Source organism: Streptomyces sp. NPDC028305, assembly GCF_055569495.1.
In genome coordinates this window covers 285,464-342,094 of sequence record NZ_JBVHTN010000008.1, presented here as the reverse complement: position 1 = coordinate 342,094, position 56,631 = coordinate 285,464, and the positions used below count along the sequence as shown (strand labels likewise).

The following is a 56,631-nucleotide window of genomic DNA, read 5'->3' as shown; positions in this document are numbered from 1 at the left end:
TCCCGACGTACCGGTCACGACCCCCTCGCAGGCGGAGGGGGAGCGCGAAGAGGAGGAGGAGACGGAGGAGGAGACGAAGGAGTAGCGACTTCACCAGGGCTCGGAGGCCCGCGGCCCCAACCGGGGTCCGAGCCGGGCCGGTGACGGCGATCACTGGCCCTCCTCGATCCTCGATCACGGGAGGACCCGCCGTGAAATTCGGTATCTCGACCTTCGTCACCGACCAGGGAGTCAGCCCGGCCGCGCTGGGGCGGGCCCTCGACGAGCGGGCGTTCGACTCGCTCTTCATCGCCGAGCACACCCATATCCCCGTGGAGCGGCGCTCCCCCTACCCGGGCGGCGGCGAGCTGCCGGAGATCTACTACCGCACGCTCGACCCGTTCATCGTGCTGAGCACCGCGGCCGCGGTCACCGAGCGGCTGCTGCTGGGGACCGGCGTCGCCTTGGTGGCACAGCGGGACCCGATCGTCACGGCGAAGGAGGTGGCCTCGCTGGACCTGGTCTCCGGCGGGCGGGCCGTCTTCGGGGTCGGCGTCGGCTGGAACCGCGAGGAGATGGAGAACCACGGTACGGACCCGACCACGCGCGGCCGTCTGGTGAATGAGCGGCTGCGCGCGATGCGGGAGCTCTGGACCACGGAAAAGGCCGAATTCCACGGCGAATTCGTGAACTTCGACCCGGTGTACCTGTGGCCCAAGCCGGTGCGGCGCCCGTACCCGCCGATCTATGTGGGCGGCGGTGAGAGCGCCTTCCCCCGGATCGCCGCGCTCGGGGACGCCTGGCTGGCCAACAGCGTTCCGCCGGAGCAACTGGGCCCGCAGATCGAGCGGCTGCGCGAGGTGGCCGGCCGGGATGTGCCGGTGACGGTGTACGGGGTGCCGGACACCCCCGAGGTGATCGACGGGTACGCGCGGGTCGGGGTGGAGCGGGTCCTGTTCTTTCTGACGACCGCGCCGGAGCCGGAAACGCTCCGCGATCTCGACACGATGGCCCAGGTCGCCGCCCGGTTCCGGTGAGCGGCCGGCGGCCGCGCGATGCCCACGATGACGAGCGCCCGGGCGCGGGGGCGCTTCGCGCTGGCCAGGGTCGCCCGGCTGGCGACCGTCGGCGACGGGGGGCGGCCCCATCTGGTGCCGGTGGTGTTCGCGCTGACCGGGGACACGGTGGCCACGGCGGTCGACCACAAACCGAAGCGGTCGGCGCGGCTCAGGCGTCTGGACAATATCCGGGTCAACCCCGCCGTATGCCTCCTGGTGGACGCCTACGACGAGGACTGGGACCTCTTGTGGTGGGCGCGGGCCGACGGCACGGCCCGTGTTCTGCCACCCGCCGACGGGTCGGCCGCCTCCGCCGGGTACGTCGGGCTGCTCGCCGCCAAATACGCGGCGCAGTACGCGGACCGGCCCCCGCGGGGGCCGGTCGTGGAGATCGCGGTGGACCGGTGGAGCGGCTGGCAGGCCACCGAGGGCGATAACACGTGAGCCCGACCGGGGCCACCGCGCCATCAGGCGAAGAGACGCATACGGGGAGAGGATGGTGGTGTCGGATACGGCCTTCTGTTCCATCAAGGAGGTGGACGGCCATGAGTTTCTCCTCCGACGACGCACACGGCGCCGAGCAGCGGCGCGAGCAACCCTATGGCGCCGAACAGCGAGGTGCCGAACAACGGGGTACGGAGCCTTACGGCGCCGAACGGCGAGGCGAACGGCCCCCCGAGGCCGAGGCCCCGCTCCCCGGTCTCCTGACCACGTTGTCCAACGCCGCCTGGCAGGTCCTGGTGACCACGGGCCTCGTGGCGGTCGCACTGGGCGTCATGGTGCTGGTCTGGCCAGGGGAGACCCTGGCGGTACTCGGTGCCCTGTTCGGCGCCTATCTGGTGGTCACCGGGGTCTTCCAGCTGGCGGGGGCCTTCGGCGCACATGTGCCGGGGCATCTGCGGGTGCTGAGCGTCATCAGCGGCGCGCTCGCCGTGCTGCTCGGTCTGCTCTGCTTCCGCGGACCGGCGCAGTCGATCCTGCTGCTGGCCCTGTGGATCGGGTTCTCGTGGCTGCTGCGGGGCGTCATGATGACCGCCGCGGCCATCTCCCACGAGGGGATGCCGGCCCGCGGCTGGCAGATCTTCCTCGGCGTCGTCAGCATGCTGGGCGGCATCATCCTGATCGTCGCGCCCTTCGGCTCCATCACGGCGCTCGCCGTGGTGGCCGGCATCTGGCTGCTGGCGCTGGGCGTGCTCGAGGTCTTCCACGGCGTCCAGCTGCGTGTCGAGCTGGGCCACCACGCCCCGGGCAGGGCGGAACACCGCCCGCACTTCCCGGGCTTCCGGCCGCACCCCCAGCCGTAGCCCCGTAGCCGTGGCCCGTAGGCGTGGCCCATGGCGGTGACCCCGTTCATGGCTCTCCCCGCGCGCCTCCCCCGCTGTTAGCCTCTGGTCCGGCAACCGGTTGTCACGCGGTTGCCCGACTCGGGGGCAGGCGAGCGAGGGGTGGGCCATGGTGCGGAAGGGCGGCGGGGACCTCGGGGGGCGCCGCAGCACGATCCGGGACGTCGCGGCCCGCGCGGGGGTGTCCGCGTCCACGGTGTCGCGGGTGCTCGGCGGCGTGTATCCGGTGAGCACGCGGACGCGTGCCCGGGTGCAGCGGGCCGTGCGCGAGCTGGACTATGTCGCCGATGCCCACGCCAAAGCGGTGGCGGGCGCCGGCACCCCGGCGCTCGCGTTCGTCCTGGACGACATCACCGGGCCGTCGTTCGCGCTCATGGCGCACGGGGTGGAGCGCGAGGCGGCCCGGCTCGGCCATCTGTGCCTGGTGTGCAGCACCGACGGGGACACCGGCCACGAGCTGGGGTTCATCGAGAGGATGCGGGCCCAGCGCGCCGCCGCCGTGATCCTGGTGGGCGGCGCCGTGGACAGCCCCGAGTACCGCCGGCGCATGGCCCGCGTCGCCGATTCACTGGCCTCGGCCGGGTCGCGGCTGGTCCTGTGCGGGCGGCCGCCGCTGGCCCCCGGCACCCCGGTGACGGTCATCGAGTACGACAACGAGAACGGGGCCTTCGCGCTGTGCGCCCATGTCCTCGCCCAGGGCCACCGGCGGGTCCTCTTCCTCGGGGGCAGCCCGGAGAACACGGCGGCCCAGGGCCGCGAGCGCGGCTATCTGGCCGCGCACCGCGCCCGCGGCATCGAGCCGGACCCGGCGCTGCGCCTGTCCGGCGACTTCACCCGTGACTCGGGCCACCGCCTGCTGCGCCGGGCCCTGGACCAGGGGCTCGCGTTCACCGCCGTGATGGCCGCCACGGACATGGTCGCGGCGGGGGCGCTCACCGCTCTGCACGAGGCGGGGCTGAGCGTACCCGGCGATGTGTCGCTCGCCGGGTACGACGACATCCCGTTCGCGCGCGATCTGCACCCGCCGCTGACCACGGTCCATGTGCCCTACGAGCAACTGGGCCGCCTCGCCGTCCGTACGAGCCTGGGCAGAACACCGGACGCCCCGGACGAACACCTGCTCCTGGGCACCCATGTGGTGATCCGCGACTCGGTGGCCCCACCCGCCGGGGCACCGCTCTGACCGGCGCGGCAACCGGTTTCCCCCACGGGGGAGCCGCTCAGCGCGCCACGGTCCCGATGGCGGAGCTGGGCCCGGAGCGGGACTTCACGATCGACGGCACCTGGGAGGCGGGGTCCAGGGTGTAGTTGTAGTACGTCTTCGGGTCGAAGGCCGTGCCGCCGCTCTCGTTGCGGCCGGTGGTGCCCGCGAAGACGCTGCCCCGCTGCACCAGGGAGGCCGTGGCGTCCTTGATGACCGGGTTCTTCATGCCCTCGAAGTAGCTGTTCTCCAGCACCATCTTGGTGTTGCCGCGGGCGTAGTTGCCGTAGGAGGAGTTGATGCTCGTCCCCGGGTCGTCCTGGAGATAGTTGTTGTACAGGTGCGCGTGCGCGACGTTGTCGGTGGACGGATTGCGCTGCTCGGTCTCGTGGAACCAGTTGTGGTGGATCGTGATGTCGGCGGTCGTGTTCTCCGTCCAGCCGATGCCGAAGGCCTTGTTGTGCTGCTGTAGCCGGTTCCAGGACACCGTGAGGTAGGTGGTGTCCTTGCGGCTGTCGATCAGGCCGTCGGCCATGTGCCGCAGATCGTTGTGGTCGATCCACACATGGTGGGCGCCGTCCATCTGGATGCCGTCCCAGTCGTGGTCCTTGTCGTTCCAGGTGCCTTCGTAGGAGTCGCGGATCGTCAGATTGCGGATGATCACGTTGTGCACGCCCTGGCCGAGGAAGAAGCCGCCGCCGACGATCTGGCCCGCGGTCCCCGAGCCCACGATCGTCTTGTCCGAGGCGACCTTGATCTCCTTGCCCTTGGGGTCCATGGTGATCGCCCCGGCCACCACGATGATGTACGGGTCGGCGGACGTCGCGTACTTCTCCAGATCGGCGAGCGTCCGCACGGTCACGGTCGCCCCGCCCCGGCCGCCGTACGTCCCGTTCTGCCCCAACGCGTTGACGGAGGCGAAGCCGTCGGCGGCGTCATCGGCCCACGCCGCCGCGTCCATCGTCACCGCCGTCCCCGGTCCGGCCCGGTCCGGCGCGAAGGCGCCGCCGTCGGTGAGACCCACCGTGGCGCCCAGGGCCAGGGCCACTCCGGCCGTCAGGCCGAGCCTGCCCCAGCCCCTGCCCTGCCGCGTCTTGTGCCGCTCGGCTTCCATGGCCACCTCTTCCACAGCTCGGGGGATGTCGTCCATGCCCCTGTCGCCGCCGCAGGCCGAGAGGTTGCCCCATCGCGTCATCGGGTCGGGTCGGCTCCTCGGCAAACGATCGCGGGTACAAGGCACTGGGCGACGCGTTGCGGGTTGTTGTTTTGGGGTGCATTTCTGGCCCCCCGCAGTTTGCAGAGAGCCTTTCCGCGCGAGCGGCCCGTCCCAGAAGGAACTTGCCGAGCGCTGTGGCATCAGCGAGTCTCTGCTGTATGACATCGAGGCCGGCCGCCGAGGCCCCTTCCGAACTGACGATTTACCGGGCCGACACTGGACACGGGCGCATGAACCTCGGTCTGTACACGAACCGGGAGGCCGCCCGCGCCCACTGCGAGGACTACGCACGCGGTGGGCAGGACGACGTGCCATTCGCCTGGTACCCGAACGACGACAACGAGGCGGTAGAGGGCCTGTTCGTAGAGGGCGAGGGGTCGGACACCGGTTTCACGGTCACGGCGGTGCCCGTCGCCTCTGGGTACGACGGCAAGGCCGACGAGTGAGCCACGGGACCGCCCTGGCATTGCGGGCTGCCGGCCTGCGCCCTGACCGGCTTCGCCACCGCGCGGCAGCAGCTGCGGCGGAGCGCAGCGGAGCCTGCGGCTACGCCGCGACGGGCGGCTGCCATTCGATCATCAGAATCGTGGCGTCGTCGCTGAGTTCGTTCTTCCCCTGGTCGAGGATGGCATGGATGAGCAGGCGCAGCACCTCCGAGGCGTTCTGCCCCGCGGCCGTCGACCGGATGATGTAGTCGGCGAAGCGCTCCAGGCCGAACTGCTCGCCTGCTTCGTCGCGCGCTTCGACGATCCCGTCGGTGTAGAGCAGGATCTGGTCTCCGGGTTCCAGAGCCGTCTCGTACACCTGACGGCTGTCGCCGGACAGGCTGGCCGGCAGGCCCAGCGGCGGTTCGGGGGGCCGCACCAGCGCCTTCTGGTGCAGCCGGTGGCGGCGGATGAGCAGAGGCGGTGGATGGCCGCAGTTGCACCAGTGCAGCACGCCGGTGGGCATGTGCAGCTGGGCGAAGATGCCGGTGCAGAACTGGTCCGGCAGCGCCCGTGACAGCGCCTGATCCACGGCCGCGACCAGCTGTGCCAGGTCCGCACCGGTGCGCCGGGCATTGCGGCAGCCCGCCATGGCCACGGAGGTGGTGAGGCCGGACGCCAGATCGTGGCCCATGGCGTCGAGGATCGTGGCGTGCAGGATGTCCTCGGTGAAGGAGTGGTCGAAGGCGTCGCCGCCCAGCTCGTACGCGGGCTCCACGACCGCGGTCGACACCACCCTGCCGGTGCCGATCGAGCGCGGCGGCAGAAACGCCCGCAGCATCTCCGTGTTCAGCTGCATGGGCCGGGTGCGGGTGCGCTGCGCGAAGGAGTCGATGTAGGTGCGCTTGGACGTGATGATCAGGGCGAGGAACGAGGCCAGCACCCGGCAGCGCCAGAGCGTGTGCCCGTCCAGGGCCTTGCTGCGGAAGCACAGGACGCCCAGCCGCTCCGCCGCGTTGACCAGCGGCAGCCATACGAGCAGCCCGCCCGCGCCGTCCTCCGCCACCCGCAGGGAGTCCGTGCGGTACGCCCATCCGGCCAGGGAGCCGTCGACCTCCAGCTCCTCTTCGCCTTCATCCAGCGGCAGCAGCCGCCTCTGCTGGAGATCGATCAGATAGACGACGACCCGGCCCAGGCCCATGGCCTGGACATAGCGGTTCACGGCCTCGGGCAGCTCCGCGGGAGAAGCCTGTTCGGAGGCCCTGATCAGCTCCTCCAGCAGCGCTTCGGCGGTCTCGGCCGACGTCGTCCCGTCCGCGTCCACCATAGGGTCAACTGTACGGAATCCCGCTCAGGCGGGCAGGCGGGGCACGCTGTCGACGAGGCGGCGGGTGTACGGATGCGCGGGGGCGCCCAGCACCTGGGCGGTGTCGCCCTGCTCCACGACGCGGCCGCGCTCCAGGACCGCGGTCTGCTCGCACAGGGAGGCGACCACCGACAGGTCGTGGGAGACCATGACGATGGTCAGCCCGCGCTCCTGCTGCAACTCGGCGAGCAGGTCGACGACCTTGACCCGGGTGGTGACGTCGAGCGCGCTGACGGGTTCGTCGGCGAGCAGCACCCGCGGGTCGCACACCGTCGCGCGGGCGATCGCGATGCGCTGCCGCTGCCCGCCCGAGAACTCGTGCGGATAGCGCTCCGCGGCGTCGGCGGGCAGCCCGACCCGCTCCAGGGCCTCGGCCACCTTGGGCGCCGCCGTACGCCTGGTGTCGATGCCCAGGGAGCGCAGCGGCTCGGCCACGGTGGCGCCCACCCGGCGGCGCGGGTCGAGGGAGGAGTACGGGTCCTGGAAGACGCACTGCACGCTGCGCCGGAACCGGCGCATCTGCCCGGCGTCGCGCAGTCTCAGCGCCTCGCCGTCGAAGGCCACGGTGCCGGCGGTGGGCCGGGCGAGCCCGAGCAGCAGGCGCAGCAGGGTCGTCTTGCCCGCGCCCGACTCGCCGACCAGGGCGAGGCTGTGTCCGGCCCGGACGGCGAGGGACACGTCCTGGACGACGGGGGCGGCGCCGCCCCGGTAGCGCAGCGCGACGTCGCTCAGCTCCAGTACGGGGGTCATGACGCGCTCCTCGGGTCCAGGGCGGACTCCAGCCGGCGTGCGCTGGTCACCAGGGACTTGGTGTACTCCTCGCGCGGCGCCCGGACGATCTCGTCGACGGTGCCCTCTTCCACGGCGCGGCCGTCCTTCATGACCAGGGCCCGGTCGGTGACCTTGGCGACGACCGCCAGGTCATGGCTGACGAACAGGACCGCCATCTCGCGCATCCGCACCAGGGTGTCGATCAGGGCGAGCATCTCGGCCTGCACGGACACGTCCAGCGCGGTGGTCGGCTCGTCCGCGATGAGCAGCTTCGGCTCGCAGGCCAGCGCCATGGCGAGCGCCACGCGCTGGCGCTGGCCGCCGGAGATCTCGTGCGGGAAGGCGCGGGCGATGCGGCCGGGCTCGGGGAGCCGTACCCGCTCCAGCGCCTCGGTGACGGCCCGGTCCAGCGCGCGGCCGGTCAGCCCACGCGTCCTGCGGAGGGGCCCGGCGATCTGCCGGCCCACCCGCATCAGCGGGTCGAGCGCGGTGAGCGGCTCCTGGAAGACGATGGCGGCGTCGCGGCCGCGCACGCCGGTGAGCCGCTTCTCGCTCGCGCCCACGATCTGGGTGCCGCCCAGTTCCACGCTGCCGGTGGCGGTCATGCCCTCGGGCAGCAGTCCGAGCACGGCGAGGGTGGTCAGCGACTTGCCGGAGCCCGACTCGCCGATGACGCCGAGCCGTTCGCCGGGGGCGATGGACAGCGAGAGGTCGTCCACCAGCGTGCGCCCGTCCGCCGTACGGACGGTGAGGCCGCGCACGTCGAGGAGGGGGGTCATGCGCGCCTCCGCCGGGTCGCCGGGTCGAGGGTGTCGCGCAGACCGTCGGCGATGAGGTTGACGCCGATGACGAGCAGCACGAGCAGGATGCCGGGGGCGAGCGCGCCCGCCGGGGCGGTGGTGAAGGTGGCCTGCGCCTCCTGGAGCATGCGGCCCCACGAGGCGTTGGGCGGCGGCGCGCCCAGGCCGAGGTAGGACAGGCCGGCCTCGGCCAGGACGGCGAGGCCGAACTGGAGCGCCAGGTTGACCACGAGGGTGGGCCAGATGTTGGGCAGGACGTGTCCGGCCACGACGCGGGGCCAGGAGGTGCCCGAGGTGCGGGCGGCCGTGATGTAGTCCTGCGCCAGCACCCGCTTGACCAGGATGCGCACCAGGCGGGCCACCACCGCGCTCTGCGCGAGGCCGATCGCCAGCACGGCCGATCCGAGGGTGGCCGAGCGGGCGGCGACGATCAGCATGGCGAGCAGCAGCGTCGGGAAGGCGATCAGGATGTCGAGGAACGCGGAGAGCGTGTCGTCGAGCCAGCCCTGCGCGAACGCGGTCAGCACGCCCAGGGTGACCCCGATCGCGGCCGCGATCAGGACGGAGCCGAGGCCCGCCTCGACGGCGATCCGGGAGCCGGTCATCACCTGGGTGAACAGGTCGCGGCCGAGCTTGTCGGTGCCCAGGAGATGGTCCGCGGAGGGGCCGGTGAGCCGTCCGCCCGAGGTGTCGTCGGTGGCGTACGGGAGCCAGACCAGGGAGACGAGGGCGAGCAGGACGATCAGACCGGCCAGGGCGCAGCCGGCGAGCAGCGTGTACGACCGCTTGGCCCGGGGCTTGACCCGGGGCTCGGCGGAGAGCTTCGTGGGGGACGTGGGGGATGTCGCCTGTGTCATCGGGCGCCTCCCGAGAGCCTGTCCCGCAGCCGCGGGTCGATGATCCGCTGCACGAGGTCGGCCGCGAAGCCGATCAGCAGCACCGCGAGCGTGGAGACGAACAGCACGCCCTGGATGACCGGGTAGTCGTGCTGGGCGATGCCGGTGGCGAGCATCGAGCCCAGGCCGGGCAGCGCGAACACCGACTCCACGACGACCGCGCCGAGCAGGGTGGAGGCCAGCTCGATGCCGAGGATCGAGATCACCGGCACGGAGGCGTTGCGCAGCCCGTGCCGCCACATGGCCCATCCGAACGACGCGCCCAGGGCCCGTGCGGTCCGCAGATAGTCGCTGTCCAGGACGTCGAGGGTGGCCGACCGTACGTACCGGGTCAGCGAGGCGCCCATCACCAGCGCGATGGTGACGACCGGCAGCGCGAGCGAGCGGATCGCCTCGGCGGGCTCCGCCCAGCCGTCCTGGGGGAAGCCGCCCGCGGGGAGCCAGCCGGCGTTCAGCGCGAAGACGGCGATGAGGATCATGCCGAGCCAGAACACCGGGATCGCGATGCCGAGCTGGGACACCCCGCTGAGCAGCGCGCCGTACCAGGTCCGCCGCTTGTACGCGGCGACGAACCCGGCCGGGACGGCGATGAGCACCGCCAGGACGAAGGCCGCGAGCGTCAGCGGGATCGTGACGTTCAGCCGCGAGCCCACCTCGGGCGCGACCGGCAGCGAGCTGACGAACGACGTGCCGAGGTCGCCCCGGGCCAGTTGCCCGAGCCAGTGGGTGAACTGCTCGGGCAGCGGCCGGTCGGAGCCGATGGCGTGGCGTGCCGCCGCGATCTGCTCGGGGCTCGCGCCCACCGAGGTGAGCGCGTTGGCGGGGTCCCCGGGCAGCAGGCGCAGCAGCACGAACAGCACCACGCTGGCGAGGGCCAGCGACACCAGCAGGAAGGCGAGGCGGCGCAGGAGATACCGCGCCATCAGCCCTTCTTCTTGATGTCGTAGGCGAAGAACTGCGAGTTGAGGCCGTTGACGGGGTAGCCGGACAGCTTGCTGTTCGCGACCACGATCTGCGGGTAGAGGTACAGCCAGTCGCTGGCCGCGTCCTCGGCGGTCTTGCGGTTGACCTTCTTCAGCAGCTCGGTCTGGGCCGCCGTGGTGGACGCCGCCTCCGCCTGCTCCACCCACCGGGTGACCTGCTTGTTGTCATAGCCCCAGTAGAAGTCGGGGTTGCCGTACCAGACCAGGTCGCGGTCGTTGACGTGTTCCTGGAGCGTGGCCGTGAAGTCGTGGTTCTTGTAGACCTTCGTGTACCACTCGTCCGGCGTGATGGTGTTGATCTTGACCGTGATGCCGACCTTGGCGAGCTGCGACTTGATGAAGGTGGCCGCGGTCGGGTGCGGGTCGTAGTTCGGGGTGTCCAGGGTGAAGGTGAAGCCGTCCTGGTAGCCGGCCTCCTTCAGGAGCTTCTTGGCCCGGGCGGTGTCATACGCGTTGACCTTGGTGAGGTCCTCGTACCAGGGGTCGGTGGGCGGCACCATGGAGCCGATGAGCTTGCCGTAGCCGCCCCAGACGGACTCCAGCAGCTTCTTGTCGTCGATGGCGGAGGACACCGCCTGGCGGACCCGGACGTCGGTGAACGGCTTGGCCTTGTCGTTGAAGGCGAGCAGCAGCTTGGTCGTCGAGTTGCCGTCGTTGACCTTGTAGTTCTGGTTGTTCTTGAACTGGTCGAGGGCGTCGGGCGACTGCTCGCTGGTGACCACGTCCACCGCGTTGGTCAGCAGCGCGTTGTTCAGCGCCGTGGCGTTCTTGTAGTAGTGGAAGAGGACGCCCTTGTTGGCGGCCGCGCGGCCCCAGTAGCCGGCGAACCGGTCGAGGCTGAGGGCCGAGCCGCGGGTCCACTTGTCCAGCGTGTACGGGCCGGTGCCGTCCTCGCTCGTCTTGAGGTTCTTCGCCTCGGAGTTGATGATCCAGACGTAGGAGAGGTTGTAGACGAAGGAGATCGACTTCTTCGACAGGGTGACCTTCACGGTCCTCGCGTCGGGCGTGGCGATGTCCTTGATGACCTCGAGGCTGCTCTTGCGCGCGGACTGCGAGTCCTTCGAGATCACCTTCTCCAGGCTGTACTTGACGTCCTGGCTGGTGAGCTTCTTGCCGCTGTGGAACTTCACCCCGTCGCGCAGGGTGAAGGTGTACGTGAGCCCGTCGCCGCTGACCTTGTAGTCCTCGGCGAGCTGCTTCTCGACCTTGCCGTTGTCGCCGAGCTTGAACAGCCCCTCGTAGACATTGCCGGCCAGCGCCTCGGTGACGCCCTGGCCGCCGCCCGCGGTGTTGTCGAGGTTCTGCGGCTCGTAGAGCGAGCCGACGTTGACGGTGGCGTTCTTGTCGTACGCCCCGCCCGAGGCGCTGCCTCCGCCCGCACCCCCGCCGCAGGCGGTGAGGGTCAGGGCGAGGGTCGCGGCCGTGGCGCCGCCGTACAGGGAGGACTTCTTGATGTTCATGGAAGGAGTGCGCTCTTTTTTCTGCGGAGGGGTGGCCGCGGATCTGCGGAGGGGATCAGTGCTGCGCGAGGAAGCCGTCGCGGAAGACGGGGCGCTGCTCACCGGCTTCGACGGCCAGGTGGAAGCGGTTCTGCCGCGGCGGCATCGGACAGTTGTACTGGTCGGAGAATCCGCAGGGCGGCACGAAGGCGCGGTTGAAGTCCAGCCGGACCCGGCCCGGGTCGGCGGTGCGCTCCACGAAGAGGAAGCGCCCGGCGCCGTAGGTGGTGTCGCCGTTGGTGGGGTCGCCGAAGACGAGCAGCAGGGTGCCGTCGTCGTCGAAGGCGCTGAGCGTGTACTCACGGCCGTCCACGGTGAGCGTGATGTCGCCGGGCACCACCAGGTCGCGGGTGCCGCCGTTGTCCCGGATGTGCTCGAACGCGACGCGCCGGGCGCCCGGCACCGGCCGGTACGAGGCCTCCAGGACCCAGGCCGGGTCGTAGGCGAAGGCGTCGGTGCGTTCGAAGTGGCGGATGGCCGGCGACTCCGCGTCCCAGAAGCGCAGGCCGTGCTCGGGCTCGCCGGTGACCAGGTCGGTGCGGGAGAGCGCGGTGACGGTGATCCGCTCCGGCTGTCCCGCGCGGGCCGCGTCGAGGTCGGGGCGCTCGTCGGCCGGGAGCCAGCGGGTCTCGACGAGGGCGAGGTTCCCGGTCGGAGAGGTGACCGAGCGCCGCCGCTGGGCGCGCCAGTCCTCCCAGGCCGCGGCGGGGCCGGCGGCCGGCTGATCGGGGGTGGTGGCGTGGGACACGGTATGGCTCATTCGCGTAGTCGATCCAAGGCTGTCACGCCTCGATGGTCACGCTGCGTGAAGTAAACCCAAAGGACTCTCTTTATCTGTCATAAGACTGCCTAATGTCAAATTTGCGCCACATGGCGAGACGGCGCCCCTCTTTGTCCTCGAGCAGGTTAAAGCCAGCGTGGATTGCGGCGTAAATTCTTCCCACGCCGGACAGCCGCTGCTACGTTCCCCGTGAAAGCCGGGCCAGCGGCATGCCGATGACGGCGGGAGGGGCAGTGTGAGGCGCATGACGGCACGACCCGCGAACGCCCATCAGGCGCGGCTGCTGCGCCTGCTGCGCGACGGTGGGCCCACCTCCCGGGCGCAGCTGGGCGACCGGATGGACCTCTCGCGCTCCCGGCTGGCCGTGGAGGTCGACCGGCTGCTCGACACCGGGCTCGTGATCGCCGACGGGCTCGCCGCCTCCCGCGGCGGGCGCCGCTCGCACAACATCCGCCTCTCGCCCACGCTGCGGCTCCTCGGCGTCGACATCGGCGCCACCTCGGTGGACGTGTCCGTCACCAACGCCGAGCTGGAGGTGCTCGGCCACCTCACCCAGCCCATGGACGTACGCGAGGGGCCGGTCGCGGTCTTCGAGCAGGTCCTGGCCATGGCCGGAAAGCTCCGGGCCACCGGCGTGGCCGAGGGGTTCGACGGGGCCGGGATCGGGGTCCCGGGCCCGGTGCGCTTCCCCGAGGGGGTGCCCGTCGCCCCGCCGATCATGCCCGGGTGGGACGGCTTCCCCGTCCGCGAGGCGCTCAGCCAGGAGCTGGGCTGCCCCGTGATGGTGGACAACGACGTGAACCTGATGGCGATGGGAGAACAGCAGGCGGGCGTCGCGCGCTCCGCGAAGGACTTCCTCTGCGTCAAGATCGGCACGGGTATCGGCTGCGGCATCGTGGTCGGGGGCGAGGTCTACCGCGGTACGACCGGCAGCGCGGGCGACATCGGCCATATCGTGGCCGAGCCCGACGGCCGGCCGTGCGCCTGCGGCAACCGCGGCTGCCTGGAGGCGTACTTCGGCGGCGCGGCGCTCGCCCGCGACGCCGAGGCGGCCGCCCGCGAGGGCCGGTCCCCCGAGCTCGCGGCCCGGCTGGAGGCGACGGGGACCCTCGCCGCCAGCGATGTCGCCGCCGCCGCGGCCACGGGCGACGCCGCCGCGCTCGATCTGATCCGCGAGGGCGGCACCCGCACCGGCCAGGTCATCGCCGGGCTGGTCAGCTTCTTCAACCCCGGCCTTGTGGTGATCGGCGGCGGGGTGACGGGCCTCGGCCACACCCTGCTCGCCGCGATCCGCACCCAGGTCTACCGCCAGTCGCTGCCGCTGGCCACCGGCAACCTCCCCATCGTGCTGGGCGAGCTCGGCCCCCTGGCCGGGGTCATCGGGGCGGCCCGCCTGATCAGCGACCACCTCCTCTCGCCGGCCTGACCCGACACCCACACCCACACCCACACCCGCACCCACACCGCATCCCAACCCCCCTCGCCGCCTCAGCCGCTCCGCGATCAGCCCTGCCCGCAACGGCGCGATCACCGTCGCCGCCGTCCTGGTCCAGAAGGGTCGTACCAGCCATGAGGGACAACCCACACACACCGGCCGACTCACCGATCCGCACCAGCCGCAGAAACCTCCTCTTCGGAACCGCCGCCGCGGGGGCGCTCTTCGCCGCCGGGTGTACCAGCAACGAGAACAACAACAAGCCGGACGACAGCCGGCAGGCCGCGAACACGGCCGACACCGAGCCCGGCAAGAAGGTCACCATCGGCTTCGCGGGCCCCCAGGCCGACCACGGCTGGCTCAACGCCATCAACGAGCAGGCCAAGCGGCGCGCCAAGGAGTACGAGGACGTCACCCTGGAGACCACCGAGGGCTCCAACGACACCGCCCAGCAGATCGGCCAGATCGAGACCCTCATCAACAAGAAGGTCGACGTCCTGGTCATCCTGCCCGCCGACGGCAAGGCCCTCACCCAGGTCGGCCTCAAGGCCATGAGGGCGGGCATCCCCGTCGTCAACCTCGACCGGATCTTCGCCACCCCGCAGGCCTACCGCTGCTGGATCGGCGGCGACAACTACGGCATGGGCCTCAACGCGGGCACGTACATCGGCGAGAAGCTCAAGGACAAGAAGAGCGCCAAGGTCATCGAGTTGGCCGGGCTCGACAACCTGGAGCTGACCCGGCAGCGCACCAAGGGCTTCGACGACGCCCTGAAGAACTACCCCAACATCGAGAAGGTCGGCCGCCAGGCCGCCGACTTCACCGTCGAGTCGGGCCAGGCGAAGATGGCCCAACTGCTCCAGGCGCACAAGAAGTTCGACGCGCTCTGGAACCACGACGACGACCAGGGCGTGGGGGCCGAGCGGGCCATCCAGCAGGCCGGCCGGGACGACTTCCTGATGGTCGGGGGCGCGGGCGCCAAGCGCGCCATGGACGCCATCAAGGCCGACAACACCGTGCTGAAGGCCACCGTCCTCTACCCGCCGACCATGGCCGCCTCCGCGATCGACCTCGCCCGCGCGCTCGGCCAGGGCAAGGGCGTCGGCGGCCTCGCCGAGCTGGAGATCCCGGCCTCCATGACCCTCTACTCCGCCGTGGTCACCAAGGACAACGTCGACGACTACCTGCCCACGGGATTCAGCTGACCCCGCCCCGCCTGCCCTGGTCCCCCGACTACCCCCCGGTACCCGCCTGAGGAGGCCACGAATGCCCCGATCCTTCACTCTCTTCACCGGTCAATGGGCCGATCTGCCCCTGGAGGAGGTCTGCCGACGGGCCCGCGACTTCGGCTACGACGGACTGGAACTCGCCTGCTGGGGCGACCACTTCGAGGTGGACCGGGCGCTCGCCGAGCCCGGCTATCTGGACGGCCGGCGGCAGCTGCTGGAGAAGTACGGGCTCCAGTGCTGGGCCATCTCCAACCACCTGGTGGGCCAGGCCGTGTGCGACTCCCCCATCGACGAGCGCCACCAGGGCATCCTGCCGGGACGGATCTGGGGCGACGGCGACCCGGAGGGGGTACGGCAGCGGGCCGCGGCCGAGATGGCGGACACCGCGCGGGCCGCGGCCGCCTTCGGGGTCCGTACCGTCATCGGCTTCACCGGGTCGTCCATCTGGCACCTGGTGGCGATGTTCCCGCCAGTGCCGCCCCACATGATCGAGCGCGGCTACGAGGACTTCGCCGAGCGCTGGAACCCGATCCTGGACGTGTTCGACGCGGAGGGCGTGCGCTTCGCCCACGAGGTGCACCCGAGCGAGATCGCGTACGACTACTGGACCACGCACCGCGCGCTCGAAGCGGTCGGCCACCGCCCGGCCTTCGGGCTCAACTTCGACCCCAGCCATTTCGTCTGGCAGGACCTCGACCCGGTCGGCTTCCTGTGGGACTTCCGGGACCGGATCTACCACGTGGACTGCAAGGAGGCGCGGAAGCGGCTGGACGGCCGCAACGGCCGACTCGGCTCACATCTGCCCTGGGGCGACCCGCGGCGCGGCTGGGACTTCGTCTCCGCCGGTCACGGCGACGTGCCGTGGGAGGACGTCTTCCGGATGCTGCGCTCCATCGGATACGACGGGCCGGTGTCAGTGGAGTGGGAGGACGCCGGGATGGACCGCCTCCAGGGCGCGCCCGAGGCGCTGAAGCGGCTGAAGGCGTACGACTTCGACCCGCCCTCGGCCTCCTTCGACGCGGCCTTCGGCGGCGGGTCCGACTAGCAGGTGCCGGGGTGTCCCGGGGCCGGGGCGGGGCCGCCCGCACGGGGGTGGCGGGCGGCCCCGCCCCGGCCGCCGGGCCGTGCGCCGGCGCCATGGCTCACCATGGTGATGACGGCAGGCCGGCCAATGTGCCGCCGCGCCCCCCGCGCCCCCGAACCGGAAGAAGAACCCGCCCATGACGATCCGCGTCCTGCTCGCCGACGACCAGACCCTGCTGCGGGCCACCTTCCGGATCCTGATCGACTCCTGCGAGGACATGGACGTGGTGGCGGAGGCCGCCGACGGCGGGGAGGCGGTCGCGCTCACCCGCGCGCACGCCCCCGACGTGGTGGTGATGGACATCCGCATGCCCGGCACCGACGGCCTGGCCGCGACCGCGGCCATCTGCGCCGACGCGGATCTGTCGGCGACCCGGGTGCTGATCCTCACCACCTTCGAGACCGACGAGTACGTGGCGCGGGCGCTCCGCTCGGGGGCGAGCGGCTTCCTCGGCAAGGACGTGGGCGCCGAGGAGCTGCTGACCGGCATCCGCACCGTGGCCTCCGGCGACTCCCTCCTCTCCCCCGTGGCCACGCGCACCCTGATCACCCGCTTTCTCGCCGCCCCCGACCCCGAGGCCCCGCTGGCGCCGCCCGAGCTGCTCGCCTCGCTCACCGCCCGCGAGCGGGAGGTGATGGCCCTGGCCGCGGAGGGGAGGTCCAACGCCGAGATCGCCGGGGCGCTGTTCCTCAGCCCGCTGACCGTACGCACCCATGTCCAGCGCGCCATGAACAAGCTGGGGGCGCGGGACCGGGCCCAGCTGGTCGTCATCGCCTACCAGTCCGGCCTCGTACGCCCCGCGCCCCCGCGCGACTAGGGAGTGTCCAGGCCGAAGAAGGTGATGGCCCGGGCGGCCATGCCGGCGAGCGGAAGCGAGTGGCCCGTGCCCTGGACGCTGATGGCCTCGACGGGGGCCCGGTCGCCGGTGGCCCCGTAGCGGGTGCGGGTCCAGTTGGTCTGCGGACGGTCCGTGCTCGCGGGTGTCTGGCTCACCCCGAGGACGTTGGTCCACTGCTTGATCGCCTCACCGAAGTTCGGATAGCGCAGCGTGGCGTCCTCGGTGCCGTGCCACAGCTGCATCCTGGGCCGGGCGCCCGTGTACCCGGGGTAGGCGCCGCGGGCCAGATCGCCCCACTGCTGCGGTGTCTTGATGATCGTGCCGTTGGCGCAGGCGCTGTTCCAGCCGGATCCGTCCGTGGTGGCGAAGCAGCCGAAGGGCACGCCCGCGAACGCGGCGCCCGCCTTGAACACGTCCGGGTAGTCGCCGAGCAGGACGTTGGTCATCATGGCGCCGGAGGAGGCTCCGGTGACATAGACCCGGCTGGGGTCGGCGTTGTTGCGCTGCTGAACGTAGCGGACCATCGACACGATGCCCACCGGGTCGCTGCCGCCGTCGTGCCGCAGCGCCTGCGGCGAGGAGACGTCGAAGCAGTTGCCGCTGCGGGTGGCGGACGGGTAGATGACGATGAAGCCGTAGCGGTCGGCCAGCGAGGCGAACTCGGTCCCGGAGTAGAACGCGGGGCCCGAGCCCGTGCAGTAGTGCACCGCGACCAGGACCGCGGGTCGCGCCGCGACGTTGTTCGGCACGTACAGGTGCATCCTGAGGTTGCTCGGGTTGTTGCCGAATCCGGTCACCTCGGTGAGCGTGGCGGCCGCCGCGGGCGGCGGTGTCAGCAGGAACAGCGACGCGAGCAGCGGCAGGATGCCGCCGAGTAACGCCGCGAGCACGGACCTGGGTGTTCTGCGCCGCCTTCCGGCCACGTCGGTGTTTCCGGCTGACGCGGGGCTGTTGGTCATGTCCCTGTCCTTTCTAAGAGCTATCCCGTGTTGGTGTTGCTGGGTGCGGGGTGCGGTCGTGCCGTTCCGGCGTGGGCCTGGGGCCGCGTGGGTGCGGGTCGGGTCTCGCCCCCATAGCCTTCGGCATGGGACGTACCCCCATGGTTGCCATGGTGCGGGTTCCCGCGTTTCGCTGAGAGGCCCGTTGCCCGGGGAGGTGTGTCCCGGGGCGGTGTGCAGCCGCATGGGTCCGGCCCGTGGAGGGTGCGGCTGAGGCATGGATCTGTGGTGAGTTTGAGACGGCGACACGCCGTCGCTTCGGCGTGTCGCCGTCTCAAACTCACCACAAAATCGCGGGCATTGAGCGTACACCCGACCGTGCACCGCAAGGCAGTGCACGGACGGGGCGATCAGTCAGCCTCGGCTGGCCTCACGGACGCAGTCGGAGCACACCCACTCGGCGCGCGCCACCAGCCGGGTCCGCTCCTTCGGGTGCTTCTCGCACCACCGCGACGGGCCGGACCGGTCGGGCAGGTCTCTCTTGATCAGCATCCCGATCATGGCCCGCGGCTTCAGCGGCTCGTCATCAGGAACTCGCTGGTCCGTCATTTCTCTTCCTCACCGATGGGTGGGCCGCTGGCACAGGGGCGTCCGGGACGGGGGAACCGGACCACCAGCGGCCCACCGGTCTACGTGGCCTCTGTCTGCGGAGCCTTGTGGCAGTCGCAGTCACAGTCACAGCGGATGGTCATGATGAGCACGCCGCGAGTCGCGGGCGGTACCGGCTTCAGCCGGACCTCGTGCGGGCCGCGACAAAGATCGTGAATCTCCTCGGGCGTGGAGTCGGGCTCGGACGTGCACAGGGCGCAGTACGGGGACATACGCCGGGCGCCGACCGGGACGGTCACGATGCCCTCCCTACACGGGCCGCCCGCAGCGCCAAAACCTGGGCAACGCCAGCCGGGACGAGCTCCGGGTCCGACGGCAGGGCAGCGCACACTTCGCACGCGTACCGGATCCATCCCGGCCCTGACGGAGCGGGCAGGTACTGCCGCCCCAGCTCCGGGCCGGTCTTCCGGCAGCAGTAGCAGGCCGCGAAGCGCTCGACCGGGGCACTCATTCCAGGCCCCGCTCTCGGGCGCGCCGGAGGGCGGCGAGCTCGGCGAGCGGGTCCCGCTGCTTCGGGAAGCTGGGCGCGCAGCCGGGGCACGCGTAGGCAGTGCGGCCGCCGCAACTGGCGGAGTGCACGTGCGCCACGATGACCGGCTGGCTGGTGGACTTGTCACAGCGGGCGCAGATCTGGGAGATCACCGCTGAACCTCCTCGCGAGGACCGAGCGCTTCGCGGATCGCGGTCCGCAGCGCCGCGAAGAGGGCCGCCGGGTTGGTGAGGTACCGGTCGTACCGGAGCGGTACGCGCCAGCGCACGCCCGGCCCCGTCTCGAAGCCCAGGGAGGGCACTTCGATGTAGGCGGTCGTTCCCCAGACTTGGATGTTGGGCAGCTGGCTCATGTCCCATTCGGTGGCTGAGCCGGGAGCGATCAACCAGTAGAGGACCTTGTCGAAGGGGTTCTCGATAACCGCGCCCGTCGTCTCGCCCAGCAGGTCGAGAGCGCATTTGCCGATGCCGATGGAGAGGGGGACGCGCACGACGTCCCACGATCGGCCAGCGGGCTGCAGCTGCGTGCTACGGCCGCTGGGCGGCGTCCACGGCGGGACGGGGCGGCTATCGTTCGTCGTCTCCAAGGGAGCTCCCGGCGTCATCAGTGATCAGGTGATGACTGACCGTAAGGGTGCGGCGCGGGGCACAGAGGTACACCCTGTACCCCCTTGCCGAGGGGTACGGTTCGTACCCCTCACGCGGCCACAGGCAGCCCCAACTCCCGACGCAGGCGCTCGGCATCGCGCCGGACCGTAGCCGGGCCGGACTCGGCCAGATCCTCGATGGTCGATCGGGTGAAGAGGTTGAAGCGCGCGGTCTCAGCCGATTCCTCGCACGCCTTACCCAGCAGATGCACCACCGCGACCGGCTCACGCTCCAGGCTGTACGCCCGCGCCGACTCGATCAGGTGGAAACTGCGGCGCGTAGCCGACTCCATCGGCGACACGTCCACTCGCCCGGCCGCCTCGACTGCCCCGCGCCCGCTGACGAGGTCCGCTTCCATAGTGATCGCGTAAGCGTCGACCATGCCCTGCCCGAAGATCAGGTACGGGTGGGCGTAGGTCTTGCCAAGCTTCTTGGCCACCCCGTTGGCGCGGCCCCAGAATCGTTCGGCGTCGCCTCGGCGGCCGACCTTCGCGTAGGACAACGCGGCCGCCAGTTGGAGAAGCCCCCAGCGCGCCAGATCTTCCCGGTCGTCGTCAGGGCGGAGGAGATCGGATGCCTTCATCGCCAGCTCGACGCGGGCATCATGCCTCTCGCCCGCATCCCTAAAAACATGATTCATGTACCAGGCGGCGCACGCGATGGCCTTCGGGCTGTCCGCGTCCTGCGCTGCGGACATTGCCCGGTCGCCGGTGAGCATCACCAGCTCGGGCACGGGCTGAAAGGACAGGTAGAGCTGGACGAGGTGGTACGTCTCGGCGAGGGCGGCGAGCACGCGGCGCCGGTCCGTGCCTTCGTAGACGCGTGCGGCATGCTGGAGATCGGCGAGGAGGTCCGGCAGCACGACGGCGATGCGCGTCCTGTGCTCGCCGATGCCGTGCCACAGCTGCCACGCCTGCCGCACGCTCGACAGGAGGACGTCGACTGGCTCCGGTTCCTCATCGTGGTCGTTGAAGTGATAGCTCGTGAGCGCTGCCTTGACGGCGGGTAGGGCGTTATGCACGGCCCTGGCGTAGCTGGAGGTAGTCAGGCGCTCGTCGCCGGTCAGCTCTGCGAGGTCTTCCACACCAAGGACATCGGCGAGGCGGAGCAGCAGCGGGAGGCGTGGGACGCCGAGGCGCCCAGCCTCGATGGCCTTGACCCATTCCGCGCTGCGCCCGATGAGGCCGCCGACGACGGGGCGTGTCTGTCCGTTGCGTTCGCGGCGCTTCTTCACGCGTTGGCCGAATGTGCTGGGAGTGTCGTTGCTTTCGGGCATACTGAACTCCGTTCTGAACTCGACACTCAGACGGTACTCCCGGGCCAGCCGGGATTGCAGCGATCGGCCTCCATATCACCGTGGGGGCCGTCGTGCTTCCGAGGCATGACGAAAGCCCCCTCGCCAGGCGCGGAGGCCAGCGAGGGGGCACAGGGCGGATGGCGGCACCACAACAGCGACCTCCGGCTGGATACGGGTCGCCGTGGACGGCCATCCGTACGGTGGCCGGAGGGCGCTGTGGTGGCTCATCGAGGCCGCCGGCGGCTACGACATCGACCTGCCGTGACCGCGTCGGCCTGCGCTGACGATGGCGCCGGTCAGCTCACGTCGGTCACCTTCCAGCGCTGGTTGGCGCCGGAGTTGGGCTGCCAGGTGGAGACCGCGGCCCCGTCCTGCGTGGACTGGCCGGAGACCTCCAGCAGCCTGCCGGTGGCGGCGTTGACAAGGGTCCAGGTGGAGTCTCCGGTGGTCGACATGATCCACTGGGTGGCCTGGTCGCGGGTGCCCTGGTCGGGCTCCAGGACCGCGGCGCCGTCACGGACGGCAAGGCGCTTGCCGTCCGTCGGGTTGGTGAACACGTACCGCTGCCGGTTGCCCTCGCCGCTGATCTGGCGGAGCTGCCAGCGCTGGGTGGTGTCGGCCGCGTCGGCGCTCGCGGTCTTGATGACGAGCCCGGTGCCGCCCTCCGCGACGGTGAGTTCCTTGCCGCTCTGGGCGCCGGTCAGCCGGTAGGTGTGGCCCTCGCGCAGCAGCGCGGCGTCCTTCGCGGTACCGGAGACCCCCTTGACGAGGAAGGAGGTCACCGATTCGGCAGGCACGGTGAAGGTGGCGCGCCGGTCGGTGACCCGGATCGGGCGGTGCCGCTCCAGCTTGCCCTCGGCGCTGGTCACGACCGGGGTGACGGCGGCGCCGCGGGAGACGTCGGCGAACTTGGACAGGTCGATGGTGACCGTGCGCTCGGCGGTGGTGCGGTTGACATGGACGACGGTGGCGCGGTTGCCGCGCTGGGAGACGGCGGCAGCGCTGGAGGTGTCGTCGACCTTCACCAGCCGGTCCCCGGGCTTGATGTAGTGGGTGAAGTTCCGGGCGGTGTCGAACTTGGTGTTGGTGCGGATCGGGCAGGACTTCAGGGTGTCCTGGGAGGTGCAGCTGAAGGGGAGCTGGATGCTGCCCCAGTTGCCGCCCTTGGCGGACTCCCCGCCGGGCTTCATGTTGTCGTAGTCCTCGACGGGCTGCCAGAAGACCCAGGCGCGGGGTTCGAGTTCCCGCAGGTCGTCGACGATGTGCTGGGCCAGTCCGAGGCCGGGCCTCATGTCCTGGAAGTCCTGGCCGTCGCCCCAGTCGCCCTCGACCTCGCTCATCCACAGCGGCTTGTCGGCCGCCTTGGCCAGGTCGCGCACGGTGGTACGGCCGCCGGTGCCGTAGGTGTGCACGTTCATCTGGCCGACGAGGTCACGCACCTCCTGCGGGTAGGTGTTCCAGTTCTGGGCGAAGATGTTCGGGTTGGTCTCGTCCATCGCGGAGATCTTCGCGCCGGTCCTGGCCTTCTTCAGGGCGGGTGCCAGGGCGCGGATCACCTTCTGCTGGAGTTCGGGGCCGATGTGGGCCCCTTCCTGACGGCCGCCGACCGGCTGGCCGTCGGCTCCCAGACGGGTGCTCCAGTAGTTGGTGTTGGGCTCGTTGAAGGGGTCGACGGTGTCGACCTTGATGTCGTGCGCCTTCTCCAGCCGCTTCGTGGCGCCGGCCAGGTAGGCGGCGAAGTCGTCGACGGATTCGGTCTTGAGCTGGTCGATGGTGGCGTTGAAGCCGCCGGAGACATAGCCGCTGGTGGTCATGAACCAGGGCGGGGAGTTGCTGAACGTCTCCCAGTGGTCGATGTCGCCCTTGATCCGGTCCACCCACCAGCGCTGCTTCGCGTCGGCGTCGGGGTTCCAGTCGGCGGGGTCGTCGGCGCTCCACCAGTCGGTGTCCTCGCGGGTGGTGCCCTCGGGCGCCTTCCACCAGCCCGGGACCGCCCCTCCGGCGCGGAGGTAGTCCTTGACGTCCGGGGCGTTGCCGCCGCCGATGTTGTAGCGGGCGATGTTGAGGGCGAGGCCGTCGTCACCGAAGAGGAGCGAGGCCAGCTTCTGGCGTATCTCCTCGGGGTAGCCGCCGGTGGCGTTGGCGAACCACACCAGGCTGGTGCCCCAGCCCTCGAACTTCTGCTGCTGGTAGGAGGGGTCGGGCGAGACGGTCACGGAGGCGGCCGCGGCCGTCGGCTGGGCCTCTGCCCGTGCCTGCGGTGACGGTGCGGTGATCAGGGCGGCGCCGGTGGCCAGGGCCGTGACGCCGATGGCCCCCAGGAGCCGTGGTGTGCGGGTACGGCGTTCCATCGTGTGCTCCCAACTCGTATGTGGTCGCTTCGGTGGGACGGCATGCCCAGCGGACATGCCCGTGTGGGGGGGTGTCAGGAGGCGGGCTGTCGCAGCACGGCGACTTCCCGCGGCCGCAGGGTGAGCGAGCCGTCGGCGGCCGTGGCGCCGCCGGTCAGCGGCTCCCCGGTGAGGCCGTCCAGGCTCACCTGCTCGTCGGTGCGGTTGACGAGGAAGAGGTAACGGGCGTCGGCGTTGCGGCGCACCGTCAGCTCGACGCGCCCGCGCACCTCGGCGGGCAGCTCGCTGTGGACTCCGGCGCCCTCCAGCAGGCCCGGCAGGAGGCGGGTGAGGCCGTCGGCGCCCAGCCGGGTGGAGACATACGCGGCCGAGCCCTCGCCCACCGCGCGGCGGGTGACGGCGGGGCGGCCGGCCTGGTTGCCGGTGCGGTAGTGGGCGAGGATGCGTACGCCGTCGGGGTCGGTGACGGTGATCCGGTCGGTCCACAGGGTGCCGGTGGCCGGCCCTTCCGCCCCGTCCGGGCCGTCCAGTTCGACGGTGTCCCCGGCGAGCAGCGGGCCGAACTCCTCGATGCGGATGCCCAGCAGCTCGCGCAGGGCCCCGGGGTAGCCGCCCAGCCAGATGTGGTCGTTCTCGTCGACGACGCCGGAGAAGTACGTGGTGACCAGGTGGCCGCCCGTCTCGGCGTACCGGGTGAGCTCCTTGGCCAGGGCCTGGGGCACCACGTGCAGCACGGGCGCGATCAGCAGCCGGTACTCGCCGAGGTCGGCCCGGGTGGTGATGACATCGGCGCGGATGCCCAGCGCGAGGAGGGCGGAGTACCAGTCGAGGGCCTCCTGCCGGTAGTTGAGCAGGGAGCTGGGGTGGGAGTCCTGCTCGCTGGCCCACCACGAGTCCCAGTCGTATACGATCCCGACCCGCGCCCGCTCGCGCTCGGCCCCGGCGACCGGCGCCAGCGCCTGGAGGGTGGCGCCCAGCTCGGTGACCGCGCGGAACACCTCGCTGTCGGCCCCGGCGTGCGGCACCATCGCCGAGTGGTACTTCTCGGCCCCGGCCGCCGATTGCCGCCACTGGAAGTAGCAGACCGCGTCGGCGCCGTGCGCGACATGCAGCAGGGAGTCGCGGGCGAGGTCCCCGGGGCGCTTGGCCAGGTTGACCGGCTGCCAGTTGACCGCGCTGGTGGAGTGCTCCATCAGGAACCAGGGGCGCCCGCCGGAGATGCCGCTGGTGAGGTTGGCGGAGAAGGACAGCTCATCGCGGTCCTGGGGGCCGGGGAGGACGTAGTGGTCGTTGGAGACGAAGTCGATCTCGTCGGCCCAGTCGGCGTAGTTCATCCCCTTGGTCTCGCCCATCACCATGAAGTTGGTGGTGACGGGCGTTCCGGGGGTGAGCTCGCGCAGGATGTCGCGCTCCGCGCGCAGATACTCCTTCAGCGCGTCGGAGGAGAAGCGCTTGAAGTCCAGCTGCTGGGTGGGGTTGGGGTGGGACGCGGCGAGCCGGGGCGGCAGGATCTGGTTCCAGTCGCTGTAGCGCTGGGACCAGAAGGCCGTGCCCCAGGCGTGGTTGAGCGCATCGAGGGTCTCGTAGCGCGCCCGCAGCCAGTCGCGGAAGGCGCGGGCGGCGTCGTCGGAGTAGTCGTAGATGTTGTGGCAGCCCAGCTCGTTGGAGACATGCCAGGCCACCAGGGCGGGGTGGTCGGCGTAGCGCTCGGCCATCCGGGTCACCAGGCGCAGCGCGTGCTCACGGAAGACCGGGGAGGTGGGGCGCCAGTGCTGCCGCGCGCCCGGCCACAGCGTCTCGCCGGAGGCGGTCACCGGGAGGATCTCCGGGTGCGCGGTGGTGAGCCAGGGCGGCGGGGACGCGGTGGCGGTGGCCAGGTCGACGCCGATGCCGCCCGCGTGCAGCAGGTCCATGACCTCGTCGAGCCACTCGAAGTCCCACTGGTCCCGGGCCGGCTGGATGCGGGCCCAGGAGAAGATCGCCACCGAGACGACGTTGACGCCGGCCTGTCGCATCAGCCGGACGTCCTCCTCCCACACCTCGCGCGGCCACTGCTCGGGGTTGTAGTCGGCGCCGAAGAGGAGGCGGGGGGAGGTGGGGTCACCGTCCGCCCCGTGCGGCAGCCGGGAGAGGAGGGTGGAGATCATGGTGGTCCTTCCGGAGTACCGCACGGGGCGGCGCGGCGTTGGTGCTGGTGGTGCCGGGGTGGTGCCGGTGGAGCTGGTGATGCTCAGGGCGTACGGCAGCAGGGACCGCGGCATCGCGTTCCCTGCTGCCGTAGGGCCTTACTCGGAGACCGTGAAGCCCTGCTCCTTGCCGTACTTGACCGAGGCGTCCTGCCAGGCCTTCAGCCCCTTGGCCAGCGGGGTGTTCGAGACATAGGCCTTGCCGACGCTGTCGTTGAAGATCGAGTTGGCGTACACCTGGTAGGGGAGGTACGACCAGCCGCTGCCGACGTTCGCGGCCGAGTCGGCGAAGATCTTGTTGGCCTTCTGCCCGCCGAAGTACGGGAACTCGGTGTTCTGGAACGCCTCGGACTGGAGGTCGGCCGTGGTCGCCGGGAAGGCACCGCCCTTGAGCCGGGTCTGCACGCCCTTGCCGGCGTTCGCGTACTCGGCGAAGGCGTAGGCCAGTTCCTTGTTCTTGCCCGCCGAGGGCAGGGCCAGCGAGCTGCCGCCGTTCTCCGCGGTGGTCTTGTCGCCCTTGGTCCACTGCGGCAGCGGGGCCACACGCCAGTCGCCGGAGGCGTTCTTCACACCGGAGACGAAGTTGGCGGGCATCCAGGCGCCGGTGGTCAGGGTGGCGATGCTGCCGTCGCCCAGCCCCTTGTACCAGTCGTCGGTCCAGCCGCTGACGGGCGACAGCAGCTTCTCGTCGATGAGCTTCTGCCAGGTCTTGGTGTAGGTGGCGGCGCCCTTGTCCGAGAAGTTGATCTTCACGTTGGTGCCGTCGACCTGGTACGGGCGCGAGCCGGCCTGCCACAGCAGGCTGGTGGTCATGCCCGCGTCGCCGGTGTCGCTGGTGATGTAGACCTTCGGGTCGGCCTTGTGCAGCTTGCGCGCCGCGTCGACGTACTCGTCCCAGGTGGTGGGCACCGCGACCTTGTACTTGTCGAAGACCTTCTTGTTGTAGAACAGCGCCATCGGGCCGGAGTCCATGGGCAGCGCGTAGATCTTGTCGCCGGACTTCACCGAGTTCCACGGGCCGGGCGAGTAGGTCTTGGAGAGCTTGTCGGCGCCGTAGCCGGACAGGTCGGTCACGGCCTTGGTCAGCGAGAACTGGCCCAGCGCGTAGTACTCGATCTGCGCGACGTCCGGGACGCCCTTCTTCGCCGCTATGGCGTTCTGGAGGGCGGTGTACTGGTCCTTGTTCGTACCCGCGTTGACGAGGTTGACGTGGACCTTGGGGTGTTCCTTCTCGAAGTCCTTGACGACCTGCTTGAGCGTGGGCTCCCAGGCCCAGACCGTGATCGAGCCGCCCTTCTTCAGAGCCGCCTGGATGTCCCCGGCGGAGACCTTCTCGCCACTGGAGCCGTCGTCGTCGGAGCCGCCGCAGGCGGTCGCTCCCAGGGCGAGGGCACAGACGAGGCCGATGCCGCGCAGCAGGCGGCGCGTGTTCTTGGGCATGGTGCTTCCACTTCTTCGTGGTGGGGTGAGGGTTATTCCTTGACGCTTCCGGCGGCGAGTCCGGACTGCCAGTACTTCTGCAACAGCAGGAAGGCGGCGATCAGGGGGAGGATGGTGATCACCGAGCCGGTGATCACCAGGTTGAAGACGGCTTCACCACCGGCCGTCTGGGCCTGGGCGTTCCAGCTGTTCAGCCCCAGGGTCAGCGGGTACCAGTTCGGATCCTTGAGCATGATCAGCGGCAGGAAGAAGTTGTTCCAGGTCGCGACCATCGTGAACAGCAGCACGGTCACGATGCCCGGCGCCAGCAGCGGCAGGCTGACCTGGAAGAAGGTGCGCAGCTCGCTCGCCCCGTCGATGCGGGCGGCCTCCAGCAGCTCGTCGGGGATGGCCTCGGTGGCGAAGACCCACATCAGATACAGGCCGAAGGGCGAGATGAGCGAGGGGACGATCACCGCCCAGGGGGTGTTGGTCAGCCCCATCTTGCTGAACATCAGGAAGGTGGGGACCGCCAGGGCGGTGGTCGGCACGGCGACGGCCCCGATGACGACGGCGAACACGGCGCGCTTGCCGGGGAAGGTGAACTTCGCCAGGGCGTAGCCGCCCAGGACCGCCAGGAAGGTGGCGCCACCGGCGCCGAGCCCCACATACAGCAGGGTGTTCAGCAGCCAGCGGACGAAGACGCCGTCGTTGTAGGTGAAGGTCTCACGGATGTTGTCCCACAGGGCGAAGTGGTCGGCAAACCACAGCCCGGAGGAGTCGGCCAGCCCTTCCTGGGTCTTGGTGGAGCTGATGACCAGCCATATCAGCGGCACCAGGGAGTACAGCAGCACCAGACCGGTCAGCACGGTCAGCAGCACGCTGCGGCGGGGGCGGCGCCTTTCGGCGGCCTTGCGCGGGGTGCGCAGCCGGGGCGCGTGGCCGGCGGATCCGGTCCGGGCGGACGCCTTGGCCTTGGAAGCGGTGGTGGCGGGGCTGCTCATGGTTCAGGCTCCCTTGCGCATGCCGCGAAGCTGGACGACATAGGCGACGACCATGGTGATCAGCCCCATGACGATGGCGACCGTCGCGGAGTAGTTGTGCTGCTGGCCGTTGAAGGACAGCGTGTACGTGTAGTAGTTGGGGGTGTAGTCGGTGGTGATCGCGTTGGGCGCCAGGGGCTTCAGGATGCTCGGCTCGTTGAACAGCTGGAAGCTGCCGATGATCGAGAAGATCGTCGCGATGACGAGGGCGCCGCGGATCGCGGGGAGCTTGATGGCGGTGATGACGCGGAGCTGTCCGGCGCCGTCGATCTCCGCCGCCTCGTACAGGGAGTGCGGGATCACCCGCAGCGCCGAGTAGAAGATCAGCATGTTGTAGCCGACGAACTCCCAGGTGACGATGTTGCCGATCGACGCCAGGACCAGGTCGGGCGAGAGCGGATCGGGCAGCGAGACACCGAAGGCGTCGTTGATGTCCCCCACCAGCCCGAAGCGGGTGCCGTACATGAAGGCCCACATCAGCGTGGCCACCACGGCGGGCACCGCATAGGGCAGGAAGATCGAGATCCGGAAGAAGTTCTTGCCGTACAGCCGCCCGCTGTCCAGCGCGAGCGCGACGAGCAGGGCGATGCCCAGCATGATCGGCACCTGGACCGCCAGGAACAGCCCCACCCGGGTCACTCCGGACCAGAACTGGTCGTCCTGGAGCGCCTGCTGGTAGTTGTCAAGACCTACGAAGGTGTTGCCGCCGATCAGCTTGTCCTGGAAGAGGCTGAGGTAGATCGAATACCCGATGGGAGCCAGGAAGACCAGGGCGAAGACCGCCACGAAGGGGCCGACGAACCCCCACCCCGTCCAGGACCGTCGGTCCCGTTTCAGCGAAGCCCGTGCCGTGCGGTCCACGGCCGCCGGCGGTTGCAGCGTCGTCATGTCGATCCTCGTTCATCCCTCTTCGGAGCCCGGAGGCCCGGCGCCCACGCAATGTTTACGTAAACATCACGCCCTGGAAAAGACCTTGACGGGTGTTATGTTTACGTAAACATCTGGTGGCGGCATGTCTACACTGCCCGAATGTCGACGGTCAAGGGTCGTCGTACGACGATTCCGCAACACTGCGGATAAAAGGGGGCAAGGGTGGACGCAACAGACAGCGAATCGGCGAGTACACCACAGGCCCGGGTGGGGGCCCGCACACGCGCCGACCGACGGGTCCAGCGCGCTTCCATGGCGGACGTGGCCCGCCTGGCCGGTGTCTCCTCGCAGACCGTCTCCCGGGTCGCCAACGGCTACTCGGGCGTGACGGAAGAGACCCGGCGACAGGTGCTGGCGGCGATGAAGGAGCTGGGCTACCGGCCCAACAGCGCCGCCCGGGCGCTCAAGCGCGGCGAGTTCCGCACCATCGGCGTCATCACGTTCTCCCTTGCCACCACCGGCAATGTGCGCACCCTGGAGGCGATCGCCACCTCCGCGGCCCACGAGGGCTACGCCGTGACACTCCTGCCCGTCGCGGTCCCCACCCAGGACGAGGTGCGCGGCGCCTTCTCCCGGCTGGGGGAGCTCGCCGTCGACGCCGTCATCGTCATCATGGAGGTGCATCTGCTCGACTCGGCCACCGTCTCGCTGCCGCCCAACGTCCAGGTGGTCGTGGTCGATTCGGACGCCGGAGACCGCTACTGCGTGGTCGACACCGACCAGGCGGGCGGCACCCGCGCCGCCGTGCGCTATCTGCTCGACCTCGGCCACCGCACGGTGTGGCACCTGGCCGGCCCGGAGGCGTCCTTCGCCGCACAGCGCCGCGCCGACGCGTGGCGCGCCACCCTCACCGACGCGGAGTGTGCCCCGCCGCCCCTGGTCCGGGGCGACTGGTCGGCGGAGTCCGGCTACCGGGCCGGACTCCGCCTCGCCGACGAGGCCGACTGTACGGCGGTGTTCGCCGCCAACGACCAGATGGCGCTGGGCCTGTTGCGAGCCCTGCACGAGCGCGGCAGGAGGGTCCCGGAGGATGTGAGCGTCATCGGCTTCGACGACATCCCCGAGGCCGGTTCCTTCCTGCCGCCCCTGACCACCGTCCACCAGGACTTCGCCGAGGTCGGGCGGCGCTGTGTCGAGGGGGTGCTCCGGCAGATGCGCGAGGAGGTGCCGGAACACGGCACCACGCTCGTCCCGACGGAACTCGTGCGGCGCGGCAGCACCGCGCCACCGCCGGCCCGCCACCTCCGTCCGTAGGGTCGGGTGAGCCCTGCCTCCGACAGAGCCTCCGCCGCAGGCAGGCGCCGCACAACTGCCGTGCGTCTCTCCATGGATTGCCCGGGGCGGGGGTTGGGTAATGTGCGGCAAGCGGAAGCCGCCGATGCCTCTGGGGAAGGGAACGCGCATGTCGTTCGACGCGCTGATGAAGGGCGGCCTGCCGCCCGCGTTCCTGGCCCCCGAGACCTCCTCCTTCCTGGATTTCCTCAAGGCCCAGGCTCCGCAGCTGCTGCCTGCGGAGCGTCAGTACCCGCCCGCCCGGGGCGACTTCGAGGCACCCCACGGCACGACCGTGATCGCGGCGACGTATGCGGACGGCGTGCTGGTGGCCGGCGACCGGCGCGTCACGTCGGGCAACCTCATCGCGCACCGTGAATACGAGAAGGTCTTCCCGGCCGATGGACACTCCGCCATCGCCATCGCGGGCACCGCGGGCCCGGCGGTGGAACTCGTCAGGCTCCTCCAGCTGGAACTCGAGCACTACGAGAAAATAGAAGGCACGGCCCTCTCCCTGGACGGCAAGGCCAACCGGCTGACCAAGATGGTCCGTGACAATCTCGAGATGGCGATGCAGGGCATGGCGGTGGTCCCGCTGTTCGCCGGCTACGACGTGCACAAGGGGCGCGGGCGCGTCTTCTCCTACGACGTCACCGGCAACCGCTCCGAGGAGCGCGGCTTCGCCACCACCGGATCGGGCTCGGTCCACGCCCGGGGCTCACTGAAGAAGCTCTACCGGGAGGGCATGCCGGAGCGCGACATCGTCACGGCCGTCGTGCAGGCGCTCTACGACGCGGCCGACGAGGACTCCGCCACCGGCGGCCCCGATCTCACCCGGCGGCTGTTCCCGCTCATCGCCCTCGTCACCGAGGACGGATACCGGCGGATCGGCCAGGACGAGGTGGCCGCGGTCGCGCGGGCCGTCGTCGAGGGGCGCCACACGGCGCCCGACGGGCCGCGGGCCCCGACCCTGTAGCCCGGCGAGCTTCCGCCCCGGTCCCGGCATCGAGCCCCCGAGGGCCGCCCGGTGACCGCCAGGTGACCAGCCGCCACCGACACCCGCACGGGCTACGACACGGTCAGCAGCGGCCGTAGCCGCGTCGCCGCCAGGCGCCGCGCCAGGGCTTGTGGCCTGTGGTGCAGGGCGGCGCCCAGGGCCAGGGCCACCACCGCCCCGATCACCAGCCCGGCGGCGACATCGTGCGGATAGTGCGCCCCCACCCACACCCGGGACGCCCCCATCGCCAGGGCGGCGACGGTGGCCACCGCGCCGAGCCGCGCCGAGACGAACCACAGCGCCGCCGCGGCGGCCGCGGCCAGCGCCGCGTGGTTGCTGGGGAAGGACCAGTCGCCCGGCGCCGGGCAGGCCTCGAGGACGGCCCGGTGCAGGGTCTGGCACGGGCGGTCCTCGCGCACCACCTGCTTCAGCGCGTCGTTCACCCCGTACGCCAGCAGCACCAGCACCGGGGCGGCCAGGGCCTGCACGGCCGCCTCGGGGCCGCTGCGGCGGGCGCGCCACCAGCCCGCCAGCATCAGCACCGCGAACAGCGCGAGCCCGTAGGTGGACCAGACCGAGATCGTGGTGTCCAGCCAGCCGGGGGTGCGATGCGCCAGATCCACCACCGCGGTGTACGCGGAGCCGTCGATACCGGAGCCGTCGTAGGCGAGCGTCATCGGCCGGCCTCCTTACGCCGCGCGGTCCGGGCGCGCAGCAGCTCTGCGGCCAGCGGCAGCAGGGACACCACCACGATCAGCGCGATGAGCGGAAGCAGATAGCGGTCGACGTTCGGGATGGACGACCCCAGCGCGAATCCGGCGATCACCAGCCCCTGCGTCCACAGCAGCCCGCCCGCCGTCTGCCACACCGCGAAGGTCCGCGGCGGCACACCGAGCGCGCCCGCCATCGGGTTCAGGACCGTGCGCACCACCGGCACGAACCGGGCCAGCACCACCGCCCGCGCGTATCCGTAGCGATCCAGCAATTCCCCGGCCCGGTCTGCGCCCGCCCGCAGCCGGGGCGAGCGGCCCCGGGCCAGCAGCGTGGCGCCCGCCCGGCGGCCGAGCAGATAGCCGCACTGGGCGCCGAGGAGCGCCCCGACGGCGGATGCGACCATGACTCCGGGCAGCGAGAGCCTGAGCCCGCCCGACGTACCGGCGGTGCACAGCAGCCCGGCGGTGAAGAGCAGCGAGTCCCCGGGGAGGAAGAACCCGATCAGCAGCCCGGTCTCGGCGAACAGCACCACGGCGATGCCGAGCACCCCGAATGCGGACAGCAGGGACTGGGCGTCCAGGATGTTCACCGCGAGGGGTGGGCCTGCGGACAGGTCGAGGGTCACGGGCGCGGTCCCTTCGGCGGACGTACGGAACGGAACAGAACAGCACGGAAACGGAGCGAGGCCCTCGGGCCGCGCGACGACTACAATCCAGTAGACCGTCTACGACACTGTAGACGAAGAGGGGAGAGGTGGCATGCCGATGGCCGGCAAGCAGCCCGAGCGCAGACCCGCGGGTGAACTGGAGGCGACCGTGATGGCCGCGCTCTGGGCCGCCGCCGGGCCGCAGAGCCCCGGTCAGGTGCAGCGGAGCCTGGAGACGTCACTGGCCCGTACGACGGTGACCACGATCCTGACCCGGCTGTACGAGAAGGGGGTCATCGACCGGAAGCGGTCCGGGCGCGGCTTCGTCTACTTCCCCCTCCAGGACGCCCACGGGCTGACCGCCCGCCGCATGCACCAGGAGCTCGACCGCGACGAAGCCCGCGAGGTCGCCCTGGCCCGCTTTGTCGACCAGCTCAGCGACGACGACGAGCGCCTGCTCAGGGAGCTCCTCGAAGCGGGTGATCAATGATCGCCCCGCTGCTGGTCGCGCCGCTGGTCCCGCTGCTCGTGCCCTGCGCCGTACCGCCCCTGGCCCGGCGCGCCGTCGCCCGGCTGGCCCCCGCCGCCGCCCTGTGGTGCCTGACCGCGACCACGGTGGTGCTGGCCGTGTGCTCGCTGGCCGCGCTCGGCACCCTCACGCTGTACGGCCTGCTGGCCCTCCCCCCGTTCGCCACCCTCGGGGAGCTGATCCATCCGCTCGGCTCCGCGCCCGGCCTGCTTCCGCTCGCCGCGGCGGCCACCGGGGCGCTGGCGGTGTGCGCCTGGGCGCTGCCGCGCTCCGCGGCGCGCCTGATCGGGGAGTACCACGAGGCCAGGAAGGCGGCGGACACCCAGCCCACGGCCGGCGACCTCTGTGTGATCGACAGCCCCGACCCCGACGCCTACGCCCTGCCCGGCAGTCCGGGCCGGATCGTGGTGACCACCTCCATGCTCCGCAGCCTCAGCCCGGCCGAGCGCGAGGCGCTGTTCGCCCATGAGCGGGCGCACCTCAGCGCCCGCCATCACTACCATCTGGCCGCCGTCGGGCTCGCCGCGCACTGCCACCCCGGGCTGCGCCCGGCGGGCGCCGCCGTGCGGCTCGCCGCGGAGCGCGCCGCCGACGAGGCGGCGGCCGCCGCCACCGGCGACCGGCAGCTCACGGCCCGGGCCATCGGCCGTGCGGCCCTCGCCACCCGCGCGGCCCGGCGCCGCCCCACCGTGGCCCCGGCCGCCACCTCCGGGCCGGTGCCGCAGCGGGTCGCGGCGCTGCTGCGGCCGCCGCTCCCCGGTGTCCGTGGCAGGAGGCACCTCGCGGCGGTGGCCGCAGGGGTGCTCCTCGCGCTCTGCGCCTGCCTCTCGCTCGCCGGCGCGGGGGCCGGAGCGATCAGCCTCCACCAGAGCGTCGAGATCGCCCAAGGAGAGCGACCGGGCGGCTGAGCCCGCGGGCTCCGCCGACAAGGGCCCGGTGCACGGCGCGTACGGCGTCCACGAGCCGGGAGGCGGGGCACAGCGCGGAGATCCGGGTGTCCGTCGCGGAGAAGCTCTCGAAGGGCACCCCCGCCCCGGCCAGCGTGTCGCGGAGCGTCGCGCACACATCGGCGCGCGTCAGCAGGCCGGACCCGACGATCGAGACCTTGCCGACGCGGTCGCGGTAGGTCACCCGCTCGTATCCGAGCTCTCTGCGGTGGATCCGCAGAGCGGTCATCGCGGCGGCGGCGTCCGTCCTGGGCAGGGCCAGCGCGACGTCCGCGCTCCGTCCGTCCGGGCGCGGCACGCCGTGCGACTCGACCACCTCGATACCGGCGTCGGCCAGGACTCCGTGGACCCGCCCCGCGGACCGGTCGCCGTCCGGGACGCCGAACACGGTGATCTTCACGCCGGACATGTCATGGGCCACGCCCGTCACGGCGGCGGCCTCCGCTCCCGGGTCCCCGGCCTCGTCCGAAGCCTCGTCCGAGATGACGGTGCCGGGGCGGTCGTCGAAGGACGAGCGGACATGGACGGTCACACCGTGCCGGCGGGCGTACTCCGCGCTGGGCAGCGCCAGCACCCGCGCGCCACCGGCCGCCATCTCGCACATCGCCTCATGGGTGAGCCGGCCGAGCGGCCTGGCCTCCGGCACGATGCCGGGGTCGGCCGTGAAGACACCGGCCACATCGGTGTAGATCTCGCACACATCGGCCTTGAGGGCCGCGGCGAGCGCGACCGCCGTCGTGTCGGACCCGCCCCGGCCCAAGGTGGTCACCTCATCGGTTTCCCCGCACACCCCCTCGAAACCCGTGACCAGCGCGATCGCCCCCCGGTCGAGCGCCTGCCGCACCCGCCCCGGCCGGACCTCGACGATCTGCGCCCGGCCGTGGTCCGAGGTCGTCAGCACACCGGCCTGCCGTCCGGAGAAGGAGTACGCCGGGGCGCCCAGCGCGTGGATCGCCATCGCGGTCAGCGCGCTGGACACCCGCTCACCCGTGGTCAGCAGCGCGTCCAGTTCGCGCGCGGCCGGCAGGGGGTCCACCTCGCGGGCGAGCCTGAGCAGCTGATCGGTGGTCCGGCCCATGGCGGACACCACCACGACCACGTCATGGCCCGCGTCATGGGCCGCGACAACACGTTCGGCGACACACGTGATCCGCTCGGTGGTCGGCACCGAGGAGCCGCCGTACTTCTGGACGATGAGCATCGGGCCCGGCCTCCTCAGAAGCCGCCCAGTCCGGCCCGGACCACCGGACCGGAGCGCGCGGAGCGGCGCGAGGCACACGCCGAGACGGCTTCGACGAGGATCGAACAGGCCGTGTCGACGACATCGGCCGTGACATTGAGCGGGGGCAGAATCCGGACCACGGCGTCCTGGCGCCCGCCGCGTTCGACGATGAGCCCGTGTCGCAGCGCATACGTCTGCACCTCGCCCGCGAGCGCGGTCGCGGGCCGGCCGTCGCCGGGGTTCGCCAGCTCGATCCCCCACATCAGGCCGCGGCCCCGCACCTCGCGGACCCACGGGTTGCCCATCAGCTCCCCGAGCCGGTCCGCGACCTGCACCCCCCTGCGCCGGACATTGGCCAGCACATCGTCGCGCCGGACGATGCGGACCGCCTCGGCGCCCGCGGCGAAGGCCAGTTGGTTGCCGCGGAACGTCCCGATGTGCGCCCCCGGCTCCCAGGTGTCCAGAGCCGCGTCGTACAGGATGAGGGCGACCGGCAGGCCCATGCCGCTCAGCGCCTTGGACGCCACGATGACATCCGGCTCGATGCCGTACTGCTCGAACGCGAACCAGGTCCCGGTGCGCCCGCAGCCCGTCTGCACCTCGTCGACGATCATGGGAATGCCCAGCGAGCGGGTCACCTCGCGCACCCGCCGGACGAACTCGGTGCGGGCGACCACGACCCCGCCCTCGCCCTGCACCATCTCCAGGATCACCGCGGCGGGAAGCGGGATGCCGCCCAGATCGTCCCGGAGCGCCCGCTCCAGATAGCCGGCGCAGTCCCGGGCGCAGCTGCCCGGCGCGGGGCCTGCGGGGCACGCGGAGGAGCAGTACGGGAAGAAGTGGACACCGGGCATGCCGTCCCGGACGGGCGCCTTCTGGGACACCAGCCCGCTGACCGCCATGGCGGCGTGGGTGCTGCCGTGGAAGCCGCCGTGGAAGGAGACGATGTCGCCGCGGCCGGTCGCGATCTTGCACAGCTTGAGGGCGGCCTCGACCGCGTTGGCGCCGGTCGGCCCGCAGAAGTGCACCTTGGTCCGCTCCCGCAGCCGCGGGGGCAGCATGGACAGCTGGGCCTCGGTGAAGGCGTCCTTGGCGGGGGTGGGGAAGTCGAGGCCGTGGGTGAGGGTGTCGAGCTGCCGGACCACGCTCTGGACCAGCTCGGGGTGGTTGTGGCCCAGCGAGAGCACACCGGCGCCGCCGAGGAAGTCGATGAAGACGTTTCCGTCGACGTCCCGGACAAAGCTCCCCGACCCCTCGGCCGGCGCGATGGGCAGATGGCGGGGGTAGGTGCGGGCCTGGGACTCCCGTCTCGCCTGATGGGCGAGGAGGGCGTCCGAACCGGGGCCGGGCAGGTCACCGCTGACCTGAGGTCCCATCAGTGTTGCCGTCCGCAGCGACGATGTCATGGTGCCTCCTCGTGGGGAGCCGAGCCGGCCGTCATGTTCACCACCGTAGGAACCCGGCCGTTAAGGCTCGCTGCGACGAAAGTCAGACGACGACAAAACCTCGGAGGGACACGGCTATCGGCTCGAACCGCCCGGTTCGAGCCGATAGCCGTGTCCGCGCAGGGTCGTGAGCTCCGGCAGCTCGAGCGGGACGGGGGAGGCCGCCGCGGCGGTGTGCAGCCGGCGGCGCAGGGAGGACATGGTGACGTCCAGGGTCTTGGTGGGGCCGTACCAGTTCTCGTCCCACACCCGCGCCATCAGCGTCTCGCGCGAGACGGCCTCGCCCGGGTGCTGGGCCAGCACGGCGAGCAGCTCGAACTCCTTGGGGCGCAGTTCCACTTCGCCGTCGCCGAGCCGACAGCGGCGGGCCGCGATGTCCACGGTCAGGTCCCCCAGCCGGACCGGCTCGCCCGAGCCGGGCGGTCCGGCCGGGAGACGGCGCAGATGGGCACGGAGCCGGGCGAGGAGCACGGTCAGCGCGAAGGGCTTGACCAGGTAGTCGTCGGCGCCCGCGTCCAGGCCCGCGATCACGTCGATCTCCTCGCCGCGCGCGGTCAGGATGACGATGAGGAGGTCGGGGAACTCGTCGCGCAGCTCCCGCGCGACCTCGATGCCGTCCACGTCGGGGAGGCCGAGGTCGAGCAGGACGACGTCGAGGGGCAGCCGCCGGGCCTCGGCCAGCCCCGAGCCGCCGGTCCGGCTCCAGGCCACCTGGTAGCCGCTGCCGCGCAGCCCGGTCTCCAGATGTCGTCCGATGATGTCGTCGTCCTCGACGACCAGCACGGATACGGAGTCCTCGGCCCGTGTCGTACGCATGCCCCGAAGCGTAGGCCCTGTCCGGCGGATCCTCGCGCCTTCGGCGGGCGCGCGCCGCCGGGTGGCAGCGGGCGCCGTGGCGACACGCGGTGTCCCGGTCGTGCCGGGCACCTCCAGGGTGGCCGGGTGGTCATGATGGGCGCATGAGGAAGCGCGTGGTGCGCGTGGCGGTGGTCGCGGTCATGGTGGCCCTCGTCCTGCTCGCCACGCCGCTGGCCGTGGGGATCCCGCGGTCCTTCATCGCGGACGAGCGCGGCGAGCTCGAGCGCGCGGCCCTGGCGGCCGCCGTGCGCGTCGGTGCGAAGTCCACGGGGAAGAAACGCTCGGAGCTGCCCCCCGGCGAACGGGATGCCCGGATCGGCCTGTACGACCTCGCCGGCCGACTGCGCGACGGACACGGGCCCGCGACGGCGGACGCGGTGACCCGGCGGGCCATGGCCGGGGTCGTGGCGCGCGGCCGCGACGGCCAGGACCTGGTGGCCGCCGTGCCCGTGTCGACGGCGGAGCGGGTCACCGGTGTGGTCCGCGCGGCGGACGGCACCCAGGGGGTCTGGGCCCGGGTGGGCCTCGCGTGGGCGGCGCTCGTCGGCACCGCCCTGGCCGCGCTGGCCACCGGCGTACTGGTGGCGCGGCATCAGGCGCGCACGCTCTCCGCTCCGCTGGAGGCGCTGTCGGCCACGGCCGTGGCCGTCGCCGGCGGCGATCTGACCGCCCGCGCCGGACGCAGCGCGATCGCCGAGATCGACCAGGTGGCGCGCACCCAGAACACCATGGTCGAGCGGCTGACCACGCTGCTCGAACACGAGCGGCAGTTCAGCGCCAACGCCTCCCACCAGCTCCGTACGCCGCTGGCGGGCCTCCAGCTGGGTCTCGAGGAGGCCGCCGCGGACCCGGGCACGGGTCACCTCAGGCCGGCCGTCGAGGAGGCCCTGGAGCGGTCCCGACACCTTCAGCAGACGGTCGACGAGGTCCTGCGCCTGGCCAGAGCGGCGCCCGGACCGCGGGTCTCCGAGCGGGCCGGGCCGCTCGGAAAGCTGGCCGAGAGCGTGGAGCGCCGCTGGCACGGCGCGTTCGCCGCCGAGGGCCGCCGCCTGGACTTCGCGTTCGAACCGGGCAGCGAGACGATCCGCGTACCGGACCGGACCGCCGAGCAGATCCTGGATGTGCTGCTGGACAACGCGCTCCGGCACGGGAGCGGGACGGTCGGAGTCACGGTGCGGGAGATGACGGGCGCGGTCGCCGTGGACGTGGCCGACGAGGGGTCGCTGGCCCTCGAACCCGGGCTCGTCTTCGCGCGGGGCACCACCACCTCACGCTCCGGCAGCGGCATCGGCCTGCCCCTGGCGCGCGACATGGCGCGGGCGGCCGGGGGCCGGCTCACACTCGTACGGGCGTCGCCGACCACCTTCACCCTGCTGCTGCCGATGCCCGAGGGCGAGTGACGGACGGCGCCGCGCTCAGCGGATCGGGGATCCGCCTCAGCGGTCCATATGCAGTGGGTGCGACGTACGGCCGGACACCGCGTCGATCTCGCCGTGCGCCTTCTCCAGCAACTTCGTCGCCAGCTCGTTGAGCGCCCTGGCGCCCGCGATCTCCTCGCCGACCCGCGGCTGGTTGGAGTCGGCGGGGGCCCGGCTCGCGGCCCCGTGGCCCCGGATCTCGCTCCCGTCGGCGAGCCGGACCAGGGCTGCGGCGCGTGTGTGGCGGGTGTCCTCGTCGAATTCCAACTCGACATGCCATCCCACGCTGGTCTGTGGCATGACGCTCACCTCCGGAATCGCTCCTGCGCGCGTGTGTCCACTCCCCAGCGTGCATCCACTCCCCGGCAGCCGCACAACATGAAACATCCACTTAGTTAGGTGAGGCATACCTAACTTCCCTCTAAATGCTGTGGCGCATGGACATCTGGGAACCGACGGCTCGCCGTGGCCGCGGGTGGCCATCCCCGGGGACGGGGTGGCCGTGGGCGCCGTCGCCTCCCTCGCGGAGGTGCTGACCGGCTGAGGCCGGGGCCGACGGGGGTCATGCCCGGGAACGACCCGGCGGGCGGCCGGTACTGCGTTCTCAGTACCCCCGATTGTCGGCAGCCGCATGACGACGGGCGGGCCGCGCGCCGGGAGCCTGGAGAGGTACCCGAGTTCAGATGTGGAGACCTCCGTCCCGTGGCTGCTTATCTCTATCGACTGGGCCGTCTGGCCTTCCGACGACGCTGGTGGGTGACCCTGCTGTGGGTGGCCGTGCTGGCGGCCGTCGGCTTCGGCGCGGTCAAGGCGCCGGCCGCCCCCGACACCGGGAACTCGATGCCCGGCATCGAGTCCCAGAAGGCGTTCGACCTGATGGACCAGCGCTTCCCCGGTGCCAAGGCCGACGGGGCGAACGCCCGGATCGTCTTCGTCGCCCCGCACGGGGAGAAGGTCACCGCGGCCGACAACCGGGCGGCCGTCGAGAAGGTCGTGCACGAGGTGTCCGGCGGTCCGCAGGTCGCCGGCGCGGTGGACCCCTTCCAGGCGCGGGCCGTCAGCAAGGACGCGGGGACGGCATACGCGACCGTCACCTACAAGGTTGCGGCCGACGACCTCACCGACGCCGCCAAGAAGACCTTGGAGGACGCCGTCCAGCAGGCCCGGGACGCGGGGCTGACCGTCGAGGTCGGCGGCAACGCGCTGGCGACCCAGCCCGCGGCGGGCGGGGCCGCCGAGGGCATCGGCATCGTCATCGCCGCGGCCGTGCTGCTGATCACCTTCGGCTCGCTGGCCGCCGCGGGGCTCCCGCTGCTGACCGCGATCGTCGGCGTCGGCGTCTCCATGGCCTCGATCATGGCGCTGGCCAGCACCTTCGGCCTGTCCGGCACCACCGGCACGCTCGCCTCGATGCTGGGGATCGCGGTCGGCATCGACTACGCCATGTTCGTGGTCTCGCGCTACCGCGAGGAGCGGGCCCGGGGACACGAGCCCGAGGAGGCGGCCGGGCTGGCCGCGGGCACGGCCGGGTCGGCGGTGGTCTTCGCCGGGCTCACCGTCGTGATCGCGCTGGCCGGGCTGTCGGTGGTCGGCATCCCGATGCTGACCAAGATGGGCCTGGCCGCCGCGGGCGCGGTCGCGATCGCCGTCGTCATCGCGCTGACCCTGGTGCCGGCGCTGCTCGCCTTCCTCCCGCGGGCCGTGCTGTCGCGCTCCGCCCGGCGGGACGCGAAGAACAAGGACGGGAAGAACAAGGACGCGAAGGCCAAGCGCGCGAAGGCCAAGGAGGGCGGCGAGCACAACGGGGGCAGCCGCTGGGCCCGGTTCGTACTGCGCCGCCCCCTGCCCGTACTGCTGGCCGCCGTGGCCGGGCTCGGCGCGATCGCGCTCCCGGTGACGGGCCTCCAGCTGGGCATGCCCGGGGACGAGGCCAAGTCCACCTCGACCACGGAGCGCCGCGCCTACGACGCGCTCGCCGAGGGCTTCGGCCCCGGCTTCAACGGACCGCTGACCATCGTCGTCGACGCCAAGGGCACCGCCGACGCGAAGGGCGCCGTACACAGGATCACCGACAGGATCGGCGCCACCAAGGGTGTCGTCTCCGTCTCCCCGGCCCGGTTCAACGCCGCGGGCGACACCGCGGTCTTCTCCGCCACGCCGTCCACCGCCCCCACCGACGAGAAGACCAAGGACCTGGTGCGCACCATCCGCGCCGAACGGCCCGCACTCGAGTCCGCCACCCATGCGAGCTTCGAGGTCACCGGCTCCACCGCGGTGAACATCGACGTCGCCCAGAAGGTGCAGGACGCGCTGATCCCCTATCTCGCGGTCGTGGTGGGCCTCGCCTTCGTGCTTCTGCTCGTGGTGTTCCGCTCCCTCCTGGTGCCCATCAAGGCGGCGGCCGGGTTCCTGCTGTCGGTGCTCGCCGCCTTCGGCGCGGTGGTCGCGGTCTTCCAGTGGGGCTGGGGCGCCGACCTCCTCGGCGTGGAGCAGACCGGCCCGATCATGAGCCTGATGCCGATCTTCCTGGTGGGCATCGTCTTCGGTCTCGCCATGGACTACGAGGTCTTCCTGGTCACGCGCATGCGCGAGGCGTACGTCCACGGGGACCGGCCCGGCCAGGCGATCGTCACCGGGTTCCGGCACAGCGCCCGGGTGGTGGTGGCGGCCGCACTGATCATGATGGCCGTGTTCTCCGGGTTCGTGGGCTCCGCCGAATCCATGATCAAGATGATCGGGTTCGGCCTCGCCATCGCCGTCCTGTTCGACGCGTTCGTCGTCCGCATGGCGCTGGTGCCCGCCGTCCTCGCCCTGCTCGGCGACCGCGCCTGGTGGCTGCCGCGCTGGCTGGACAGGGTGCTGCCGAACATCGACGTGGAGGGCGAGGCGCTCAGCCGCCGCTCCCCCGCCGCCGCGCTCCCGGCCCCCGACACCACGCCGGACCGGGAATCGGCACACGTCTGACCCGACAGACGCCTGATTCGACAGACGCCGCCCCGCGCCCCGAGGGCCGCCCGTGGTCACGAACCCGGGCGGCCGTCGGCCGTTCGTGCCCGGCGTCGTCCACCATGGACCCAGGCCCCGACCGGAGAACCCGATGACCAGCAGTCTGGAGCGCTATACGGAGCGCCATCACCTCGCCGTCGACGTGTTCGTGGCCGGGGTGCTGTTCGGCCTCGTCGTCCTCGGCGCCGGACTCGGCATGCCCGGCAACGCCCCGCCGTCGTTGGGCCCGGCCCTGCTGCTTGCGGGTATCTCCAGCGCCGCCCTGGTGGGATGTCGCAGCCACCCGCGCACCTCCGTCGCCGTGACGGCGGCCTGTGTCGCGGCCGCGAGCGCGGTCGGCTATCTGCTCACCCCCCTGCTGCTGGCCCCGGTCCTGATGGCGCTCTACTGGCTGGCGGTGCTCACCGAGCGGAAGATCACCTACTCCTACTGCCTCGCCACCATCGCCGCGCTGGTGACCACCGCGATGGTCGCCGACCCCGTCAACCACGCGCTGGTGCTCAAGACCATCGGCCCGGCCGTGTGGCTGCTGCTGCCCGTCGCCGCCGGCCGCGCGGTCCGGATACGGCGCGCCTATACGGACGCCGTCATGGACGCCGCACAGGCCCGCGCCGAACACGCCGAGCGCACCCGCGACGAGGAGGCGCGGCACCGCGTCGCCGAGGAGCGCATGCGCATCGCCCGCGAGCTGCACGACGTGGTCGCCCACCACCTGGCCCTGGCCAACGCCCAGGCGAGCACCGCCGCGCATCTCGCCCGGAACAACCCCGACCAGGCCCACAAGATCCTCACCGGCCTGGCCTCCACCACCTCCTCCGCGCTGCGCGAACTCAAGGCCACCGTCGGCCTGCTGCGCCAGACGGACGACCCGGACGCGCCCCTGGAGCCCAGCCCCGGACTCGCCCGGCTCCCCGAGCTGACCGACGCGTTCGCCTCCGCCGGGCTCCCGGTCACGGTCACCACGCACGGCGAGCCGCGGCGGCTCTCTCCGGGAGTGGATCTGACGGCGTTCCGGATCGTGCAGGAGGCCCTCACCAACGTCACCAAGCACGCCGCCGCGCACACCGCGCACGTACGGCTCAGCTACTCCCGCGACCGGCTGACCATCGGCGTCACCGACGACGGAACCGCGGCTACGGACACGGCGGCCGCGCCGGCCCCCGGACACGGCTTCGGCCTCATCGGCATGCGCGAGCGCGCGCATTCGGTGGGCGGCGCCCTCACCGCGGGCCGCCGCCCGGAAGGCGGCTTCGAGGTCACCGCCGAACTGCCGTTGCACCCCGACGGACCGGCACCCGCACCCGAGCCGGACCCCATGCCGGAGCCGGACCCCGCGCCGGAGCCGGGGGAACAGGGAGCCTGAACCAGGAAGCCCGACGCGCCGCCGACTCGCCGCGACGGGATTGCGCGCACGGTCAACGACTGTGCGCTCGCTGTCAATGCCTTCCGGCCGGGCCTGCGCCAGACTCGACGCGCCCCTTCATCCCCTGACCCCTCTGGAGGGACTGCGCGGTGCGGATCGTCTATGCCGACGGTGAGACCGAACGGGAGATGGAACTGCGCGTCGGCCGGCCGAACGCCACGCTGGCCGACCTCGCCGCGGCCCTGGACATCCCGGCGAGCGGGCTGAGCATCGACGGCAGGACGGCACCGCCGGAGACCGGGCTGAGCGAGTCCGGTCTCGCCCACGGCTCACGGGTGGCCCGCGCGGGCTGGGGCTCTGCCGGCGGGCCGCGCGTGGCGGCCGCCGTGCTGCGGGTGGTCGGTGGGCTGGAGGCCGGGCGCAGCGTTCCGCTGCGGGTGGGCAGGGTGGTCATCGGCCGGGGCGCCGAGGCGGATGTGCGGTTCGTGGCCGCGGGGGTGTCCCGACTGCACGCCGCGCTGGAGGTCTCGGCCGATGGGCAGGTGCACATCGCCGACCTGAACACGGTCAACGGCACGGATGTGTGCGGCGAGCGGATCTCCAAGGCCGTCCGGGTCCAGCCGGAGGACCTGGTCTCGCTCGGTGGCGAGGTGCAGCTGCGCATCCTGCCGCCCGACCGCATCGGCCCCGTGCAGCGGGTCAACGCGGTCCGGGAGGTGGGCCCCGGCGGCACCCTGCCCTTCAACCGCCCGCCGCGCGGCGGCAGGCCGGGCGAACCGCCGCGGATCGCCGCCCCCGAGCCGCCACCGAGCGCCAACAAGGCTCCGTTCTCCATCTCCAGCATGCTGGGTCCGCTGGTCCTGGCCGGCACGATCGTCGCCCTCACCGGCGATATCCGCTACGCGGCCATCGCGGCGCTCACCCCCCTGATGTTCCTGGGGAACTTCCTGGAGGAGCGGCTGCGGGGCCGGTTCTCCTTCCGGCGCGGGATGCGGGACCACACCGCCCGGGTCGCGGAGTTCGAGCAGACCGTGGCCGCTCGCCACGCGGCCGAGATCCGTACCCGCCGGGCCGCCCACCCCGACCCGGCGGAGGTGGTCCACCGGGCCACCGCGCCGGGGGTGGCCCTGTGGGAACGGCGCCCCGGCGCGCCGGACTTCCTCAGGACGGTGGTGGGCAGCGCCGATCTGTCCTGGTCTCCACCGCTGGAGACGGGCTCCTCGGGACCGGCGCCCGAGGTGGCGGACATCCTGGGCGAGCGGTGTGTGCTGCCGCAGGTGCCGGTGGTGGTCGGGGTGTCGGCCGGTGAGGCTGTGGGGTTCGAGGGGGACCGCCGGGCGTCCCTCGCCATCGTCCGGTCCCTGCTGTGCCAGGCGGTGGTGGGGAGCGGTCCGGCGGATGTGACGCTGGCGGTGTTCGCCGACCCGGAGCGGCTCGCCGACTGGGACTGGACGAAGTGGCTGCCGCACGGCACGGATCCGCAGTCGGGCACGGCGCGGCTGGTGGCGGTCGGGCCGGAGCAGTCCGACGCGCTGGCCCGCCATCTGCTCGCCGCAGCGCCCCGGCGTGCGGAGGGCGGCGCCGGCCCGGTGCTGCTGGTGGTCGTGGACGGCGCCACGCTGCTGGAGGGCCGCCCCTGTCCGCTGCGGGAGCTGCTCGCGGACCGCGCGCTGAGCTGCGGCGCCCTGGTCCTCACCACCCGGCTGCCCGCCCTGTGCACCTCGGTGGTCACCGCCTCGGCGGAGGGCCGTGGCCGGGTGCGCGACGTGGCCTCCGACGAGGTGGTGTCCGATGTGCTGCTGGGCGGCATGCCGGCGGCCGAGGCGCGCGCCACCGCCAGGGCGCTGGCCCGCTTCGAGGACCCGGAGCTGCGGATCGAGGGCGCGGGGCTGCCGGACCGGATCTCCCTGCTGCCGCTGCTGGACCTGGCCGCCGTCTCCGGGGACGAGGTCGGTCACCGGTGGAAGACCCGCGCTCCGGCGCTGCGGGTGCAGGCCGTGCTCGGGGTCAGCGAGCGCGACCTGTTCACCGTGGACCTCGACGACGACGGGCCGCATGCGCTGATCGCCGGGACCACCGGCTCCGGCAAGAGCGAGCTGCTGCGCACCCTCATCGCGAGCATGGCCACCGACGCCGACCCCGAGCATCTGACCTTCGCGCTGGTGGACTACAAGGGCGGCGGCGCCCTGGACGAGTGCGCCGAACTCCCGCACACCGTGGGCCTGGTCACCGACCTCGACGAGCAGCTCGGCGAGCGCGCCCTGCGCTGTCTGGAGGCCGAGATCCACCACCGCGAGCGACTGCTGCGCGAGGTGGGGCTCGGCCACATCCGTGACTACCAGCGGCTGCGCGACACCGGGGACGGGGACATGGAGCCGATGCCCCGGCTCGCCGTGGTGATCGACGAGTTCGCCACCCTGGTCAAGGCCCTGCCGGACTTCGTCGACTCGCTGGTGAGCATCGCCCAGCGCGGCCGCAGCCTCGGCGTCCACCTGATCATGGCCACCCAGCGGCCCGCCGGCTCGGTCAACGACGCCATCAAGAACAACGTCAAACTCCGTATCGCGCTGCGACTTGAGAGCACCGGGGACTCGCAGGACGTCATCGACAGCCCGGCCGCGGCCGGGATCGGCACCCGCCAGTGGGGACGCGCCTTCTACCGGCTCAGCGCGCGAGAGGTGCTGCCGGTGCAGACCGCGCTGTCCACCGGGGTCACCACGCAGGCCGCGGTGACCGCCCCGGTGACGATCGCGCCGTTCATCCTGGGCATGCCGGTCCTGGTGGCGGCCACCGACGGCACAGAGGGCGAGACCGATCTGCGACGGCTGGTCAAGGCCGCGCGGCAGGCCGCCGACCTCTCCGGATTCGCCCCGCCGCGGCGGCCCTGGCCCGACCCGCTGCCCGGTGTCCTGCACCGCGCGGACCTTCCGCCGGTCGCCGAACAGGGCCTGCACACCGAGGCCGCCGGGCTGCCCGCCTGGGCGCTCGCCGACGACCCCGACCGGCAGCGCCAGTACGCGGTCGGCTGGGACCCGGCCGCGGGAAACCTGCTGATCTACGGCTCCGGCGGCTCCGGCACCTCCACCGCGCTCGCCTCGCTCGCCCTCTCCGCCACCGGCACCGAACCGCCCGACCGGCTGCACGTCTTCGCCCTCGACATGGGCGCGGGCGACCTGGCCCCGCTGGCCGCGCTGCCACACACCGGCGCCCATATCGGGTCCGGCGAGCGCGAGCGGCAGAACCGGCTGATCAAGCTGTTGCGCCGGGAGCTGGACGAGCGCAAGTCCCGCGGCCCGGCCGGCTCCCCGGACTGGCTGGTGCTGCTGGACAACCTCGGCGCCCTGATCTCGGACTTCGACAAGGACGTGGCGGGGATGAACCTGATCGACGAGCTCGCCCGTGTCTACGCGGACGGCCCCGCGGTCGGCATCCGGTTCGCCGTCAGCGCCGACCGCTCCGGCGCCGTGCCCTCGGCCTGGTCCGCCCTGACCCAGACCAAGCTGCTGCTGCGGCTGGCCGACCCCGGCGAGTACGGATACTTCGACGTACCGCGCAACGCGGTCCCCACGTACGTGCCGGGCCGGGCTCTCGTGGCCGCCAACCGGCAGGTGATCCAGATCGGCTGGCCGGGCGAGGACCTGGCGGCGGCCGTCGCGGACACGGCCGCCCGGTGGACCGGCGCCGAGCGCACCGCCCCGGCGGTCGGGCTGCTGCCCACCGACGTCCCCGCCACCGCGCTCACGACACCGCCTCAGACCGCCACCGACCCCTGGTGGCTCCCGGTCGGCCTGGACTCCGACACGCTCGGCTGCGCCGGGCTGCGGATGTACGAGCGCGAACACGCCCTGATCGCCGGGCCGCAGCGGTCCGGCCGCAGCACGGCCCTGTGCACCGTCGCCCGTCTCGTGATGTCCTCCGCCGACGCCCCACCCGCGGTCGTCGGCTTCGCCCCGCGCCGCTCCCCGCTGCGCGACCTGCCCGGCCTGACCGCCCTGGCCACCACGTACGACGACCTCGAACAGACCCTCGCCGCCCTCCCCCTGGACCGGCCCGCCCTCCTCCTGGCCGATGACGCCGACACGGTGGACGACGAACGCGGCTTCCTGGAACAGTGGCTGTCCTTCCCCGCCACCGGCCACCACCTGATCGCCGCCGGCCGCGCCGACGCCCTGCGCCGCGCCTACGGCCACTGGACCCAACGCGCCCGCGACAGCCGCTGCGGTGTCCTCCTGTGTCCCGACCACGACCTCGACGGCGACCTGCTGGGCACCGAACTGCCCCGCCACGACCGCATGGCCCCGCTGCCGGGCCGTGGCTACCTCGTGGTGGACGGCGTGGCGGCGGGCGTGCAGGTGGCGAACTGACCCGTGCTCGCCCGCATATGACTCATTGCGCTGAACGCACATGGACAGTGCACCCGAGGTCAATGACACGGGGCAGGCCGGGACCGGAGAATTCACGAGTGAGCCACACAGAGGGAACTGACTGATGCCACCGAAGTACGACTTCGCCGCCGCCGAGCGGCTCAGTCAGCAGCTTTCCCAGCTCATCCAGAAGCTGGACTCGTTTATTTGGCTGCGCCTGAGCAAGAAAGACAATCTTCTCGGCGGCCAGCACAGCGACAACTGGCAGGGCACGAAGCGCGACCGTTTCCAAACCGACTTCTTGCGCCAGCAGGCGGCGCTCACCGAAGTCAGGAACGCGGCTATCAGAGTCCAGTCGCAAGTGACCCAGGCGACCGAGGCGGCGCACGCCGCCGAGAAGAACAAGCGGTAGGTATGACAGCGACATGACGACTGTGTCCGCGATTCCGGAAAACCTCTTCAATTATTCCGATACGTGCACCAACGGCGCCGAGCAGGTGCAGACCTGGGTCCGCAATGTACTGACCCCCGCGGTCACGGCATACCAAAACGGCGGGGGGTGCGTGACAGCCATTGACGTGGACACCGCCAAGCAACTGGCGGCCGCGTATTACACGGACCGGGACGTGAGGACCGTCGGCCAGGCGTTCCTGCAGGCCGGAGGCGTTCTCGTACGAGGGCGGAACCAGCCGATCCACGCCAACGAGAAGACCGTCAACGCGGCCTTTACGAAACTACAGACAGAGGCCGCGCGCCAGCAGACGGAGGCCGCACACCAAGTCCAGATCAACGCGGGCGCAGCGCTCGCCAAGCGCCTGATGGGCGCCAAGCCCGTCGAAGTCACCGGCATCATCAGGGAACTCGCCAAGCACGGCAATGACCCCTACTTCAGCGCGGGTTTCTACAACAATCTGGATGAGCAGCACATCGAGACCGCGATGGCACAAGGAGGCATTCCGGCGCTGGTGAGCGCCTATTCGAGCGGCGTGCTGGACAAGAAGGTCTACGACTCGGTCAACACACGGCTCGCGAGACCCATTCAAAACGTCCGCTTCGCGGTGAACCTGCAAGACCACTACATGACCGCGGCCCAGAAGCTCCAGTTCCTGAACAGCATCGGCGCCAACCCGGTGGCGGCCCGGAACTTCGCGGACCATCTGACGTCCGGGCAGCTGCGTCAGCTCTTCTACGGCCCCGCGTCGGAGATCCCCGGGCTCCGCGGCAGCCTGACCAAGGCGCTCACCGTGGCCATGTGGCAGCAGTCCGGTCAGTCGCAGGCCCGGGCGCTGATGCACAAAGTCTCGGACGGGCTGTTCGGCGACGGCACACCGAAACTGACTCACCACCAGATGCAGCAGCTGATCGGCCCCCTGATGGAGTTCTATTCGGCGGGCATCACGCAAAGTCTCGTTCCTCCGCCAGGAGATGACCCCATCGCCCTTCGACGCTGGGCCGAAGGGCTGGGCAGGCAGAACGGCCAGGACCTCGGCCTGTTCCTGAAGGCGGCGAACGAAACCGGTGACGAGCACGAGCTGGTGAAGAGCATGATCCAGGGAGGGTACGTCAACGTGCTCTTCATGCCGACAGGGATTCTCGCGCCGGAACTACTCGTCGGCAATATCGCCTTCACCGCGGGAGTGGGGGCCATGCAGAGCCTGTATTCGTCGGAGGACCCGCTGACGGGCCTGCTGGACAAGCTGTTTCCCGGCGGAAGTCATGCGGACACTTCATTGCTCAATGATCGCCTTGCAGTCGGCGGGCTTTCCCTCGCCGTCAGTTCTTTGATCTCTCAAGGTCTCGTCCACCCCGTGGGATCGGACGTTCCCGTGAAGTTCGGCAGCGACCCTGTCGCCAACGCCGAACTCGTCAAAAAGATCATGCTCAATGGGGACGACTACGCGGCGGGCCAGAAGGACTTCCAAGGCCATCTGCCACCGTCCATCACCGACCTGACACACGGCTACCGGGATCTCGAACTCGGCGAAGTCAACGACGCACTCGGCAATCCCGACTACAAGCCACCGGAGTAGGCCCCGAGCCGACCCCGGCGCACCCATCACCATCACCAAGAAATACACATCACCAAGAAATACAGGAGAAACTCACCATGGCAGGCACAGTCAAGGTCGACGACGCGGCGCACTCCGCCAGCCGCAAGTTCCTCGGCATCATCGACGGCGGTTTCCAGCAGTCCATCAGCCAGCTCTCCGCCGCCGGGAACATCCTCAGCGACCAGAGCCACTGGGACGGCAAGCACGCCGCCGAGTTCCGCTCCGCCTGGAGCGGCGCCCAGGCCGACCTGAACAAGATCAAGCAGTCCCTGGACGAGTTCCAGCGGAAGTTCGACGCGGTCCTGAGGAACATCTCCACGGCCGGCGGCAACGGCTGACCGAGCCCAAGCGCGTCCCAGCAGGAACTCCATAAGGAAACTCCCATGTCTGAGAGGGACCCGGTCCACCCCTGGACCGGAGAGCTGAGCCCCGCCGACCTCGAACGCCTCGGCGCCGAACCGCTGCGGCGGTCGGACCCGGTGGCGATCGGGCCCTACCGGGTGCTCGCGCGCCTGGGGGGCGGGGGAATGGGCCGGCTCTACCTCGGGCGGGAAGCGGGCGCGGAGGGGGAGGCGTCGGCCCCGTACGGGGCCGACGCGCTGGTGGCCGTCAAGGTCATCCGGCCGGAGCACGCCGAGGACCCGAAGTTCCGGCGCCGGTTCGAGCGCGAGGTCGAGGTCGTACGGCGGGTCCACGGGAAGTACACCGCGGGGCTGCTCAATTCGGGCTTCGACGAGGAGGAGCGGCTGTGGATGGCCACCGCGTTCGTCCCGGGGCCGAGCCTCGACGACGCGGTGCGCCGCTTCGGCCCGCTGCCCGCCCCGGTCGTATGGCGGCTGGCGGCTGAGATCGGGGAGGCGCTCGCCACGATCGCCTCCGCCGGCATCGTGCACCGCGACCTCAAGCCGTCCAACGTCCTGCTGGGCGCGGACGGGGCGCGGGTGATCGACTTCGGGGTGGCCCACACCACCGACGCCAGCGTGCTCACCATGACCGGCCAGCACGTGGGCACCCCCGCGTTCATGTCACCCGAGCAGGCCGACGGCCGCGCGGCGAGCACCGCTTCGGACGTCTTCTCGCTCGGCTCGGTCCTGGCGCACGCCGCGACCGGCAGAACGCCGTTCGGCGAGGGATCGACCGCCGATGTCATCCACCGCGTGGTCTACTCGCCGCCGAGCGAGGACGTGCTCGCCAAGGTGGTGGAGTGCGATCCGGCCCTGGCGGAGCTGGTCGGCCGCTGTCTGGACAAGACCGTGGAGGGGCGGCCGAACCCGCAGGAGGTCGTCGACGCGGCGCGGCGGCACGCCCCGGCCCAGGAGTGGCCCGCGCCGCTCGCGGAGCTGATCGGCTCACGTTCCGAGTGGACCGGGCACGCCGTCGCGGTGTCGCCCATGAACCAGCTGACGATCCTTCGCCGCGGCGCCCCGGAGCGCACGCTGCGGCCGGCGGAGCCCAAGCGACGCCGCGGCCTGGCCCTGGCCGCGGCCGCGGCGGTCGTCGCCGTGGCCGTCGGGGTGGTGGCCTTCGTCGTGCCGGGGATGGGGTCCTCGGACGACGGGCAGAAGGGCGCCTCCGCGACGGTCTCGCAGTCCGCTCAGCACCCGTCGGCGTCGAAGTCTCCCGCGGCGAAGCACTCGGCGAAGCCGTCGCCGGGGACGACGTCCGTCCCCGCGAATGCATCGGGGGGCGGAGATGGAGGTGGTGGTGGCGGCGGTGGTGGATCCGAGGAGAGCCGGCCCCCTGCCAACCAGAAGCAGCCGACCAAGGTCATAACCAAGATCGTCACGCCCACCGCTGATACGCCCAAGCAGTCACAGCCTCCGCCCAAGACCTCGTCGCCGAAGCCGTGGAAGTCCTGCCACTACTACTCCGGCACCGCGCTCACCATGCAGGGCAGCAGCGGAAATCCCGTCCGCCAGGTGCAGTGCATCCTCAAGGCCCGGGGGTACGACATCGGACCCCACGGCGTCGACGGGCAGTTCGGCCCCGACACGAAGGCAGCGGTCATAGCCTTTCAGCGGGATCACCACCTTCATGACGACGGCAAAGTGGGAGAGGACACCTGGCCGGCGCTCCGCGCCTGAGCGGAAGCACCGCAGAAACGCCACGACTGAGCCGGCGGTCCCCCGCCGGCTCAGCCACAACACCGAAGGCGACCGCTATCGGCCCCCCACGGGCACACCCTCACGCCTGCGGTACTCGCCGGGCGTGATCCCGTACTCCTTCTTGAAGGCCCGGTTGAACACCGCCGCGTCCTGGAAACCCCACTGCACCCGGATCGCGGCCATGCTCTGCCCCGCGAGGCAGGGGTCCGTCAGATCGGCCCGGCAGCGCTCCAGCCGCCGCTCGCGGACGAATCCGCCGACCGTCCGCTCGTCCTGCCGGAACAGATGGTGCAGATAGCGGACCGAGATGTGATGCGCAGTGGCGATCGCCGTAGGCGACAAGTCAGGATCGCCGAGATTGCGGTCGATATACGACTTGATCTCCCCGAGGAGCGCGGCCTGCCGCGGCAGTGGCCCCGCCTCGTCGCACCGCTCGGCCACGCTGCTCAGGAACGCCACCGCGAGGTCGACCGCAGCGCGCCCCAGCCAGGCGGCCTGCGGAAACTCGATCGGCGCGGCGGGTCCCGCAAGCCCTTCCAGGAACCGCGCGAGGAGCGCCGCCGGGCCCGTCTCCGAGGACACCGGCCGCGCCGCCACACCGCGCAGCGCCAGGTGCGGCAGCGACAGCGCGCTCCCCGGCAGATGCAGAACCATCGCCCGGGGTGGGCGGGCCCGGTCGGCGGCCGCCGCGTCGAACGGCTCCCATGGGTCCCACAGCACCAGTTGGCCGGGGTCCAGCCGGGTCGCGTCGAACCCCCGGCCCAGCGTCAGCGGCCCCTCGGACACCAGGATCAGCCGCCACATCCGCGGACCGCCGCTCCGGGCGGGCCGGTCGGCGTGCGACGGGGCCGATACGGAAAGCGCCGGAAAACGCAGCACGGTCATCCGCACCGGCCCCAGCTCCCATTCGGTCCGGTGCCCGGGCCGGTCACGAACGACCGCGGAGGAGGTCATCTGCCGCGGCGAGCGCACAAGCGATTGCAAAGTAATGGTGTTACCTTTCCCCGTCCCTGCTCGACGAGTCTGCCGAGGAGGTGCGGACGTGTCCTTAGCGCTGAGCGCCACCCGCTTAGCGCTGAACGCCAATCAGGCGCCGCGCAGGGCGAGGTGCCGGAAGTCCTTGGGCGGCATGCCGTAGGCGGTACGGAAGGCGCGGGTGAAGTCGGCCGGCCGCCGAAATCCCCATCGGGCGGCGATGGCGTGGATGGGCCGCCTGCTCAGCCCCGGATCGGCCAGGTCTCGGCGGGCCTGTTCCAGCCGTTGGTGGCGGATGTAGGCGGAGACCGTGGTGTTCTCGCGGCGGAAGACGCGGTGCAGGGAGCGGACGGAGATGTGCTGGGACGCGGCGATCCGCTCGGGCGTCAGCTCGGGGTCGGCCAGGTGCTGCTGGACATAGCCGCGGACACGCGTGGCCAGGGAGTGCTGGAAGGTCTCGGGCGCCACATCGGCTTCGAACTGGCGCGCGATCAGGGCGTTGGCCAGATCGAGCGCGACGGCCCCCAACCGCGCGGCATCCGAAGGCCCATAGGACGTGGGGTCGTTGAGCAGGCCAGTGAGGAACTGGGCGAGCAGCGCCCCGATCCCCGCTCGCCCCGGCAACCTCATCGCGACCTGCCGGTCGCCGAGGCCCCGGGGCAGCGGCAGCAGCATCCGCGGGATGATCATCTCCGCGGCCGAGACCGTGCCGTCCTCGGCGTCCAGACGGCCCCGATAGGGGCGCGAGCTGTTCACCAGCACCAGATCGCCCTGCCCGACCAGGATCTCCCGATCGTCCTCGACGACCCTCATGCGCCCGCACAGCGGCGCCGAGAGGTGGTAGATCTCGGGATCGGACCGCCGGATCAGTACCGGGGTCCGGTCCGAGTCCAGCGGCGGACACGTGAACAGGGACACCTGAACGATGCCGAGGTCCAGCACTCGTAACGTGCCCCGGAAGTCGGCGCTGTGTTCCGTGCGCATCTCATGGGGCGAATGGCTCTGGAACGCCAGATCGCGCCAACACTCGAACCGGTCCGTCGCGGGCAGTTCATCGCCCCGGAACAGCGTCTCGATCACTACTCGTCCCTCCCCCGTACCCGATGGCCCGGACCGCCCCAACGGCTGACGGCCCGGCCTTGGCTCACTTCGAGTCTGGCGCGGCTTCGCGTTGTTGCGCAGCCCTGAATCGCCACGCGCAACAATGCTGACCTCGGCTGATTCCTCCGCCTCGGGCACAGGAAGCGAGGCGACGGTGGCCCGGCGGATCCGTGAAACCGGACGGGGCGGAACCCTTGCTGAGCAGGGTCGGTACGCTCATCCGGAATACCGTGGGTTGGGTTACGGGGGTAACTGCGCGTGGGGCTTGGTGACTTCATTCCGGACTCGGTCGAGGACTGGGTCGATGACCGGGTCGAGGATGTCGGCGGGGCGATCGACGACGCGGGAGACTGGACGGCGGACCGGCTGGATGACGTCGGCTGGCAGAGCGGTGCGGACTGGGTCCGGGACAAGTCGGATTCGGCGGCGAACGCCCTGGGCGCGGCCGTCGATGAGATGCAGCTCGGGGAGAGCGAGGATGCGAAGAAGCTGATCCACGGAAGTTCGTCCAAGCTGCGGTCGACCGCGAGTCATCTGAGTGACTTCAAGACGGCGTTCAACAATGTGGGCAAGGGGTTGCGGGGGCTGGGTTCGGGGTCGTTGAAGGGGAAGGCGGCGGACGCGTTCCGGGAGAGTGTGTCGGTCGAGCCGAAGAAGTGGTTCGCGGCGGCGGATGCGTGTGAGAAGGCGTCGGGGGCGCTGGAGCGGTTCGCGGGGACGGTGGAGTGGGCGCAGGGCCAGGCCGAGGAGGCGATCCGGCGCTACAAGAAGGGCAAGAAGGCCTCGGACGACGCCCGCTCGGCGCACAACGGCACCGTGTCCGCGTACAACAAGGCGGTGGACGCGTACAACGGCCTGCCTGCGGAGAAGCGGGACGCGTCGAGCCTGCCGGACAAGCCGGGTGCCTTCCACGACCCGGGGGCCGCTGATATCAAGGCCGCACAGGACATTTTGCAGGAGGCGCGGCGGCAGCGGGATGAGGCACATGGGGTGGCAAAAACGGCGGTGGAGGGAGCGCGCGATGCCGCGCCCAAGAAGCCGTCCTACGCCCAGCAGCTGGGCGACGGGCTTCAGGGGCTGAACCTGGACGCGAGCCACTTCCTGGGTGGCGTGGTCAAGGGCACGGCGGGCCTGCTCAACTTCGCCCGGCAGGTGAACCCGCTGGAGCCTTACAACATCACTCACCCCGCCGAGTACGCGACGAACCTGAACAACACGGCCGCTGGCCTGCTGCGCATGGCCAATGACCCAGGCACGGCTCTCAAGGGCATGTGGGACGCCTTCCAGAAGGACCCGTCCGAGGGCCTTGGCCGTTTGGTGCCGGAGCTGATCGGCACGAAGGGCCTGGGCGGGGCGAAGGCGGCGGTGACGGCTGCGGAGAGGCTGCCCGCGACCATGGCCAGGGCTGAGCGGTCGGGGTTGCAGACGCTGGCCAAGGACGGCCCGGCACCCCACGCCACACCCGACGGGGCGCGGACCGCTGGGGGCACCGACCCAGTGGACCTGGCGTCGGGCCGGATGTATCTGCCCCAGCGGGACGTGGTGCTGCCGGGAGCGCTCCCGCTGGTGTTCGTGCGCCGGGTGGAATCGGGGTACCGGGCAGGGCGGTGGTTCGGCCCGTCATGGTCGAGCACCGCCGATCAGCGGCTGGAAATCGGCGCACGAGGTGTGGCGTTCGTCGCCGAAGACGGGCTGCTGCTGTCGTACCCGCACCCGGCCCCCGGCCTGCCGACCCTGCCCGAGCTGGGCCCGAGGTGGCCGCTGGAGCGCACGGCAGAAGGCGATTACACGCTCACCGACCCGGACACCGGCCACACCCGCTACTTCACCGGCCCGCAAGGCGAGGGCGATGGCGAGGCCCCGCTTGCGGAGATCAGCGACCGCAACGGCCACCGCCTGACCTTCGAATACGACACCGACGGCACCCCGACCAGCATCGTCCACAGCGGCGGCTACCACCTCAACATCACCACCGAAGACGGCCGCATCACCGCCCTCCACCTCGCGGGCGCCGACCAGCAGCTCATCCGCTACGCGTACACGGACGGCAATCTGACCGAGGTGGTCAAGTCCTCCGGTCTGCCGCTGCGCTTCGAGTACGACACGGAGCGTCGGGTGATCGCGTGGATCGACACGAACGACCGCCGTTACGACTACGTGTATGACAACCGGGACCGGTGTATCGCCGAGGGTGGCACCGAGGGCCATATCTCCCTGCGCATCGACTACGGCCCGGTCGATGAACGGACCGGTCACCGGGTCACCACGGTCACCACCGCCGAGGGCCACACCACCCGCTATATGGTGAACGACCGCTGCCAGGTCATCGCCGTCACCGACGCCGTCGGCAACACGGTCCGCACCCGGAGGGACCGCTACGGCCGCGCCTTGTCCCGCACCGATGCCCTGGGCCGGACCACCATCTTCGCCTACGACACGGCCGGCCGGCTGACCTCCCTGACCACCCCCGACGGACACCAGCAGACCGCCGCCTACAACGACCTGGGCCTGCCGGTCGAGGTGGTCCACCCGGACGGAGCCACCTGGCGCTACGCATACGACGACCGAGGCAACCGCACCACGGCCACCGACCCGTTGGGCAACACCACCCACTACACCTACGACGACCACGGCCACCTGACCTCGGCCACCAACGCGCTCCACGACACCACACGCGTACGCTGCGACCCCGCCGGGCTCCCCGTCGAGATCACCGACCCCCTGGGCGCGGCCACCACCTACCA

At 71.3% G+C, this 56,631-nt stretch carries 48 protein-coding genes and 1 pseudogene (2 of these 49 only partly in view); 23 read left to right on the top strand and 26 right to left on the bottom strand.

Annotation, left to right across the window (positions count from 1 at the left end; all coding sequences use genetic code 11):
• From ACZ4WQ_RS34860 to ACZ4WQ_RS34840, 5 genes are all read left to right on the top strand, one after another.
• Positions 1–85, top strand: partial view of a hypothetical protein gene (locus ACZ4WQ_RS34860; RefSeq protein ID WP_311726932.1) — the 3' portion only. The gene continues 77 nt to the left of window position 1, outside the view; only the last 85 of its 162 coding nucleotides appear in the window; the start codon falls outside the window, past its left edge; its stop codon occupies positions 83–85.
• A gap of 106 nt (positions 86–191) precedes the next feature.
• A complete protein-coding gene (locus ACZ4WQ_RS34855; protein WP_398376280.1) occupies positions 192–1,016 on the top strand; it encodes an LLM class F420-dependent oxidoreductase in 825 nt (274 codons plus the stop codon).
• An 18-nt stretch (positions 1,017–1,034) separates the two neighbouring features.
• Entirely contained in the window at positions 1,035–1,481 is a 447-nt protein-coding gene (locus ACZ4WQ_RS34850) for a TIGR03668 family PPOX class F420-dependent oxidoreductase (protein WP_311726934.1), read from the top strand.
• Positions 1,482–1,582: 101 nt separating this feature from the next.
• On the top strand, positions 1,583–2,341 hold the full coding sequence (locus ACZ4WQ_RS34845; RefSeq protein WP_311726935.1) for an HdeD family acid-resistance protein: 759 nt from the start codon (positions 1,583–1,585) through the stop codon (positions 2,339–2,341).
• 148 nt (positions 2,342–2,489) lie between these two features.
• Entirely contained in the window at positions 2,490–3,563 is a 1,074-nt protein-coding gene (locus ACZ4WQ_RS34840; protein ID WP_398376277.1) for a LacI family DNA-binding transcriptional regulator, read from the top strand.
• A 43-nt stretch (positions 3,564–3,606) separates the two neighbouring features.
• Here ACZ4WQ_RS34840 and ACZ4WQ_RS34835 read toward each other — a convergent pair.
• Positions 3,607–4,695: pseudogene (locus ACZ4WQ_RS34835) on the bottom strand (pectate lyase family protein); the annotation flags it as partial.
• Positions 4,696–5,027: 332 nt separating this feature from the next.
• Here ACZ4WQ_RS34835 and ACZ4WQ_RS34830 point away from each other — a divergent pair.
• Positions 5,028–5,243, top strand: coding sequence for a hypothetical protein (locus ACZ4WQ_RS34830; protein WP_311726937.1), 216 nt, complete (start codon positions 5,028–5,030; stop codon positions 5,241–5,243).
• A gap of 100 nt (positions 5,244–5,343) precedes the next feature.
• Here ACZ4WQ_RS34830 and ACZ4WQ_RS34825 read toward each other — a convergent pair whose 3' ends face one another.
• The 7 genes from ACZ4WQ_RS34825 to ACZ4WQ_RS34795 are packed head-to-tail and all read right to left on the bottom strand — an operon-like array spanning position 5,344 to position 12,297.
• Positions 5,344–6,549: a PP2C family protein-serine/threonine phosphatase gene (locus ACZ4WQ_RS34825; protein WP_398376275.1), complete on the bottom strand. Its 1,206-nt coding sequence runs from the start codon at positions 6,547–6,549 to the stop codon at positions 5,344–5,346.
• Between the two features lie 24 nt (positions 6,550–6,573).
• Positions 6,574–7,338, bottom strand: a complete 765-nt coding sequence (locus ACZ4WQ_RS34820; RefSeq protein ID WP_398376273.1) for an ABC transporter ATP-binding protein — start codon at positions 7,336–7,338, stop codon at positions 6,574–6,576.
• Entirely contained in the window at positions 7,335–8,138 is an 804-nt protein-coding gene (locus ACZ4WQ_RS34815) for an ATP-binding cassette domain-containing protein (RefSeq protein ID WP_398376271.1), read from the bottom strand. Before ACZ4WQ_RS34815 ends, ACZ4WQ_RS34820 begins: the two co-directional genes overlap by 4 nt.
• Complete coding sequence (locus tag ACZ4WQ_RS34810; RefSeq protein ID WP_385349741.1) at positions 8,135–9,016, bottom strand: ABC transporter permease; 882 nt, start codon at positions 9,014–9,016, stop codon at positions 8,135–8,137. Before ACZ4WQ_RS34810 ends, ACZ4WQ_RS34815 begins: the two co-directional genes overlap by 4 nt.
• Entirely contained in the window at positions 9,013–9,978 is a 966-nt protein-coding gene (locus ACZ4WQ_RS34805; protein WP_311726942.1) for an ABC transporter permease, read from the bottom strand. The genes ACZ4WQ_RS34810 and ACZ4WQ_RS34805 overlap by 4 nt, the downstream gene beginning before the upstream one ends.
• Positions 9,978–11,498: an ABC transporter substrate-binding protein gene (locus tag ACZ4WQ_RS34800; RefSeq protein ID WP_311726943.1), complete on the bottom strand. Its 1,521-nt coding sequence runs from the start codon at positions 11,496–11,498 to the stop codon at positions 9,978–9,980. Before ACZ4WQ_RS34800 ends, ACZ4WQ_RS34805 begins: the two co-directional genes overlap by 1 nt.
• A 55-nt stretch (positions 11,499–11,553) precedes the next feature.
• Entirely contained in the window at positions 11,554–12,297 is a 744-nt protein-coding gene (locus ACZ4WQ_RS34795) for a DUF1684 domain-containing protein (protein WP_385349748.1), read from the bottom strand.
• 265 nt (positions 12,298–12,562) lie between these two features.
• On the opposite strand from ACZ4WQ_RS34795, the gene ACZ4WQ_RS34790 reads away from it, so the two are divergent.
• The 4 genes from ACZ4WQ_RS34790 to ACZ4WQ_RS34775 all read left to right on the top strand — a co-directional run bounded on the left by ACZ4WQ_RS34790 (position 12,563) and on the right by ACZ4WQ_RS34775 (position 16,883).
• Positions 12,563–13,744, top strand: a complete 1,182-nt coding sequence (locus ACZ4WQ_RS34790) for an ROK family transcriptional regulator (protein WP_398376268.1) — start codon at positions 12,563–12,565, stop codon at positions 13,742–13,744.
• A gap of 143 nt (positions 13,745–13,887) precedes the next feature.
• Complete coding sequence (locus tag ACZ4WQ_RS34785; protein ID WP_398376267.1) at positions 13,888–14,958, top strand: substrate-binding domain-containing protein; 1,071 nt, start codon at positions 13,888–13,890, stop codon at positions 14,956–14,958.
• Between the two features lie 61 nt (positions 14,959–15,019).
• Positions 15,020–16,027 carry a sugar phosphate isomerase/epimerase family protein gene (locus ACZ4WQ_RS34780; protein WP_352130793.1) on the top strand — a complete coding sequence of 336 codons (1,008 nt, stop codon included), beginning with the start codon at positions 15,020–15,022 and terminating at the stop codon, positions 16,025–16,027.
• Positions 16,028–16,202: 175 nt separating this feature from the next.
• Positions 16,203–16,883, top strand: a complete 681-nt coding sequence (locus tag ACZ4WQ_RS34775) for a response regulator transcription factor (RefSeq protein ID WP_398376265.1) — start codon at positions 16,203–16,205, stop codon at positions 16,881–16,883.
• Here ACZ4WQ_RS34775 and ACZ4WQ_RS34770 read toward each other — a convergent pair.
• The 10 genes from ACZ4WQ_RS34770 to ACZ4WQ_RS34725 form a co-directional block, all read right to left on the bottom strand.
• Positions 16,880–17,863: an extracellular catalytic domain type 1 short-chain-length polyhydroxyalkanoate depolymerase gene (locus tag ACZ4WQ_RS34770; protein WP_311726949.1), complete on the bottom strand. Its 984-nt coding sequence runs from the start codon at positions 17,861–17,863 to the stop codon at positions 16,880–16,882. The two genes, ACZ4WQ_RS34775 and ACZ4WQ_RS34770, sit on opposite strands and share 4 nt — an antisense overlap.
• Before the next feature lie 393 nt (positions 17,864–18,256).
• Positions 18,257–18,451 (bottom strand): hypothetical protein, encoded by a 195-nt coding sequence (locus ACZ4WQ_RS34765; RefSeq protein ID WP_398376263.1) that lies wholly within the window; start codon positions 18,449–18,451, stop codon positions 18,257–18,259.
• Positions 18,452–18,958: 507 nt separating this feature from the next.
• The gene (locus tag ACZ4WQ_RS34760; RefSeq protein WP_398376261.1) at positions 18,959–19,153 is read right to left on the bottom strand and encodes a hypothetical protein; all 195 of its coding nucleotides are present in this window, start codon (positions 19,151–19,153) and stop codon (positions 18,959–18,961) included.
• Entirely contained in the window at positions 19,150–19,587 is a 438-nt protein-coding gene (locus ACZ4WQ_RS34755; protein WP_398376259.1) for a hypothetical protein, read from the bottom strand. Before ACZ4WQ_RS34755 ends, ACZ4WQ_RS34760 begins: the two co-directional genes overlap by 4 nt.
• 110 nt (positions 19,588–19,697) lie before the next feature.
• Positions 19,698–20,924, bottom strand: coding sequence for a helix-turn-helix domain-containing protein (locus ACZ4WQ_RS34750; RefSeq protein ID WP_398376257.1), 1,227 nt, complete (start codon positions 20,922–20,924; stop codon positions 19,698–19,700).
• A 317-nt stretch (positions 20,925–21,241) separates the two neighbouring features.
• Entirely contained in the window at positions 21,242–23,296 is a 2,055-nt protein-coding gene (locus tag ACZ4WQ_RS34745; RefSeq protein ID WP_398376256.1) for an RICIN domain-containing protein, read from the bottom strand.
• 74 nt (positions 23,297–23,370) lie between these two features.
• Positions 23,371–25,443 (bottom strand): beta-galactosidase, encoded by a 2,073-nt coding sequence (locus ACZ4WQ_RS34740; protein ID WP_398376469.1) that lies wholly within the window; start codon positions 25,441–25,443, stop codon positions 23,371–23,373.
• A gap of 138 nt (positions 25,444–25,581) precedes the next feature.
• Positions 25,582–26,922, bottom strand: coding sequence for an ABC transporter substrate-binding protein (locus ACZ4WQ_RS34735; protein WP_398376254.1), 1,341 nt, complete (start codon positions 26,920–26,922; stop codon positions 25,582–25,584).
• 32 nt (positions 26,923–26,954) lie between these two features.
• Positions 26,955–27,905, bottom strand: coding sequence for a carbohydrate ABC transporter permease (locus ACZ4WQ_RS34730; protein WP_352130783.1), 951 nt, complete (start codon positions 27,903–27,905; stop codon positions 26,955–26,957).
• 3 nt (positions 27,906–27,908) lie between these two features.
• Positions 27,909–28,832 carry a carbohydrate ABC transporter permease gene (locus ACZ4WQ_RS34725; protein WP_358848660.1) on the bottom strand — a complete coding sequence of 308 codons (924 nt, stop codon included), beginning with the start codon at positions 28,830–28,832 and terminating at the stop codon, positions 27,909–27,911.
• Positions 28,833–29,126: 294 nt separating this feature from the next.
• On the opposite strand from ACZ4WQ_RS34725, the gene ACZ4WQ_RS34720 reads away from it, so the two are divergent.
• Together ACZ4WQ_RS34720 and prcB are read left to right on the top strand one after the other, a co-directional pair.
• On the top strand, positions 29,127–30,128 hold the full coding sequence (locus ACZ4WQ_RS34720) for a LacI family DNA-binding transcriptional regulator (protein WP_398376252.1): 1,002 nt from the start codon (positions 29,127–29,129) through the stop codon (positions 30,126–30,128).
• 148 nt (positions 30,129–30,276) lie between these two features.
• Positions 30,277–31,122 carry a proteasome subunit beta gene (gene prcB, locus ACZ4WQ_RS34715; protein ID WP_398376250.1) on the top strand — a complete coding sequence of 282 codons (846 nt, stop codon included), beginning with the start codon at positions 30,277–30,279 and terminating at the stop codon, positions 31,120–31,122.
• A gap of 92 nt (positions 31,123–31,214) precedes the next feature.
• Here the strand turns inward: prcB and ACZ4WQ_RS34710 are convergent, their stop codons facing one another.
• Together ACZ4WQ_RS34710 and ACZ4WQ_RS34705 are read right to left on the bottom strand one after the other, a co-directional pair.
• Positions 31,215–31,820, bottom strand: a complete 606-nt coding sequence (locus ACZ4WQ_RS34710) for a phosphatase PAP2 family protein (RefSeq protein ID WP_398376248.1) — start codon at positions 31,818–31,820, stop codon at positions 31,215–31,217.
• The gene (locus ACZ4WQ_RS34705; protein WP_361193700.1) at positions 31,817–32,482 is read right to left on the bottom strand and encodes a DedA family protein; all 666 of its coding nucleotides are present in this window, start codon (positions 32,480–32,482) and stop codon (positions 31,817–31,819) included. Before ACZ4WQ_RS34705 ends, ACZ4WQ_RS34710 begins: the two co-directional genes overlap by 4 nt.
• 139 nt (positions 32,483–32,621) lie before the next feature.
• Between ACZ4WQ_RS34705 and ACZ4WQ_RS34700 the strand changes: the two genes are divergently transcribed.
• Complete coding sequence (locus ACZ4WQ_RS34700; protein WP_311726961.1) at positions 32,622–32,993, top strand: BlaI/MecI/CopY family transcriptional regulator; 372 nt, start codon at positions 32,622–32,624, stop codon at positions 32,991–32,993.
• Complete coding sequence (locus ACZ4WQ_RS34695) at positions 32,990–33,940, top strand: M56 family metallopeptidase (protein WP_398376246.1); 951 nt, start codon at positions 32,990–32,992, stop codon at positions 33,938–33,940. Before ACZ4WQ_RS34700 ends, ACZ4WQ_RS34695 begins: the two co-directional genes overlap by 4 nt.
• On the opposite strand, the gene ACZ4WQ_RS34690 is transcribed toward ACZ4WQ_RS34695, so the two are convergent.
• From ACZ4WQ_RS34690 to ACZ4WQ_RS34680, 3 genes are all read right to left on the bottom strand, one after another.
• On the bottom strand, positions 33,888–35,180 hold the full coding sequence (locus ACZ4WQ_RS34690) for an aspartate kinase (RefSeq protein ID WP_398376244.1): 1,293 nt from the start codon (positions 35,178–35,180) through the stop codon (positions 33,888–33,890). The two genes, ACZ4WQ_RS34695 and ACZ4WQ_RS34690, sit on opposite strands and share 53 nt — an antisense overlap.
• 14 nt (positions 35,181–35,194) lie before the next feature.
• A complete protein-coding gene (locus ACZ4WQ_RS34685) occupies positions 35,195–36,607 on the bottom strand; it encodes an aspartate aminotransferase family protein (RefSeq protein WP_398376243.1) in 1,413 nt (470 codons plus the stop codon).
• Positions 36,608–36,721: 114 nt separating this feature from the next.
• Complete coding sequence (locus tag ACZ4WQ_RS34680) at positions 36,722–37,462, bottom strand: response regulator transcription factor (RefSeq protein WP_398376241.1); 741 nt, start codon at positions 37,460–37,462, stop codon at positions 36,722–36,724.
• 143 nt (positions 37,463–37,605) lie between these two features.
• On the opposite strand from ACZ4WQ_RS34680, the gene ACZ4WQ_RS34675 reads away from it, so the two are divergent.
• On the top strand, positions 37,606–38,904 hold the full coding sequence (locus ACZ4WQ_RS34675) for a HAMP domain-containing sensor histidine kinase (protein ID WP_468022692.1): 1,299 nt from the start codon (positions 37,606–37,608) through the stop codon (positions 38,902–38,904).
• A gap of 36 nt (positions 38,905–38,940) precedes the next feature.
• Here the strand turns inward: ACZ4WQ_RS34675 and ACZ4WQ_RS34670 are convergent, their stop codons facing one another.
• On the bottom strand, positions 38,941–39,222 hold the full coding sequence (locus tag ACZ4WQ_RS34670; protein WP_358848670.1) for a DUF1876 domain-containing protein: 282 nt from the start codon (positions 39,220–39,222) through the stop codon (positions 38,941–38,943).
• A 402-nt stretch (positions 39,223–39,624) separates the two neighbouring features.
• Between ACZ4WQ_RS34670 and ACZ4WQ_RS34665 the strand changes: the two genes are divergently transcribed.
• From ACZ4WQ_RS34665 to ACZ4WQ_RS34635, 7 genes are all read left to right on the top strand, one after another.
• Positions 39,625–41,886, top strand: a complete 2,262-nt coding sequence (locus ACZ4WQ_RS34665; RefSeq protein WP_385345829.1) for an MMPL family transporter — start codon at positions 39,625–39,627, stop codon at positions 41,884–41,886.
• A gap of 133 nt (positions 41,887–42,019) precedes the next feature.
• Positions 42,020–43,291: a sensor histidine kinase gene (locus ACZ4WQ_RS34660; RefSeq protein ID WP_398375626.1), complete on the top strand. Its 1,272-nt coding sequence runs from the start codon at positions 42,020–42,022 to the stop codon at positions 43,289–43,291.
• A 149-nt stretch (positions 43,292–43,440) separates the two neighbouring features.
• Positions 43,441–47,655, top strand: a complete 4,215-nt coding sequence (locus tag ACZ4WQ_RS34655; RefSeq protein ID WP_398375625.1) for an FtsK/SpoIIIE domain-containing protein — start codon at positions 43,441–43,443, stop codon at positions 47,653–47,655.
• Positions 47,656–47,779: 124 nt separating this feature from the next.
• Positions 47,780–48,067 (top strand): hypothetical protein, encoded by a 288-nt coding sequence (locus ACZ4WQ_RS34650; protein WP_311726971.1) that lies wholly within the window; start codon positions 47,780–47,782, stop codon positions 48,065–48,067.
• A gap of 13 nt (positions 48,068–48,080) precedes the next feature.
• A complete protein-coding gene (locus ACZ4WQ_RS34645; RefSeq protein WP_398375624.1) occupies positions 48,081–49,685 on the top strand; it encodes a hypothetical protein in 1,605 nt (534 codons plus the stop codon).
• A 77-nt stretch (positions 49,686–49,762) separates the two neighbouring features.
• Positions 49,763–50,044 carry a hypothetical protein gene (locus tag ACZ4WQ_RS34640; RefSeq protein ID WP_311726973.1) on the top strand — a complete coding sequence of 94 codons (282 nt, stop codon included), beginning with the start codon at positions 49,763–49,765 and terminating at the stop codon, positions 50,042–50,044.
• A gap of 45 nt (positions 50,045–50,089) precedes the next feature.
• Entirely contained in the window at positions 50,090–51,790 is a 1,701-nt protein-coding gene (locus ACZ4WQ_RS34635; protein WP_398375623.1) for a protein kinase domain-containing protein, read from the top strand.
• A 75-nt stretch (positions 51,791–51,865) separates the two neighbouring features.
• Here the strand turns inward: ACZ4WQ_RS34635 and ACZ4WQ_RS34630 are convergent, their stop codons facing one another.
• Both ACZ4WQ_RS34630 and ACZ4WQ_RS34625 read right to left on the bottom strand, forming a co-directional pair.
• A complete protein-coding gene (locus tag ACZ4WQ_RS34630) occupies positions 51,866–52,765 on the bottom strand; it encodes a helix-turn-helix domain-containing protein (RefSeq protein ID WP_398375621.1) in 900 nt (299 codons plus the stop codon).
• A gap of 132 nt (positions 52,766–52,897) precedes the next feature.
• Complete coding sequence (locus tag ACZ4WQ_RS34625; RefSeq protein WP_398375620.1) at positions 52,898–53,866, bottom strand: AraC-like ligand-binding domain-containing protein; 969 nt, start codon at positions 53,864–53,866, stop codon at positions 52,898–52,900.
• Between the two features lie 279 nt (positions 53,867–54,145).
• Here ACZ4WQ_RS34625 and ACZ4WQ_RS34620 point away from each other — a divergent pair, with 279 nt between their 5' ends.
• A protein-coding gene (locus ACZ4WQ_RS34620; protein ID WP_468022691.1) for a putative T7SS-secreted protein crosses the window boundary here: on the top strand, positions 54,146–56,631 show its 5' portion. Its footprint extends 2,242 nt past the window's final position; only the first 2,486 of its 4,728 coding nucleotides appear in the window; its start codon is at positions 54,146–54,148; its stop codon lies off the right edge, out of view.

Coding starts and splice junctions, on each gene's coding strand:
- ACZ4WQ_RS34695 (WP_398376246.1), top strand. CDS start 32,990: ATGATCGCCCCGCTGCTGGTCGCGCCGCTGGTCCCGCTGCTCGTGCCC.
- ACZ4WQ_RS34690 (WP_398376244.1), bottom strand. CDS start 35,180: ATGCTCATCGTCCAGAAGTACGGCGGCTCCTCGGTGCCGACCACCGAG.
- ACZ4WQ_RS34725 (WP_358848660.1), bottom strand. CDS start 28,832: ATGACGACGCTGCAACCGCCGGCGGCCGTGGACCGCACGGCACGGGCT.
- ACZ4WQ_RS34635 (WP_398375623.1), top strand. CDS start 50,090: ATGTCTGAGAGGGACCCGGTCCACCCCTGGACCGGAGAGCTGAGCCCC.
- ACZ4WQ_RS34700 (WP_311726961.1), top strand. CDS start 32,622: ATGGCCGGCAAGCAGCCCGAGCGCAGACCCGCGGGTGAACTGGAGGCG.
- ACZ4WQ_RS34670 (WP_358848670.1), bottom strand. CDS start 39,222: ATGCCACAGACCAGCGTGGGATGGCATGTCGAGTTGGAATTCGACGAG.
- ACZ4WQ_RS34730 (WP_352130783.1), bottom strand. CDS start 27,905: ATGAGCAGCCCCGCCACCACCGCTTCCAAGGCCAAGGCGTCCGCCCGG.
- ACZ4WQ_RS34825 (WP_398376275.1), bottom strand. CDS start 6,549: ATGGTGGACGCGGACGGGACGACGTCGGCCGAGACCGCCGAAGCGCTG.
- ACZ4WQ_RS34680 (WP_398376241.1), bottom strand. CDS start 37,462: ATGCGTACGACACGGGCCGAGGACTCCGTATCCGTGCTGGTCGTCGAG.
- ACZ4WQ_RS34850 (WP_311726934.1), top strand. CDS start 1,035: ATGCCCACGATGACGAGCGCCCGGGCGCGGGGGCGCTTCGCGCTGGCC.
- ACZ4WQ_RS34820 (WP_398376273.1), bottom strand. CDS start 7,338: ATGACCCCCGTACTGGAGCTGAGCGACGTCGCGCTGCGCTACCGGGGC.
- ACZ4WQ_RS34720 (WP_398376252.1), top strand. CDS start 29,127: ATGGCGGACGTGGCCCGCCTGGCCGGTGTCTCCTCGCAGACCGTCTCC.
- ACZ4WQ_RS34815 (WP_398376271.1), bottom strand. CDS start 8,138: ATGACCCCCCTCCTCGACGTGCGCGGCCTCACCGTCCGTACGGCGGAC.
- ACZ4WQ_RS34640 (WP_311726973.1), top strand. CDS start 49,763: ATGGCAGGCACAGTCAAGGTCGACGACGCGGCGCACTCCGCCAGCCGC.
- ACZ4WQ_RS34770 (WP_311726949.1), bottom strand. CDS start 17,863: ATGACCAACAGCCCCGCGTCAGCCGGAAACACCGACGTGGCCGGAAGG.
- ACZ4WQ_RS34830 (WP_311726937.1), top strand. CDS start 5,028: ATGAACCTCGGTCTGTACACGAACCGGGAGGCCGCCCGCGCCCACTGC.
- ACZ4WQ_RS34645 (WP_398375624.1), top strand. CDS start 48,081: ATGACGACTGTGTCCGCGATTCCGGAAAACCTCTTCAATTATTCCGAT.
- ACZ4WQ_RS34750 (WP_398376257.1), bottom strand. CDS start 20,924: ATGCCCGAAAGCAACGACACTCCCAGCACATTCGGCCAACGCGTGAAG.
- ACZ4WQ_RS34845 (WP_311726935.1), top strand. CDS start 1,583: ATGAGTTTCTCCTCCGACGACGCACACGGCGCCGAGCAGCGGCGCGAG.
- ACZ4WQ_RS34780 (WP_352130793.1), top strand. CDS start 15,020: ATGCCCCGATCCTTCACTCTCTTCACCGGTCAATGGGCCGATCTGCCC.
- ACZ4WQ_RS34675 (WP_468022692.1), top strand. CDS start 37,606: ATGAGGAAGCGCGTGGTGCGCGTGGCGGTGGTCGCGGTCATGGTGGCC.
- ACZ4WQ_RS34790 (WP_398376268.1), top strand. CDS start 12,563: ATGACGGCACGACCCGCGAACGCCCATCAGGCGCGGCTGCTGCGCCTG.
- ACZ4WQ_RS34685 (WP_398376243.1), bottom strand. CDS start 36,607: ATGACATCGTCGCTGCGGACGGCAACACTGATGGGACCTCAGGTCAGC.
- ACZ4WQ_RS34840 (WP_398376277.1), top strand. CDS start 2,490: ATGGTGCGGAAGGGCGGCGGGGACCTCGGGGGGCGCCGCAGCACGATC.
- ACZ4WQ_RS34775 (WP_398376265.1), top strand. CDS start 16,203: ATGACGATCCGCGTCCTGCTCGCCGACGACCAGACCCTGCTGCGGGCC.
- ACZ4WQ_RS34765 (WP_398376263.1), bottom strand. CDS start 18,451: ATGACGGACCAGCGAGTTCCTGATGACGAGCCGCTGAAGCCGCGGGCC.
- ACZ4WQ_RS34810 (WP_385349741.1), bottom strand. CDS start 9,016: ATGACACAGGCGACATCCCCCACGTCCCCCACGAAGCTCTCCGCCGAG.
- ACZ4WQ_RS34630 (WP_398375621.1), bottom strand. CDS start 52,765: ATGACCTCCTCCGCGGTCGTTCGTGACCGGCCCGGGCACCGGACCGAA.
- ACZ4WQ_RS34800 (WP_311726943.1), bottom strand. CDS start 11,498: ATGAACATCAAGAAGTCCTCCCTGTACGGCGGCGCCACGGCCGCGACC.
- ACZ4WQ_RS34660 (WP_398375626.1), top strand. CDS start 42,020: ATGACCAGCAGTCTGGAGCGCTATACGGAGCGCCATCACCTCGCCGTC.
- ACZ4WQ_RS34710 (WP_398376248.1), bottom strand. CDS start 31,820: ATGACGCTCGCCTACGACGGCTCCGGTATCGACGGCTCCGCGTACACC.
- ACZ4WQ_RS34740 (WP_398376469.1), bottom strand. CDS start 25,443: ATGATCTCCACCCTCCTCTCCCGGCTGCCGCACGGGGCGGACGGTGAC.
- ACZ4WQ_RS34785 (WP_398376267.1), top strand. CDS start 13,888: ATGAGGGACAACCCACACACACCGGCCGACTCACCGATCCGCACCAGC.
- ACZ4WQ_RS34745 (WP_398376256.1), bottom strand. CDS start 23,296: ATGGAACGCCGTACCCGCACACCACGGCTCCTGGGGGCCATCGGCGTC.
- ACZ4WQ_RS34805 (WP_311726942.1), bottom strand. CDS start 9,978: ATGGCGCGGTATCTCCTGCGCCGCCTCGCCTTCCTGCTGGTGTCGCTG.
- prcB (WP_398376250.1), top strand. CDS start 30,277: ATGTCGTTCGACGCGCTGATGAAGGGCGGCCTGCCGCCCGCGTTCCTG.
- ACZ4WQ_RS34650 (WP_311726971.1), top strand. CDS start 47,780: ATGCCACCGAAGTACGACTTCGCCGCCGCCGAGCGGCTCAGTCAGCAG.
- ACZ4WQ_RS34795 (WP_385349748.1), bottom strand. CDS start 12,297: ATGAGCCATACCGTGTCCCACGCCACCACCCCCGATCAGCCGGCCGCC.
- ACZ4WQ_RS34735 (WP_398376254.1), bottom strand. CDS start 26,922: ATGCCCAAGAACACGCGCCGCCTGCTGCGCGGCATCGGCCTCGTCTGT.